The sequence below is a fragment of the Dapis hubbardiae BLCC-M172 genome, assembly GCF_050016015.1.
GTDB lineage: Bacteria > Cyanobacteriota > Cyanobacteriia > Cyanobacteriales > Microcoleaceae > Trichodesmium.
In genome coordinates, this window is the sequence record NZ_JBNHEQ010000292.1 from 1 (window position 1) to 57671 (window position 57671).

At 34.9% G+C, this 57671-nt stretch carries 44 protein-coding genes, 1 tRNA gene and 1 pseudogene (1 of these 46 running past the window's edge); 19 read left to right on the forward strand and 27 right to left on the reverse strand.

The window, feature by feature from the left end; translation table 11 throughout:
* The coding region (locus ACP6PK_RS26850) for a hypothetical protein (protein WP_426564220.1) at positions 1 to 546 on the reverse strand (546 nt) is incomplete at its 3' end.
* A gap of 583 nt (positions 547 to 1129) precedes the next feature.
* Here ACP6PK_RS26850 and ACP6PK_RS26855 point away from each other — a divergent pair.
* Positions 1130 to 2953 (forward strand): protein kinase domain-containing protein, encoded by a 1824-nt coding sequence (locus ACP6PK_RS26855; protein WP_426564222.1) that lies wholly within the window; start codon positions 1130 to 1132, stop codon positions 2951 to 2953.
* A 113-nt stretch (positions 2954 to 3066) separates the two neighbouring features.
* Here the strand turns inward: ACP6PK_RS26855 and ACP6PK_RS26860 are convergent, their stop codons facing one another.
* From ACP6PK_RS26860 to ACP6PK_RS26875, 4 genes are all read right to left on the reverse strand, one after another.
* The gene (locus tag ACP6PK_RS26860; protein ID WP_426564224.1) at positions 3067 to 3990 is read right to left on the reverse strand and encodes a polysaccharide pyruvyl transferase family protein; all 924 of its coding nucleotides are present in this window, start codon (positions 3988 to 3990) and stop codon (positions 3067 to 3069) included.
* Positions 3987 to 5018 carry a hypothetical protein gene (locus ACP6PK_RS26865; protein WP_426564226.1) on the reverse strand — a complete coding sequence of 344 codons (1032 nt, stop codon included), beginning with the start codon at positions 5016 to 5018 and terminating at the stop codon, positions 3987 to 3989. The genes ACP6PK_RS26860 and ACP6PK_RS26865 overlap by 4 nt, the downstream gene beginning before the upstream one ends.
* A gap of 366 nt (positions 5019 to 5384) precedes the next feature.
* The gene (hpsE, locus tag ACP6PK_RS26870; protein WP_426564228.1) at positions 5385 to 6380 is read right to left on the reverse strand and encodes a hormogonium polysaccharide biosynthesis glycosyltransferase HpsE; all 996 of its coding nucleotides are present in this window, start codon (positions 6378 to 6380) and stop codon (positions 5385 to 5387) included.
* A 334-nt stretch (positions 6381 to 6714) separates the two neighbouring features.
* A complete protein-coding gene (locus ACP6PK_RS26875; RefSeq protein ID WP_426564230.1) occupies positions 6715 to 8838 on the reverse strand; it encodes a hypothetical protein in 2124 nt (707 codons plus the stop codon).
* Between the two features lie 371 nt (positions 8839 to 9209).
* Here ACP6PK_RS26875 and ACP6PK_RS26880 point away from each other — a divergent pair, with 371 nt between their 5' ends.
* Complete coding sequence (locus ACP6PK_RS26880; protein ID WP_094675062.1) at positions 9210 to 9506, forward strand: hypothetical protein; 297 nt, start codon at positions 9210 to 9212, stop codon at positions 9504 to 9506.
* Positions 9507 to 9539: 33 nt separating this feature from the next.
* On the opposite strand, the gene ACP6PK_RS26885 is transcribed toward ACP6PK_RS26880, so the two are convergent.
* From ACP6PK_RS26885 to ACP6PK_RS26900, 4 genes are all read right to left on the reverse strand, one after another.
* A complete protein-coding gene (locus tag ACP6PK_RS26885) occupies positions 9540 to 11321 on the reverse strand; it encodes a DEAD/DEAH box helicase (protein ID WP_426564232.1) in 1782 nt (593 codons plus the stop codon).
* A 338-nt stretch (positions 11322 to 11659) separates the two neighbouring features.
* Positions 11660 to 12571 (reverse strand): Bpu10I family restriction endonuclease, encoded by a 912-nt coding sequence (locus ACP6PK_RS26890; protein WP_426564234.1) that lies wholly within the window; start codon positions 12569 to 12571, stop codon positions 11660 to 11662.
* A 146-nt stretch (positions 12572 to 12717) separates the two neighbouring features.
* On the reverse strand, positions 12718 to 13332 hold the full coding sequence (locus tag ACP6PK_RS26895) for a hypothetical protein (protein ID WP_426564236.1): 615 nt from the start codon (positions 13330 to 13332) through the stop codon (positions 12718 to 12720).
* 87 nt (positions 13333 to 13419) lie between these two features.
* Entirely contained in the window at positions 13420 to 13914 is a 495-nt protein-coding gene (locus ACP6PK_RS26900; protein WP_426564238.1) for a DNA methyltransferase, read from the reverse strand.
* A 448-nt stretch (positions 13915 to 14362) separates the two neighbouring features.
* On the opposite strand from ACP6PK_RS26900, the gene ACP6PK_RS26905 reads away from it, so the two are divergent.
* On the forward strand, positions 14363 to 14989 hold the full coding sequence (locus ACP6PK_RS26905; RefSeq protein ID WP_426564240.1) for a hypothetical protein: 627 nt from the start codon (positions 14363 to 14365) through the stop codon (positions 14987 to 14989).
* A 9-nt stretch (positions 14990 to 14998) separates the two neighbouring features.
* Positions 14999 to 15553, forward strand: coding sequence for a hypothetical protein (locus ACP6PK_RS26910; protein ID WP_426564242.1), 555 nt, complete (start codon positions 14999 to 15001; stop codon positions 15551 to 15553).
* Positions 15554 to 15688: 135 nt separating this feature from the next.
* Here ACP6PK_RS26910 and ACP6PK_RS26915 read toward each other — a convergent pair whose 3' ends face one another.
* Positions 15689 to 17095, reverse strand: a complete 1407-nt coding sequence (locus ACP6PK_RS26915; protein WP_426564244.1) for a carotenoid oxygenase family protein — start codon at positions 17093 to 17095, stop codon at positions 15689 to 15691.
* Positions 17096 to 17334: 239 nt separating this feature from the next.
* Between ACP6PK_RS26915 and ACP6PK_RS26920 the strand changes: the two genes are divergently transcribed.
* Positions 17335 to 17670 (forward strand): nuclear transport factor 2 family protein, encoded by a 336-nt coding sequence (locus ACP6PK_RS26920; protein WP_426564246.1) that lies wholly within the window; start codon positions 17335 to 17337, stop codon positions 17668 to 17670.
* 232 nt (positions 17671 to 17902) lie between these two features.
* A complete protein-coding gene (locus ACP6PK_RS26925; protein WP_094675487.1) occupies positions 17903 to 18256 on the forward strand; it encodes an SH3 domain-containing protein in 354 nt (117 codons plus the stop codon).
* A gap of 510 nt (positions 18257 to 18766) precedes the next feature.
* Here ACP6PK_RS26925 and ACP6PK_RS26930 read toward each other — a convergent pair.
* The 3 genes from ACP6PK_RS26930 to ACP6PK_RS26940 all read right to left on the reverse strand — a co-directional run bounded on the left by ACP6PK_RS26930 (position 18767) and on the right by ACP6PK_RS26940 (position 21617).
* Positions 18767 to 19477 (reverse strand): iron-containing redox enzyme family protein, encoded by a 711-nt coding sequence (locus ACP6PK_RS26930; protein ID WP_426564248.1) that lies wholly within the window; start codon positions 19475 to 19477, stop codon positions 18767 to 18769.
* Positions 19478 to 19806: 329 nt separating this feature from the next.
* The gene (gene ygfZ / locus ACP6PK_RS26935; protein ID WP_426564252.1) at positions 19807 to 20856 is read right to left on the reverse strand and encodes a CAF17-like 4Fe-4S cluster assembly/insertion protein YgfZ; all 1050 of its coding nucleotides are present in this window, start codon (positions 20854 to 20856) and stop codon (positions 19807 to 19809) included.
* Between the two features lie 368 nt (positions 20857 to 21224).
* Positions 21225 to 21617, reverse strand: a complete 393-nt coding sequence (locus ACP6PK_RS26940) for a hypothetical protein (RefSeq protein WP_426564259.1) — start codon at positions 21615 to 21617, stop codon at positions 21225 to 21227.
* A gap of 909 nt (positions 21618 to 22526) precedes the next feature.
* Here ACP6PK_RS26940 and trpS point away from each other — a divergent pair.
* Both trpS and ACP6PK_RS26950 read left to right on the forward strand, forming a co-directional pair.
* Complete coding sequence (gene trpS, locus ACP6PK_RS26945) at positions 22527 to 23534, forward strand: tryptophan--tRNA ligase (protein ID WP_094672727.1); 1008 nt, start codon at positions 22527 to 22529, stop codon at positions 23532 to 23534.
* A 279-nt stretch (positions 23535 to 23813) separates the two neighbouring features.
* The gene (locus ACP6PK_RS26950; protein ID WP_094672726.1) at positions 23814 to 24701 is read left to right on the forward strand and encodes a methylenetetrahydrofolate reductase; all 888 of its coding nucleotides are present in this window, start codon (positions 23814 to 23816) and stop codon (positions 24699 to 24701) included.
* A gap of 84 nt (positions 24702 to 24785) precedes the next feature.
* Here the strand turns inward: ACP6PK_RS26950 and ACP6PK_RS26955 are convergent, their stop codons facing one another.
* Complete coding sequence (locus ACP6PK_RS26955; RefSeq protein WP_426564262.1) at positions 24786 to 25196, reverse strand: DUF2358 domain-containing protein; 411 nt, start codon at positions 25194 to 25196, stop codon at positions 24786 to 24788.
* A gap of 162 nt (positions 25197 to 25358) precedes the next feature.
* Entirely contained in the window at positions 25359 to 26021 is a 663-nt protein-coding gene (locus ACP6PK_RS26960; RefSeq protein ID WP_426564264.1) for a class I SAM-dependent methyltransferase, read from the reverse strand.
* Positions 26022 to 26455: 434 nt separating this feature from the next.
* Between ACP6PK_RS26960 and phnC the strand changes: the two genes are divergently transcribed.
* The 4 genes from phnC (at position 26456) to ACP6PK_RS26980 (ending at position 31948) form a co-directional block, all read left to right on the forward strand.
* Complete coding sequence (gene phnC, locus ACP6PK_RS26965) at positions 26456 to 27205, forward strand: phosphonate ABC transporter ATP-binding protein (RefSeq protein ID WP_426564266.1); 750 nt, start codon at positions 26456 to 26458, stop codon at positions 27203 to 27205.
* Between the two features lie 91 nt (positions 27206 to 27296).
* The gene (phnD, locus tag ACP6PK_RS26970; protein WP_426564268.1) at positions 27297 to 28220 is read left to right on the forward strand and encodes a phosphate/phosphite/phosphonate ABC transporter substrate-binding protein; all 924 of its coding nucleotides are present in this window, start codon (positions 27297 to 27299) and stop codon (positions 28218 to 28220) included.
* Positions 28221 to 29143: 923 nt separating this feature from the next.
* Positions 29144 to 29947, forward strand: a complete 804-nt coding sequence (gene phnE / locus ACP6PK_RS26975) for a phosphonate ABC transporter, permease protein PhnE (protein ID WP_426564270.1) — start codon at positions 29144 to 29146, stop codon at positions 29945 to 29947.
* 999 nt (positions 29948 to 30946) lie between these two features.
* Positions 30947 to 31948 carry a phosphonate dehydrogenase gene (locus ACP6PK_RS26980; RefSeq protein ID WP_426564272.1) on the forward strand — a complete coding sequence of 334 codons (1002 nt, stop codon included), beginning with the start codon at positions 30947 to 30949 and terminating at the stop codon, positions 31946 to 31948.
* Positions 31949 to 32022: 74 nt separating this feature from the next.
* On the opposite strand, the gene ACP6PK_RS26985 is transcribed toward ACP6PK_RS26980, so the two are convergent.
* The 9 genes from ACP6PK_RS26985 to ACP6PK_RS27025 form a co-directional block, all read right to left on the reverse strand.
* A complete protein-coding gene (locus ACP6PK_RS26985; RefSeq protein WP_426564274.1) occupies positions 32023 to 32727 on the reverse strand; it encodes a CADD family putative folate metabolism protein in 705 nt (234 codons plus the stop codon).
* A 536-nt stretch (positions 32728 to 33263) separates the two neighbouring features.
* Positions 33264 to 34217, reverse strand: a complete 954-nt coding sequence (locus ACP6PK_RS26990) for a DMT family transporter (protein ID WP_426564276.1) — start codon at positions 34215 to 34217, stop codon at positions 33264 to 33266.
* A 669-nt stretch (positions 34218 to 34886) separates the two neighbouring features.
* Positions 34887 to 35585, reverse strand: a complete 699-nt coding sequence (locus ACP6PK_RS26995) for a PEP-CTERM sorting domain-containing protein (protein ID WP_426564278.1) — start codon at positions 35583 to 35585, stop codon at positions 34887 to 34889.
* A 479-nt stretch (positions 35586 to 36064) separates the two neighbouring features.
* Positions 36065 to 36137, reverse strand: a tRNA-Glu gene (locus ACP6PK_RS27000).
* Between the two features lie 385 nt (positions 36138 to 36522).
* Positions 36523 to 37668 carry an S-layer homology domain-containing protein gene (locus ACP6PK_RS27005; protein WP_426564280.1) on the reverse strand — a complete coding sequence of 382 codons (1146 nt, stop codon included), beginning with the start codon at positions 37666 to 37668 and terminating at the stop codon, positions 36523 to 36525.
* A gap of 972 nt (positions 37669 to 38640) precedes the next feature.
* Positions 38641 to 39507 carry a DUF4231 domain-containing protein gene (locus ACP6PK_RS27010; RefSeq protein WP_426564282.1) on the reverse strand — a complete coding sequence of 289 codons (867 nt, stop codon included), beginning with the start codon at positions 39505 to 39507 and terminating at the stop codon, positions 38641 to 38643.
* A gap of 480 nt (positions 39508 to 39987) precedes the next feature.
* Positions 39988 to 40782: a pantothenate kinase gene (locus tag ACP6PK_RS27015; RefSeq protein WP_426564284.1), complete on the reverse strand. Its 795-nt coding sequence runs from the start codon at positions 40780 to 40782 to the stop codon at positions 39988 to 39990.
* Positions 40783 to 40794: 12 nt separating this feature from the next.
* Positions 40795 to 41754, reverse strand: coding sequence for a hypothetical protein (locus ACP6PK_RS27020; RefSeq protein ID WP_426564286.1), 960 nt, complete (start codon positions 41752 to 41754; stop codon positions 40795 to 40797).
* A 1203-nt stretch (positions 41755 to 42957) separates the two neighbouring features.
* Complete coding sequence (locus ACP6PK_RS27025; protein ID WP_426564288.1) at positions 42958 to 44460, reverse strand: bifunctional orotidine-5'-phosphate decarboxylase/orotate phosphoribosyltransferase; 1503 nt, start codon at positions 44458 to 44460, stop codon at positions 42958 to 42960.
* 498 nt (positions 44461 to 44958) lie between these two features.
* Here ACP6PK_RS27025 and ACP6PK_RS27030 point away from each other — a divergent pair, with 498 nt between their 5' ends.
* From ACP6PK_RS27030 to miaB, 6 genes and pseudogenes are all read left to right on the forward strand, one after another.
* Entirely contained in the window at positions 44959 to 45654 is a 696-nt protein-coding gene (locus tag ACP6PK_RS27030; RefSeq protein ID WP_426564290.1) for a hypothetical protein, read from the forward strand.
* Between the two features lie 36 nt (positions 45655 to 45690).
* Positions 45691 to 46158 (forward strand): hypothetical protein, encoded by a 468-nt coding sequence (locus ACP6PK_RS27035; RefSeq protein ID WP_426564292.1) that lies wholly within the window; start codon positions 45691 to 45693, stop codon positions 46156 to 46158.
* Between the two features lie 114 nt (positions 46159 to 46272).
* Positions 46273 to 46653: a hypothetical protein gene (locus tag ACP6PK_RS27040; protein WP_426564294.1), complete on the forward strand. Its 381-nt coding sequence runs from the start codon at positions 46273 to 46275 to the stop codon at positions 46651 to 46653.
* Positions 46646 to 46999, forward strand: a pseudogene (locus tag ACP6PK_RS27045) (type II toxin-antitoxin system PemK/MazF family toxin). Before ACP6PK_RS27040 ends, ACP6PK_RS27045 begins: the two are co-directional and overlap by 8 nt.
* Before the next feature lie 70 nt (positions 47000 to 47069).
* Positions 47070 to 51416, forward strand: coding sequence for a CHAT domain-containing protein (locus tag ACP6PK_RS27050; RefSeq protein ID WP_426564296.1), 4347 nt, complete (start codon positions 47070 to 47072; stop codon positions 51414 to 51416).
* A 369-nt stretch (positions 51417 to 51785) separates the two neighbouring features.
* Positions 51786 to 53141, forward strand: a complete 1356-nt coding sequence (gene miaB, locus ACP6PK_RS27055; RefSeq protein WP_426564298.1) for a tRNA (N6-isopentenyl adenosine(37)-C2)-methylthiotransferase MiaB — start codon at positions 51786 to 51788, stop codon at positions 53139 to 53141.
* A gap of 486 nt (positions 53142 to 53627) precedes the next feature.
* On the opposite strand, the gene ACP6PK_RS27060 is transcribed toward miaB, so the two are convergent.
* Positions 53628 to 54065, reverse strand: a complete 438-nt coding sequence (locus ACP6PK_RS27060; protein WP_426564300.1) for a hypothetical protein — start codon at positions 54063 to 54065, stop codon at positions 53628 to 53630.
* A 688-nt stretch (positions 54066 to 54753) separates the two neighbouring features.
* Here ACP6PK_RS27060 and ACP6PK_RS27065 point away from each other — a divergent pair.
* A complete protein-coding gene (locus ACP6PK_RS27065; protein WP_426564302.1) occupies positions 54754 to 55515 on the forward strand; it encodes a dienelactone hydrolase family protein in 762 nt (253 codons plus the stop codon).
* Between the two features lie 287 nt (positions 55516 to 55802).
* On the opposite strand, the gene msrA is transcribed toward ACP6PK_RS27065, so the two are convergent.
* On the reverse strand, positions 55803 to 56336 hold the full coding sequence (gene msrA / locus ACP6PK_RS27070) for a peptide-methionine (S)-S-oxide reductase MsrA (protein WP_426564304.1): 534 nt from the start codon (positions 56334 to 56336) through the stop codon (positions 55803 to 55805).
* A gap of 520 nt (positions 56337 to 56856) precedes the next feature.
* Positions 56857 to 57671: part of a phage tail protein coding region (locus ACP6PK_RS27075; protein WP_426564306.1), annotated on the reverse strand (this coding region is incomplete at its 5' end). The annotated region continues 6 nt past the right edge of the window; the window shows 815 of its 821 annotated nt.

Here is a 57671-nt window from a genome sequence, read left to right on the forward strand (position 1 = left end):
CTCTTGCTCTGCAGCCGCTTCCTCTACAGGCGCTTCCTCTTCAGTCTCTTGCTCTGCAGCCGCTTCCTCTACAGGCGCTTCCTCTTCAGTCTCTTGCTCTACTTCAGAATCATCGGCATCATCGAGATCATCGTTGGTCAAAATATCAGTATCTTCACTAAGGGGAACTTCCTGGGGCAAAATGTCAGGCTCTTCGGGAACTTGCTCTACCTCATCCTCTTCGGGAATTGTAACTGCATTTTCAGCTAGATTTTCCTCCTCACCAGTCAAGGGGTCTGCTGTACCAACAGAAACCCCCACGGTTTCTTCAGTCTCGACAGCCTGCAAAAACTCGGCAGGTTCTTGGGCAATGGCAATATTTATGCTATCTTCTATGCTATCTTCAAGAGTTAATATCGGTACTTTCTCTGTCCTAAGAATGTCTGCGTCTGCGCTACCACTGGCAAACCTTAACTCCTGAGTTTCTCCTGTCTCCGCGACGAAGGGTAGCATAAGATTGGTAGATGTTTGCCCAACATCGTTCAAATTAAAAAACTCGTCAGACATAACTTCCTCCCTGATTTCAAGATAAAAAGTTATAAAAATTCCTGTTACATTCGGTGGCGTCACCTCAATGACAAACCCAATCTCTGGGTATCGATAAATTTATCTTTTATAATTTAGCCAGCTATTTATCGGAAAGATGCCCCAAGATGGCATCGTTAACTTTCCCATTTAATACTACAGTGTCACTATCATCCTAAGGCCACAACTGCTGTGATTCCTAGTTATTCAACTCTTGTCCGCACACCCGTATTTTTACTTATATAGTTAGTCTACTCAATATTTGGGAAAATGGTAACAATTAATACAAATCTTTACCATCAAATTAATTTTTGTAATACCAATTCTCAAAATTAGTGCTATGCTTGGAATGCAAGCTGACAAAAATCACCTTCATTCATAACAGAAGTTACTAAATACCATTTCTATTTAAGAAAGAGTCATAAGACGGCTCCCTTCTTCCTATGCTCTAATTAAACGCTATATTAATTTTGTACAGGTAATCTTTATCCCTGATAAATGTTGTGAGGAAATGTGAAAATAATAGGTAATTTTCTCATTGTCCTTAACCCATACTTTAATGTAGATGACTGTGCATCAGTCCCTATTATCGAAAGTCCATTGTATAAACCCCCATTGTCCAAATCCAATCCAGGCATGGGGCAATAAGTTCTGTCAAAGTTGTGGAACCCCACTCCTACTAAACGATCGCTACATTCCCCTAAAAAAAATAAGTACAGGTGGATTTGCCAAAATATATATTGTTTGGGACCAAAAAACTCAAACTGAACGTATTCTTAAAGTATTAGTAGAAACTTCCCCTAAAGCTCTGGAACTATTTGACCAGGAAGCTTGGGTATTAGCTAGTTTAGGCCATTCTGGAATTCCTAAAGTCGAACCAGAAAACTATTTTCACCTCCGCAAGCGAAATAGTCAGTCAGAAGTTGGCAATTCTGGCCAAGGGTTATTGCCATGTTTGGTCATGGAAAAAATTGATGGTTGTACCCTAGAGGAAATTATCGAACAATATCCCCAAGGATGTCCCGATATTTATATCATCGACTGGCTTTCCCAAGCTATGGAAATTTTATGGGAACTGCACCGCCGAAAAATTATCCACAGGGATATTAAACCATCTAATTTAATGTTGCGAGGAGTGGAAGTTTCCTCCCTGGCAAAATTTTCCCCAACTTTTTCCCATCATCGAAGAAAAAAGAGAGGTCAACTGGTAATTATTGACTTTGGGGGAGTGAAACAATTGAATAATTATAGAATCAAACCTACAGGAACTGTGGCAAAACGCAGTACAACTAGGTTAGTTTCCCCTGGATATAGTCCCCCAGAACAAATTGCTGGAGGTGAAATAGGTCCTTTTACAGATTTTTATGCTTTGGGTCGGACTTGTATTCATTTATTAACTGGTCAATATCCGGCAGATTTGGAAGACCCGTCCACTGGTAAACTGAAGTGGCGACATTTCAAGCCTATTAATCCGACTTTGGCTAACTTACTGGATGAAATGGTTAGTTTAGACTCAGCTCAACGACCAGCTACAGCAGCAGAAGTTCAAGTCAGTTTAGCTAAAATTTATCGACACCAAAAGAGGTCTCTGGGAATATCTGCTTTTGGCAAAAGGGTTAAAAATTTCTTGAAACTTCAGTCGATAAACCTGGGTAATAATATTAGTAGACTTTCTCGTGCTGTATCTCAAATAGTTAATCAAATATTTGCAGGTTGTGTCGATACAACTTGGGAAATGATACTGGGAGGAGTCGGTGGAAGTATTGGCGCGATATTCGGATTAATTTTTGCTTATTGGTCAGGAGTAGGCGATCGCTTTGCTAGTTTATTTACTAATTTTTTGTTTATGGTATCAGATGTTCCTTTGACTATAGGTCCGGAAATAGTTGTTTTTGGTTTGGCAGGTTTGGGGACGGGAGTTGGTTTAACTGATGTGGGTGGTTTTGGTCAACGTCGTCGTTATTGGCGAACTGCAGTTATGGGAATGGTTGGTTATATTTTAGGTGGGTTATGTTGGCAATTTTCCCAAGTTGCTACCAGTGTCTACAGTACAACAGAGGATTTAATTATTCTGGAAATTATGGGTAAGTTGTCTGTGGGGGTAGCAACTGGTGTTATGACTTTGGGTCTTGGTTTAAGAAAGCATGGTTCGGTTTATGCGTTGTTGGTTGCTGGTTTAACGGCAATAGTTTTTGTTAGTTTGGAGCAGTTAAATATATTTCCCCAGTTATTTTTAGAGTTTATTGTTGTGAATCAAAGTCAGCCTAATTTATTGGAGTTTTTTGCTAGTATAAGTTTCTTCGGTTTGTTGGGTTGTGTTGGTGGTTTTTGTCTTGGTGTGAGTCATTATATTATTATTCCTATTTTGCGGAGATTAGGTTTACAATAGAACTAGAATTTGTCACATTGAAGTACAGTTTTTTTTCTTCTTTTCTGTTCCCTTTCACCTAACACCTATAAATTTGTACCTCAGCAGTATAATAATTCCTATATTACTTTTTTTTAAGACTTAGAACACCAATCTTTTCTCAAAATATCAAGCTTTTCTTCCAGTTGAACTGTTAAATGTTCAAGTTGAGTATCTGAACTCAATTGTTGTCGTCCAGTTTGAGCAATTTTCAGCAATTGTGTACCAGAAACTTGTTCTTGTTGTTGCCAAATTTGTCTGAAGTTTGGAAATTGGAGTAAACTATTTTTCCAATGACTAAAAGCATTTAGAGAGGAACGAATTCCACCAGCATATTGGGGATAAGATTTAACCAAAGGTGAAAGAAAATAAGGATAGTATTCTACACCAATTGAAGAACACCAATCTTGCCATTTAAACAGTAAAATTCTCGGACTTGTAATAATAGGAATCCAAGGCACCCTAAAAGTATCAGCTATAATTGCGCCATGCATTGCTTCAGCTAGTAAAACTTCTGTTTGGCTAATAGTAGATAAAATCTCATCTACTGAGGAGCGGGGATCTAAATAATGAAATCCGATTTTTTTACATATATTCTGCCATATTTCTCCTGCAAAAGTGGCATGATGAATATGGGGCATAAAAGTAAAACGATAATTTTTTTGCTGCGAAGGTTGATATAAACGTCTCGTTAAAATTGCCCCGTCTGTAATTGCTAAATCAGGAGATAAACCTAACTTTTTAGCAGATAATTTTCCTCGAACACAGTACAATTTCCAATTTTTATCTAAAGTTTTTAATGGCTGTTCATAACCTACACCTGTACTAAAAATAATTAAACGTTGAGCTTGGGGAATTCGTTGAGGTAAAAGTTGATTTAATAGAGTTCCAATGCCAATAAAAGTGGTTGTTTCATCTTCATCAAAAAATTCTGGTAGGAGTTGAGGCCATAACCAATTATTTAATTCATCTCCAAAATTACTAAACCCATCTCGACGTTTGTAGTAAAATAGTTTCATAGTTTAAGATTTGATGCAACAGACATAATTTTAGACTTTCCTCGCTCGATCGCCCAGGATAAATAACGAGTTTCGAGAATCATATTTTGAACTAAACTAGATTTAGAACACCAGTCATCAAAAGCAGGAATTGCAATTTCTGTGAGAAAGTAACGCCACTTTTTAGTAGTTTGAGCAGGATTAATTTTTTCTACTTGTAATTGACCATTATTGACTAAAGTCTGACGTAAGTTTATATCGGATTTTAGCTTCTTTAAACTGTCAAGCAACTCCTTCAAAGAACTAACTTCTAAATAATTAAAGTTAGGTTTTCCTTCTGTACGATATGCAGATTCATAACCTAATATAGCGGGAACACCTGCTAACCAAGCATTATAAAGTTTAGTTGCTGGTTTATTTATATATTTATTCTGTTTGCCAAAACTGCGGATAGCAACTACTGCATCAGCTTGACTATAATCATTCCAACGATTATCAATTTTTTGATAATTCGTTGAGTGATTTTGATTAATAATCGGACGCCAATTTAAATCGAGTTTATTGAGTTCATTTGTCCAATTCAAACTTAAAAGTTCCGGAGCTAAATTATTTTTATGACCAAAAAAAACAATATTTTTAAACTGATTACCGCGTTCAATATGCCGAGGAATTAATCCTGGTTGTGTCCAGTGAGGTATATAGTAGTTATAATTATTTATAGCTGTTATTTCTGCAGGATTTTGTACCACATGAAATTGAGCATAGGGATAAAAATTTAATTCAGCCTTAAGACAAATTAGAAGTAAATTTTTTCCTGGTTTAATGCCTTTATGAATATAAAGAGAATTGCGATGAACAATAACAATTCCAGACTGGGGTAAATAATCTACTAATTTACAAGGAAAACCATCTGCTTTTAGACGCAGATAAGTTTGCAATGTCCAAGCGTAAATTCCTAGACCAAATCCAGCCCAATTCTCATGGGGATTTTCAGGTAACTTTTGGGGAAATAATTTACGAGGGATGTAAAAGTAAATAGTCGGTTTCATCAACAATTTTGTATTTTTACAGCGGTTTTCATTTGGATAGACCACAGTAGGGACGTTGCATGCAACGTCCCTACAAGGTTATCATTTTTTTTATGTGGTTCATTGGCCTGAAAATCGCTGTAAGCCTTAAACCAAAAGTTGGTAAATGACTTTTTTGTTTGTAGTATTGCTCTAATTATAACTATTTAACCGGGCATGATATTACTTTATTTTTTTCATTTATTGATAGTAATTATGTATATAGCAATCCTATTTTATTCGTGGCAAAAATATTACTGCTTTTTAGAGAACAAACAGGTAGGAGTTTCAACTTTTTTACTTGTCACAACCTATGCGCGGATTGCTATATTTACTGTTCAGACATTCTTAAGAACTCACATTCACTAACGACAAAGGTTTTCTTTCTGACTCTTGGTATAATTGCACTTTCCAGAGATAAAATGGACTAACTAAAATGCTTAATAGTAGTGTCATTTCACAAGCAGCAACTATATCAGTTTTCAGCAAATTATAGTTTTTGATCAAGTAAGATAAAGCTTTCCGAGAATCATTAACTAGATAAGCAAAAAATGCTAGAGGTCTTTGCCAAGGTTTAAGTCTGATCATTCTAATATGATTTCTGTGTAACCCTGAACCACGCGCAAGAGATAGTAAATAATTCCGCTCCAATCTTGAAGAAGATATCATGTGATAGAGATGCATTTCAGGATTGTACCAAATTTCCCATCCTGCATTTTGTATATGAGCAAAAACCTCCATATCTTCTCCTTTAAGTGCCAAAGATTTTCCAGCAGTTCCTGTCAGGAATAAATTTTCAGGAACACTTTCTAACCATGCTTTTTTAGAAACAACTGTACCAGCTCCTGGAGGCAAAACTTTTTTCTTACGCTCATTATAACAAAAAGCTTTTTGCCCTCTTTCAATAATTGCAAAATACACAGCTATCTTTTGAAAATTTTGAGGTGCTTCAACTTGAAATTCCCCATGAATTTGTCCTCCATAAGCACCTGCTTTAGGATGTGATTTACCAAAACCATAAGCTTTAGCAACCCAGTCAAGTGCAGGTAAATTATCATCATCAATAAAACCTACTAAAGAACCTTGTGCTTTTTCCATTGCTTTCCTTCTGGCAAAACCACATCCTTGCCGAATTTCAGTAAAATATTTGAGAGGAAATTTTTCTCCCCAATTAGATTGGTAATTAGCAACTATTTTGGCTGTATTATCTGTGCTGTTGTTATCAACTATAACAATTTCCCAGTCTATTTCTTCTATTCCCACCTGATTTTTAAGTCTGCCCAAAATTTTAGGCAAATTATCGGCTGAGTTATATGCTCGAATAGCAACAGTAAAATCAATCATTAGAAAAATCAATATAGCTCCCCTTGGCAATAGGGAGGGAATTTGGAATCAGGTTAAAGCCAATTAAAAAATAGATGTAAAGTCTGCCTCTGTCAAGGTAGTGGTATCAATCCCATTGAGGACAGCGAGTTTATCATCTATTTCAGAGAGCTGAAAAAAGATCGGATAAATATTTAAGAAAAATATTTATCCGAAATTTATTTAGGGTAAGTTAATCAGTAAATATTGAGGAGATATTGCCTTAATTTTTACTCATTGAACTTGAAAGGAATATTAACTTTATTCCTCAAAATACTGACCCTTAAGAATTGATTGTAGAAGCAGTATTTAAAAGTTATACGGAAGTAAAGTCACTCTCAGTTAAAGTGGTGGTATCAATACCATTGAGGACAGCGAGTGTCTCTTCATCTGAGATAATACTATTTCCAGTAAAGCTCAAGTCCGCAAAAGTTAGACCATCAGCTAAACCGATGAAGTCAGTTCCAACTTCAAAGTCAACAATAGTATCAGTTCCTTCACCAACAGCTAAGATAAATGTATCAGAACCTTGACCACCAGAAAAGTCATCTCCAGTGAGAACGTCGTCACCTAAACCACCTCGGATGAGGTCATCGCCATCATCACCCCAGATGCTATCGTTACCTTCATCTCCATAGAGTTCGTCGTTACCGCCTTTACCACCAATGCGGTCATCGCCTGTACCACCATTGATAGTGTCATCTCCAGCTACAGAACTACCAGAAGAACGACTATTCTTATCGCCCCGGAGAATATCATCACCCCCACGACCATCAATTTGATCGTCACCCTGTAAACCAGCAATAGTATCATCGCCTTGACGACCTACTAACATATCGTCGTCATCACTTCCTTCTATGTCCATTGGTTCGGGGATCTCTTGAAGAAAAGCTAACTGTCCTCCTTGTACCAAATTTTCTTCTGCTATAACTCCATCCCTGAGACTGTGCGCTTGAACGTCAAACAGAAATAACTCACCAGGTTCTTGATCGAACAAACTTGAAACATCCAAAATTCCTGAAGATTCCCAGTCACCTATATCATCAGGGTCTCCATCAGTTTGAGGAATAGGCTCTCCTGGTACTGCTGAACGATCCATTTGAGCAACACGGATCAGTTCCCCAGTTGTTGGATCTAACTTCCAGATAGATGCTTCCTCTCCAGATGTCTGACCAAATTCTCCAGTAGATCGGTCTTCATTGATATAAATGTAACCATCATCTGCCCAATCTAAGTTATCTGGGCTACGCACACCAAAATCAGGATGTGCAAATTGTCCAGCACCTGCATCATCTCCATCATAGAGAATTGTTAGGTCAGCAGCGATCTCTGAATCACTAAATTCCATGTCAACACTATAAGTTATTCCCCAAATATCATCAGGAAAACGACCGCTCCGACCGGTAGAAGCTAACACTGCCTCTGTACCATCAGCAGGGTTTGTCGCTACATCTTCAGGACGAGAAAATTGGAAAGCACCCGCTTCTTCCGCAAGTAAATCTTGTTGAGTTTGGGTAGCAAATCCCATTTCATCATAACCTAGTTCGTCTTGAATACTGCCATCGCCATCTGTATCTTCTGCAGTCCCTGCTTCTTCTGGGCGATAATAATCAATTTCGACAAATGTTCCTGACTCACTGTTTCCTGTTCCGTTAAACCCTGCTGGATCGGGATTGCTATCTGGATCATTTTCTCCTTCAGTATCACCTAATTCTGCATCAGGAACCCAAACATAGAGACTACCATCAGCTAAACCGTTACGTTCTAGAAAACCTGCTCCTTCAGTTGTATCTTTTTCTCCTACATAAAGAAGTAGAGGAGCTGCTTCACGGTCATCTCCCACTAATATACCTACTTCGTCAGCATCTCCAGTATCTACCTGAGTTATATTTTCCCAACCAGCTCTTCCTAACCAAGGAACAGCATGAAGGGTGTTATTTTCAATATCTAATGCAAATTCAGTTCCACCAAAAGTTTCTTCTCCTGTGAAATAAATGTTATCAACGATACCCGAACCACTTGCAAACTGGTTACCTTCAACGTAGATAGAAGAACAGAAACGATTTAATCCTCCAAATTCTATGTCAGATATGTCATCTACTACTTCACCATTGCGATTGATAATAGTGTCATAAGCAAGACCTGCATCAACTACTTCTAGGGTCTCCTTATCTATATCAAAATAGCTGATCCTGGCTCCTGTGAGTTCAGTGCCATTTGCCAAAGCATAGGCATAACCAACACCGCTTCTTAACTCGTGGTTAACCAAAACTCGAACTGTATCTTCCTCAAGTTCAAAAGCTCCAATACCATCAAGAATTCCTGGAGGAGTATAATTTCCTGAAGTTCCAGGAATAGTTTCACCGATGGTGATAACAGGCTTAACTTTATAGCCGTTAAGACCTGTCATTTGAGCAGGTTGATTTGTTGTAAATGTCATCTTTACAGCCTATTTAAGATTGAAAAAATTAAGTTTTGTGCGATAAATTCCTGAGAAACTAATTATTCAGAAAAATATGTACCGAATGTATGCTCCCATAATTGTTTTAAGACAAGAATATGAAAAGGATAAATTTTGGTTAAATCAAGTTTTTTTGATGAAAAATTAAAACAAACTAAAAATAACTTGTTTCTGTTTATCTTCGTGATAATTTTTAATATTTAAGTATGCTGTCTAGATAGCTCAACTGGACACGATCTAAAATTTTTGTCGAGGCGATCGCTACTATTTTCCGGAATTTCCTGATGAGATTAAGGATCTAACTAAAAGAACCTAGATAATTTTTATTTAATATTTGGAGCGGGGCAAATATGTCTGATAATTCTACATCAAAATTTCGTCCAAGAAAACATATTATTTCTCTTGGTTGGTTTAGCTTGATCATGATTAGTAGTATTGCTGGCTTAATTAAAGATGGAAACTTTGGCCGTTTACCAATCAATTTTTTGATTGGTAGTGTTCCGGTAGCTATTGGTCATAGTCTGGATATTCAGAATCAGAAAAAAGAACAGAAATTACTTGTAGCTGAACAAGAAAAACGCAAATTAAAACTTATGGAAGATTTAGCTATGAGTAAAACTTTGTTAGAAAGAGCAGAAAATTTATAATTTTGTACGGCTTTGTTGTATAAAAGATTATTTTTAGAAAAAATCTTCTAGATTAATGTCATCATCAGAATTTTCTGAGATTGTTTCATCCGTTTTTATTCCTGATACATTTTCAGGATTATTTTCATCATTTTGTTTTTCATCTCCATATTTTACTCCTGATTCTGCTGCAGGTTTAGCAGCAGGATTATTAGTTTCATAAATCTGTTCAGGCTGAATATTTTTTAATTTCAGAAATTCTGTTTTTTCCTGTTCTTGGTCTTGAGATTTAACAGATTTTTGGGTATCGTTTTGTTTTTCATTTCCGTATTTTTCTCCTGCTTCTGCTGCAAGTTTAGCAGCAGGATTATTAATTCCATAATTAGGTTCTGGCTTAACAATTTCTAATGGCTGAACTTTAGATTTTTCCTGTTTTTTGTCTTCAGATTTAGGAGATTTTTGTCGCCTAATTCCACCTCTACGTCTGCGAGAAGTTTGCTCTTCTGTAGTATTTTCCGTAACAACTTCATATAAAATTGCTAACTTATTTTTATCGCTACCTCGACGTAAAACTCGACCTAATCTTTGAATATATTCTCGTTCGCTACCTGTACCAGATAAAATAATTGCTACCCTGGCATCTGGCACATCAACACCTTCATTTAAAACATGAGAAGCGACAATAGTTTTATATTCCCCAGTCCGAAATTTACTTAAAACTTCATGGCGTTCTTTTACAGGAGTTTGATGAGTAATTGCCGGAATTAAAAAGTCATGGGAAATTCTATAAACTGTAGCATTATCCGCTGTGAAAATTAAGGTACGTTCCGGGAAATGTTGAGCAAGTAAATTACCTAAAGTTCGTAATTTTCCATCAGTACCAAGAGCAATTTCTTTAGCTTGACGATGAGCTAACATGGCTCGACGACCAGCAGTAGAACGAGCGCTCGATATAACAAAATTTTTCCAACCATTTACCCCTCCTAATTTAATATTTGCCTGTTTTAAAAAGTCGTTTCTAATTGTCATTAATTTGTTATATTCTTCCCGCTCCTGTGAAGAAAGCTTGACCATTATTTGCACGATTTTATGGTCAGCTAAAGCGGCACCTGCTAACTCTTCTGGAGTTTTGCTGAAGACGGTAGGTCCGATTAAATAATCTAGGTCAGAATGACGACCGTCGGAACGGTTAGGAGTTGCCGTCAGACCGAGACGATAAGGAGCGATCGCGTATTCGGCAATGACCCGATAAAAATCAGTAGGCAAGTGGTGACATTCATCGAAAACTAACAGAGCATATTTATTGCCGATCGCCTCCGCATGAATAGTCGCACTATCGTAAGTCGCTACTAAAATTGGTGTTTTATCCCTAGATCCACCTCCGAGCAACCCCACCTCTACATCGGGAAAAGCGGCGTTTAAATGTGCATACCATTGGTGCATTAAATCCAGAGTTGGTACAACCACCAGGGTACTGCGGGGAGTTGCCTGCATTGCCAGTTGTGCCAAATATGTTTTACCAGAAGCAGTGGGGAGAATGACTACTCCATTTCTACCAGACTGTTTCCAAGCTTTTAATGCAGCTTCCTGGTGGGGATAAGGTGGCATCTCGAAACTAGGAATAAGTTCGAGGGGTGCAAATTCTTTAGCTTTGTCAACAAAGTCGATTTTTGCTGCCTTTAATGATTCAACTAAAGGGCGATAGTCTATTGCCCGAACCCGGAATTTTTCCACCCGGTCGTCCCAGGTGGCGTAGTCTATCCAAGTTTTCCCCTGGGGAGGGGGATGGAGGATAAGAGTGCCGCGATCGAATGAGATAGTTGGTTGACGATACATTATACCAAATTGATAAATATTTGCTGCAAATAGCTAGGCTATTTTTGTTAGGAGTCAGTAGGGACGTTGCATGCAACGTCCGTACGGAGTCAGGAGTTAGAATGAATGGTTTCAATACCATTTTTTAGGTCAGAAATTCTCTTTGTTTTGTCAAATAGACATCTCCTGTAAAGTCTTTGTAATCACACTTAATTAGTGGTAACATTCTTTTTTTAAATTTGTATTATACCATTTTAATAAAGTTATGACATGAATCTTCATTCTTAAGTCTTGGTAAGGGGAGTTGGGCAGATAGAAATCAGTAGATAGCTTTAAAAAATTAGTATTACTTTGCTGATTTAAAAATAACCTTGATTTAAAACCTTATTTATAGATGGATTACTATTATCAATCAATGGTTTAATTTTATCAATCATCCTTTGAAAAACATCAGGATAATATTTTGGAGCATCTAAAAATTCTGCATATTCTTGTCTATGAATACGTCTTGCCTCCGGTGTTTTATGTTCTTGTCTAATATTAGCAGAAAGACGCTTTGATTTACGCACTATTAAAACATCGTCAAGCTGAGTTGATACAATAGAAACTGGTGTCATATCTAGAAATTCGGAAATTAAAAAGTAGAGGGAACCAGGAACAGCTATTTTTAAATCTCTGCTAGTGGCAACTGCTTCTTGAAACATCGTTTTATCTAAATTTGTTTTGCATTCTGCACATACATAACCAAGATGAGATTCGATTAGTTTGTAATCTTGAAAATTTGGATATAAAGATGTTTTTAAGTATAGCTTTTTACCTAAAATAAAGTCTTTATCCTTAGACCTAATAGATGGTTTACCATCTAGACCAGGATTACCTAAAGATGACAAAAAACTCAGCCCAGAAAATGTATTTCTCGGACCTAACTCAAAAGACTCATCTATCCCTCGCAAGCTTCGGAATACAAGTTGAGGTAAAAACTCTTCTAAAATTGTATTGTCTAATTTTAATTGTCCTTTCTGTCTATAAAGAAAATTTTCTGAGCTATCAAATATTAAATCTAGTTCAATAAAACGCTTGTATTTATTTGTAGCTGCTACTAATTTTTCCACAGTATCTGCTTTGCCACCCTCAACTAATTTTAATTCATTTATCCATTGATGATATTTCCTGACAGCTTCCTCTAATCCGTCTCTGTCAGCATCAGGTAAGCGAGGATTATTTAGACAAGCTATTAACTTTGAATAATGTGGTTGGGGAAGTTCAGGCATAATTTTATTTTTTACTGTTTTCTAAGTTTAAAAATAATTGATTTTTTGAGGACTTACGCAGGGGAACCCAGAAACCCAGTTTCTCGTAGATATCTATTGTTAAAAGCAATGATTTATCGTAGAAACCGGGTTTCTTTGCATGAACCCTATATTTGATATTTTTCAATATCTGGATATAAATTTAATTTTGGTGTTCTCTCTAGGTATGGAACTTTTCGGATAGCATTTTCTAAGGATTTATAATTTTGGCTTGAAACTACAGATATACCATTTTTTAAAGCATTCATCGCAACTTCCCTCGCTACAGCATCTATAAATTCTATTTTTAATTCTAGTTTTAAATTGTAGAAGTTAATCAAATCTTCCCTAATAATTTTCCCAAACTTATTTTTAAATGTGCGCTTTTGCCTTAAAACTTTCCTATACAAACCAGACTCAATACCAATCCTTTCAATAATATCGGCATTATAAAAAGGAACTCCAAGTACATTTGATTCATGCCCAACAACAAAAACCAAACGTGCATCTTTTTTACTTACTCTTGAAAGCTCTTTTAAAGTGTCTGCTATATCTAAACAATACTGAACTACTGTATAAAAACGATTTCCTCTATTTGCTCTATTGGAACCAATCTCTGATTTGGCTATTTTGAGCAAATCCCATCCTAAAATTTCCGCAGATTTTCTATAGTTTTGATGATAATTAAAGACATTAATATAAGGTGGTGAAGTAACAAAAAAGTCTATTTTATTATCTGACATCGGGAGTAATCTAGCATCAGATAAATAAGCTTTTATAGTTTTGTTTGAGTTGGGTAAATTTTCAATAAATTTGACTAATTCATAAAATTACCTTTGAATCAATTCATTAGTAACTTGAGATTTTTCTCCATCAATTAGAATTATCAATACATCAAATATTACCTTGGCATTTTCATCCAGTTTATCCCTAACTTTTGAGACTTTTTCTGCTAAACATTCAACTTCTTTTTCATGGTCAAGTAATATTCTGATGGGAAACTCTTTATCTAAATTTTCTCTTACCTGACTTAAAATTTCTTTTTTCTGAGGTTGATTAATCAACTCGTATATTTTGCCAAAAATCCAAGCCACAGGATTAATATCACATCCATAAGCTTCTAGAGAAAAATATCCAGCTTCTAATAAAACAGTTCCACTACCAGGAAAAGGATCGAGAACAACTGAATTTGGTAAACAATAAACTTTGAGAATAGTCTCAATTAATTCTGGAGAAAACTGACCCCTCCAGGTAAATAAATTACTTCTTTTTTTATTAGCAATATCTAGAAGTTTTTGGGAAATAGGTTTGTCAAATTCTTGCAACTATTACTATCCTCTTAATTAAAATGTTAGTAGTCAGGTTGTTCAATAATGGATAATGGATAATTGATAATTGATAATTGATAATTACCTCTCCCTAAAAGGAAGAGGATTGAATAAAAAGAAAATTTTTTTTGTTTCTCCTTGAAAGGAGAGGTTTTATACCTTTATTTTTCGGTAAATATTCAGTAATTTAGTTTTTCATTTTGCTAAAGGAAAAAGACTAAGAGTCTCCAGTATTTCCTCTGTTTAATACCATTGTATCATTTTCTAGGATTATTCTCGCCTTCAACCACCTTATACAAACTTAGCTTTAGCTACTGTCAGTAATTTTACTGGATTAACTTTGTTTTAGATAACCAGTAAAATTTTTCATTTTATGTATAATCTCTATTGTCAATCATAAATAGAATGATTTACACTATATTAGTGTACAAAAAAAATTCAAATAATGCAGGATTGTACGATGGGAAAAAAATGTGAATCGCCTAAACAAAATACTACTACTTCTGGCTATAAAAATTATAAAAGTGTTAATCAATTTCCTCTACATATCCAAAATATCAAACGGGATGAGCTAGAAGCACAGTATCAAGAATTACGCCAAAATTATAAAAGTTTATCATTGAGTAGGTCACAGTTAGTTAGAGGTAGAAAAGAAGAGAGAGAAAAATTTTTAAAACTCAAAGATAACTTAAATAAGTATTTAAAGGTAATTGAGCAACATAAGTTAGAAAAGCAGAAATTAAGACAAGCATTATCCCATAGTGTTCAGACAAATACTAGATTACAACAAGAGGGAGATGAACTAACTAACCAAGTAGACAACTTAACAATTCAATTGCAGGCAACAAAGAAATTAATAACTGATTTTGAATCTGTTTATAAAAATATTGAAAAAAACAAAAACGTCATGTCAGGATTGGATCGTTTTAGAGCTATAATGAAAGCTGCTAACAGACTTTTAAATACTGATCTTAAAGATTTAATACCCATGAAATCAGCAGAACCCAATCCAATAATTTGGGAAGAAGAAAGTATAATTAACATTGGTCGTCAACTACTAGAAAATAAATAGAAAAAGAATATGGGTAAACTAACAGAATCACTTCAAGAAACTACTCAGCAGCTTAAAAACATAAAAAAGGGTATTAATCAAATGCAATTACTCGGTGATGAACTAACCGAAAATTCTTTTACGATTGCTGAAACTGCTCTGAAAGTTGGTTATAATTATGCTCAAAGTGAGATAGATTCAACTACTACTAATTTAGTTGAATCTCAAGCTCAACTTCCACCTTCTAATATTTTGGATCGGGAACTACTCAAAGAAGGAAATAGTTGGACAGAAACATCTTTAAAGGCACGTTTCAAAAATTGTAATACTGCATATAAACATCTCAAAGATGTTCATAATATTAAACTGAGTAGTCGCAGTTGGAAACAAGTTGTTACAGCATTTAATGGTGGTACTAATAATAAAACAGAAACAGGAATAGAACCTAAACAGCAAGACTTAAAACAACAGGTAAAATTTCTAGAGCAAAGAATTATAACTTTAGAAAATCAAGTTAAAGAACAAAGTCATCAACTTAAAGAACAAGGTCTGTTGATACAGAAATTAATAAGTCAGTTAAAGTGATTTTTTGATGAATTTAATCAAGCCAAAAATAAGATATTAAGCGGGGATTATTTTCACCCCGCGCTTCATTTATTCAGACAAAACTGTTGGTTAAGGATTTCAATTTTATTAATTCCCTAACACTTTTTTGTAGTGCTATAATATTTGACTCAACTGCGCCTCTGTAACCCAAGCAGCATGAAAACCATAAGGCACTCGCTGTGGAATAATCACTCGCGCTACAGTTTCCCCACTAATATCCTGAGCATTCACCACTATTAACTCAGACGTCTGAGTATTTTCATCATAAACATAAGTCACCAACCAACCATCATCTTCGCTACTAGCATTCAGTCGAGGAGCAAAGACTGCCTCACCACCATAACGCCCTTTACCAAACTCATAAGTTTCCGACTTCCCTTTATCCAAGTCATATTTAATCAAAGCATCAAATAGAGGAAAAGTTCCTGGTGCCATTCTTGCCGAATAACCATACCGCGTCTTTCGCCCTAATAATTCTTCATTGACACGGGGAAATTCAGAAGGTACATCATCTAGCTGTTCCTCTTTTACCGCTCCAGTTTTCAAGTTAAACCGCCAACGATATAGATAAGGAATATCTCCATCAGGGAGGCGATCGCTCTCATTAGTCACAAACACATTAGTAGAGTTCATCCGACAAGCAACCAATACAACCTCATCTTGTTCCTCATAAGCATTGAGAGTATGCCAAACAAAACAAGCTGGAGTTTCAAACCAACGCACCTCTCCACTATCGCCATGACGTGGAATTATACCGAAGCGACTAGGTGTTTTTGATTCAAACATTAGGGGGAACTGACTTGTTTCTATTCTTTCTGGGCGGAAAGTGATCGGTAAATCGAAAAATATACTATAGTTTTCCGTAATAGCAAAGTCGTGCATCATTACTCCCACAGGCAAATCTATAGGTATGGTGCGCAGCAATTCTCCATTTGCCGAAACAACGCTATATTGTAAAAAAGGAGGTTGAGCTACTGAGTAACCGAAAAACATCATTTCTCCTGTGACGGCATCAACTTTAGGATGCGCAGTAAAAGGAGATTGGAGTTTGTTGTTAAAAGTCTGTTTGCCAATGGTATCCAACTCAGGTAGTTTAATATGGTACGGCGCACCAGCTTCCCAGAGAGCATAAAAATGATTGGCATGATATACGAGAGCAGTGTTAGCTCTACTAGCATCTGTAATGTAGGGATTATCTGGTTGGGGTGGCTCTAATAATCCTGGCAATAGTGGTTTATTTTCCTGGTTTTCTACCTGGAATTTGTTGGTGCGTACATAACGGTTACGATAGGATGCTTTACCGTCTTTTATTCTAACTCCGTGGAGCATTCCGTCCCCGTCAAACCAGTGATATTCACCAATGGGGTCAAATTGGGGGTTGGGGCCATTACGCACAAACATTCCTGAGAGATCGGGAGGTAGTTCACCGATAACTTTGAGGTTGTCGGCGGTTGTTTCTTCTTTCACGGGGGCGAAATTATTGGTTAAGAAAGGGTTAATGGTAGGAGTTGTTGCAGTCATATAATTTTTGATAATGTTTAACTTATTTTATAACAATTGGGAAAAATTTGGTGATAAGTTATTAAGCTGTGGCTATCTGTAATATTTTGGGAGAAAAAAAGAAGTCTTTTTATTTCAAAAAAAAATGCCGTGTAACTAAAATATAATTAATAGTTAGGGTTTAACAAGAATTTGTTTTTATGAGCAAACATTCCAAATCACAAATTATTGATCTAGAAGAAAACCTTTGACAAGCTATCTTGACATTTAATGTAGTTAAACTAGACATACTTATTGCACCAGAACTAATCTTTACTAACCATCTTGGGCAACTTATTACCAAGGTGCAAGACCTTGAGATGCACCATTGTGGAGTTCTCAAGCTAACAGAACTGATACCGTCAGAACAACATATTCAGCTCAATGAAGGCTTTTCGGTTGTTTCAGTTCAAATGCACCTTTTGGGTAAATATAATAATTCAATAATTGATGAACATATTCGTTACACCCGTGTATGGTCAATATCTTCCGCAGGTTCCTTACAAATTGTTGCTGGTCATGCAAGTGTTATTAAAAGTTGTATAATTTCTGATTAAATAGTTATAAATAATCAGGAGGGAAAAGTCAGCAGTAAGGAATTTCATAACTTTGTGCAACCTCACATAAAATTGGTATAAAAGGCTGTTTGCGTAGCATTCCGGCACGGAAATACTTACTACTTATTTTACTGGTGAAGTTGATAGCATTAAGTCGCAAAAATACTTTTTAAATTCTTAAAATTACCAACAACATTAATCTAACTATTCTACTAATGGAGGTTTCCAAATCATGAAAAGTTTAATAACCTTATTATCAATATTTTTGGTGATTTTAAATGCCGAATCTGCTTTAGCACAAAATGATCCAGACTATCAAATAGAAGTTGAGAATAATACTATTTGTAGTTTTATTAACGGCAACGATGTCAATGTTCGTCAAAGACCTGATACCAGTTCACCTACAATAACTCAACTTAATCGTGGAGACGGTGTAAGAGCTATTAGACGAACTGGGAATTGGGTTCACATAGTAGCTCTTGATTCTGGCCAATCTCCTACACCCTACACTCCTCTTGAAGGATATGTTTTTAATAAGTATATAAATGGCTGTTCGGAAGATCAATTCGATCGCTGGAGAAAATAGTATAGTTATATAGCGCTACGCGCTAGGGAATAGGGAATAGGGAATAGGGAATAGGGAATTTTCAAAGGGTTTTTCGTATAGGGAAAAGCTCCGCTAACAGGATTTAAAAATGTCAAGAGCCTTAATGCGTAGGGCTATACTCTAAAAAGAAGAAAAACCAGGGATTTTTATCCCTGGTTATTAAGGAGCAATTCTAGAACATCTAATCAAGTTGAGGTAGGGATTATTTTCCATTCACCATAATTGTTAACCCACAGCTAAAGTTTATGTAGGATAATTTATATCTTAAATCGATAATTATACCCGTTCCCACACTTATGATAAAAATGTTCTGATTAATGTTAATTATGTTTAATCATACTGAAAAAATCTAGAGAATCAGGTGATAAATCGATGAGAATTATTTCCCAAAAAAGATGGAGGTATGAAAAATACCTCCGTTAATTATCACTATATTTACATCAAGCTAAGATTTGAGTCAGGGTTTTTCTGACTACTTATACACCACATTTATAGAGTTACAAAAATATCTAATAAATCATCCCAGAATTTCACAGATAACTCATAACCTTGGAGTATTTGTTCTGCTGACTCTTCACTTTCTCCTACTTCTCCATCTATGGCATTACGCATTCTTAAAGCATGAGAATGATCGATTTCTCCAGTATGAATATCCCAAAATTCTAGGTTTAATTGAGGTAATATATCTTCTAAATCTTTACGAGCTTGAACTTGTGCCCAAATTTCTTCTAAAATCGGACCACAAATACATTCAGTACCCATACCTGCCATACCAATAGCAACGTGAGCAGGATGACTTTTTAAATCTGCATCATACTTAGCAATTAAAGCATCAACTTGTGGATTAATTTTATTAGTGAGCATGGTTCCACCAAACTGTTCATTTAATCCAAATAAGAATAATTTCAGTAAATTATAGTGAGAATCTTCTGGATTTCCATCACCAGCTTCTTCAAAATGAATCTCATCAAGTAATACCTTTAATTTACCTGGAGAAACAACATTACAAACATAATTTAAACTTTGAACGTGAATTTTAGTTACATAAGAATATTGTTCTAAAACTTTAACTAATTCAGGAATAGAAATATTTCGTAATGACTGAAGTCTAGAATCTTCGGCAGGGTTGCCAGAAAATTTAGAGGTATCAATAGCTTGCCAAAAACTTTCTTTGATAGAAGGGTAAGTTGTGAAAACCATTTGTCTTGCTCCTTGTGTTTAAGTTGGTTTAGTTGATTTATTTATCTTGATAACTATAGTGCCGAGGCTAACTGAAAATTCGGGTAATTTAGATTTAGATATTGATAAGAGTTAGCTGAGAAAATACTTAGTGACAATGGATGCAAGGATGATTTTTATGTCTGGAAAAAAGGAGGTTTTAACGTGATTAGTTGCTCCTGCTTCTAAAGTAGCTGTAGAAATGTATTTTAATTGACTATTTTATGTCTTTTTTGCCGTTGCTGAATTAAGGGAAAATATAAGGAACGGGCAAGATGCCCATTCTACAGATTATTTGTGCAATAAATCTCCTAATTATCAATATCTTGATGTGTCAGAAAAGGTACTTCAACTACTTCTCCTTCTACATTTCCTACTTCGACTTTTAAACCAACTCCTCCTGCTTTTGTTCTAATATAAACTAAACCAAAATAACCATCATTAGTTTCCGTACAACTTGTTAGTTTTCCTACTTTTTCATCCCCAACTTGTACAACAGTTCCTAATTCTGCTTTGCCATTTAAACGTACTCCCCAAAGTCTTTGTTTCACACCTTTATATGTGTTTAAACGGGCAATAGTTTCTTGACCAATATAACAACCTTTTTCAAAAGAAATAGTATTCCATAAACCTGCTTCCAGGGGGTTGTAGTCATCTGTAAGTTCGTAGTCTGGTGCGGGACGACCCTGTTGTATTCTTAGTTGTTGCCACAGGCGATCGCCCATGGGAACTGCTCCTGTTTCTACCAACATTTGCCAAACTTCAGCAGCATTATTCATAGGTACTATTAAAGTATATCCCTCTGTTGCTAACCCACTACCGACAGCAACTCTAATTTCTACATTTCCCAGACTCATTAACTGATGACTACCGTGGGGTGCATCTGGGGGAGTGGTACCTGCTAATTTTGCTATCAAGTTTTTGCCTTCTACTCCGATGAGACTAAATATGGCGTATTCACTGCTAATATCTTTTACTTCTACCTTATCCATAGGGAAGAGATAGCGGTCAAACCATTCTACTAACTGTTGACAACGGATGGCAGATACTAACAACAAAACATTATTTTCTGTAATGTAAGCTGTTGCTAAGTCGATGGTACGAGCAGTTGGTGTAACGAAAACTGTCTCACAACTTTCACCTGGTTTGAGAATATTAAAGTTATTAGTGCTTTGGTTATGGAGAAACCTTAGACGGTCATCGTCTGAAATTTCTATTAGTCCCCAATGTGAGCGATCGCATAGAGCTACTCCCTGTTTTGTTGCTTCTATTGCTTGAGTATCGTTGCCAAAACTAACTGGAATAGTGTCTTGAAAAGTTGCACCATTAGATGTTTGAATATTTTGTAATTTATCGTTCATAGTTTTAGTTTAATCTGTTTTTTTGTTGGTACAAATATTTGTTTTTTTTTCAAATAATTTCTCTAGAAATAAAAGAATTTTAGGAAAGTAAACAGTAATTTTGTAGGTATTTTGCCCGCTAATTGGTATGAATTAACAGATAACTACTAACTGATAACTATAGCAATCAGGAATGATTTTGAGATATTTAAAAGCCATTAATAACTATCAAAATCCTTTTATATTCTGACTCCTGTACGGGCGATTTCCGTGCCGGAATTCTCCGCAAACGCGTTTACGAAGTATTCCGTAGGAAATCGCCCCTACGACTCCTGACTCCTAATTACCACTAAAATCTTACAACTGAGATATGATTGCTATACTAACTGCTAACTGATAACTGAATTAGGTAAATCTGCCATCATATTTTCTACTACTTTTAAAGCCTTTTCATCAAGAATATCCCAATTAACATTTCCTTCTTCATTAAGTAAGTTAATGTCAATATCAACTTCTACTGTTTCATCAGCAGAATGAGTAGAAAGATAGTTGCTAAAACAAACTTGATAGCAGAGATCCCAAACATTAATACTAATTTTTTGGTCTTGATATTCTAAATCTAATCTATAACCTGGAATTGGCGTTTGTACTTCTTCATAAGTACCTTGCCAAACAGAATTTTCTAGTTTTTTTCTAATATGATCTAGGACTCTAATAAAAGCAGGCTGCATTAGTAACTCTGCTTGTTTCCAGGCAGTAATATTATTGATTTTTGGCTTCATTATATTTTTTATTCAGAAATATTTTTATCTAGATTTAGGGATAATTTTTTCCATTTGATGATAAATTAAAGTCAACATTTTAATTGAAATATATCTGGTTTTATTTGTCAACTCTTCATCGAATAATTACTATGAAATTTTGTTCTGGTACTTTAGATAGGCGTTTGAAAGCTCCAGGTTAAGCAAAACTTGTGAGGTGCATAATTTACGGCTAAAATTTAAGCGATGAAAGGTATTTAGGAATCCATCTTCAATAATTGATAATTGATAATTGATAATTGATAATTACCTCTCCCTAAAAGGAAGAGGATTAAATAAAAGGAAATTTTTTCTCTCTTGGTCGATTGGATATGGCGTTAACGGAGTGGCTCTGAAAGAGCGGGAGACCCGCTCTTGCAGAGCCGCGTTTCATGTCGCGCAGCGAAACGCTTTATATGTCGCGTAGCGTTAACGAAGTTGTGCGCCAGCTAAACGCCATCCCATCCTAAGGTCATGCTCCGCAAACGACCGCTTGTTTCTCCACGGCGAGTGATAGGCTTTATACCTTTATTTTTCGGTAACGCATTAATTGTGTCAGTCCACTACAACTAAACGGTGCATTACGGCGCAACGTAATATTTGATAGTTCAATCGTAGTTTGTAGTAAGCGCCTAATGCACCCTACTTGACTACTAGACTGACACAGCTAAAACTGTGCATTAGATTTTAACTTGAAAATTCTTACTTTTGAATGCATGACTTTTGACTTTTGAATTCAATCTAATGCACCCTACTGGACTAATAATAACTGAAAAGACTTTTGGCTTTTGATTTTTTACTTCCGTCCAGAGGATGAGGATATTTAACCAGACACTCAATATGTTATTCTTAAGTATTAATTAATTTTGAACAACTAAAGTTAGAGAAATAATGGGTAAACAGCGCGTACTCTCTGGAGTTCAACCAACTGGAAACCTTCATATTGGTAACTATTTAGGCGCAATTCGTAACTGGGTAGAAGGACAAAAAGAATACGACAATTTTTTCTGTGTAGTAGATTTACACGCCATTACAGTACCCCATAATCCAGCTACACTAGCTACAGATACCTACACTATTGCTGCTTTATATTTGGCCTGCGGAATAGACCTGAATTATTCTACTATATTTGTGCAATCTCACATTCCTGCTCATAGTGAATTGACATGGTTTCTTAACTGTATTACTCCCTTGAATTGGTTGACAGATATGATTCAATTTAAGGAAAAAGCAATTAAACAGGGAGAAAATGTAGGTGCAGGTTTATTAGATTATCCAGTTTTGATGGCTGCGGATATCCTACTTTATAATGCAGATAAAGTTCCTGTGGGAGAAGACCAAAAACAACATTTAGAACTTACCCGCGATATAGCAGTTAGATTTAATCATCAATTTGGTCAGGGAGAAACTATTTTAAAATTGCCAGATCCTTTGATTAGAAAAGAAGGTGCGCGGGTAATGAGTTTGACAGATGGTACTAGCAAAATGTCTAAGTCTGACCCTTCAGAATTGAGTAGAATTAATCTATTAGATCCACCAGATGTAATTACTAAAAAAATTAAACGTTGCAAAACAGATCCGGTTAAAGGTTTGGAATTTGATAATCCTGAACGACCTGAATGTAATAATTTATTGACTCTTTATGAATTATTTTCAGGTAAAACAAAAGAAGAGGTAATAACAGAATGTCAAGATATGGGATGGGGTAAATTTAAACCTTTATTAACTGAGACAACTATTGAGGCTTTAACTCCAATTCAAACAAAATATAAAGAAGTAATGGATGATAAAGGTTATCTGGAATCTGTTTTAGCTGAAGGAAGGCAAAAAGCAGGAGCCATCGCTAATCAAACTCTAGAAAAAGTTAAAAAAGCTTTGGGTTATTCTGTGTCAATTTAGCAGAGAATAGGAAACTTAAAAAAATACAGTAGTTGATTGAAGATGAGAATTCCTCTAAAAATTATTAGACTTAATAACTAATACCTAACACTGGATAATATGAAATCATTAATTATGAAAATTATGCCATTAAGCAAAGTAAATATCTAGTTAGTAATCAAGGATATTTATTCATAGCTAACAGCAACCATAACCATATTTAATCTATTGCACAAATAGCCAAGAGAAAACTAAGACAACAATTGAAAATTTAAGTACAGCTAAAGAAACAATATATAGATGAATCAATTTCGTAATGCCGTAAAATCTGGAGAATTTTTAATCACTGCTGAAGTAGCACCACCGAAAGGAACTGACCCTACTCACATGATTAAAATGGCTGAAACTCTCAAAGGTAGAGTTCATGCAGTTAATATTACTGATGGTAGTCGTGCCGTATTAAGAATGTCCTCATTGGCAGCTTCTATCATCTTAAAAAAGCATGGCCTAGAGCCAATATTTCAAGTAGCTTGTCGCGATCGCAACCGTATAGCTTTACAAGCTGACCTAATGGGAGCTTCAGCATTAGGAATTAACAATATTTTAGCCTTGACTGGAGACCCTGTAAAAGCAGGAGACCATAAAGATGCCAGAAGTGTATTTGATATGGAGTCTGTACGTCTATTAAAAATGATTGCTAAGTTAAATCAAGGTATGGACTGGAATGAGAAAGCTTTACCAGATGGACCAACAGATTTATTTGTAGGTGCTGCGGTAGACCCTCAGTCCCCTAGTTGGTCAGGATTACAAAAACGATTTGAACGTAAATTATTAGCAGGGTCTCAATTTTTTCAAAGTCAATTAATTTCTGACTTTGAAAAACTAGAAAAATTTATGAGTCAAATTGGACTTGATAGTAAGAAGCCAATTTTAGCAGGAATATTTTTACTAAAATCTGCCAAAAATGCTGCATTTTTGAATAAGTATGTGCCAGGAGTTGATATACCAGAACATATTATTAATCGTTTGGCAAATGCAGAAAAACCTTTACAAGAAGGAATAAAAATTGCTGCTGAACAAGTTACAATGGCAAGCAAAATTTGTCAAGGAGTTCATCTAATGGCAATCAAGCGAGAAGACTTAATTCCCAACATATTAGATATGGCTGAAATTGCTCCAATTAGGTAGCACAGGCATCTTGCCTGTTCAAGATACCCGCGCTGCGGTAACACAGGCATCTTTCCTGTTTTTCTTACAGCCAAGATGGCTGTGCTACAGTCCTTTTAAAAAAAACTGCTTTAATATTTCACTTGGTTTCCTATCCCAAGTATCAATATGTTCATAAATCAACCCATCTTGATTAAACTTATAAGTAGAATAACCATTAAAAAAAATCTTAGCTTTCCAAGGAACTCTTAACACACCACGCACAGTCCAATTTGCTAAAATTATATCTTTTGCTGTTTGCTGAACATCATGTAAATCAAAATAGAGTTCCGTAAAAAATAGCTGACCGTGAAAGCGCAAAGTCCAAAAAATAATCCGATAATTAAACTTCCACTTAAAGGTATTTACTGGATCTTTAAAAAAAATATCTTTAGTATATATATCGTAGGAAATATCTTTCTCAAATAAAGTTGGTAAATCTAACTTTAATCTCTCAAGAACTTGTTCAACCTGCACTTAAATTTTCCTCACTACAAAACTAACACTACATATTTATCTATAGCAATTATATTTAAATTTTAATATTTTAGTGGTAGGGGCGAACAACCGTTTTTACAGGAGATCGCTTCATTCCCACTATCGGAGTCAAAGCGCAGGGGAAAAGTTTTTTGATAAGGTTTACCAACAGCAGCAACTTTGTTTATTTGCAAATTCCCGCTGAGTCGGAATAGCTCTAACAACCATCATTCCCCAAATAACTCCTAAACGAAATTTAGTTGAACCATCTAGTTTAAACTTGGTAGATACTAATAACTGATGTAATTCTGCTTGAGTATAACATTGTTGATGAGCAGGGTCAAAAATTTGTAATAACCAGTCGCAAATTCTACAGACAAAATAATCTTTATTCCAATCAAGAATTATTACTTTACCATCAGGTTTAAGCACCCGTTTCATTTCTCTTAATGCTACTTGAGGTTTATCAAAAAAATGAAAAGAATTAGCACATACAACTACATCAAAAGAATGACTTTCAAAAGGTAGTGAATGAACTGAAGCTTTTTGAAACTCGACATTAGAATAAGCCTGATATTTTTTCCTAGCTAAATCTAACATCTTTTCGGATATATCAACTCCTATAATTTTTTGCGTCGGATTTTTGTTGAGTAAAAGTCTTTCAAATTCGCCAGTACCACAAGCAACATCTAAAATGCTTGCTTGTGGCTCAATTTGCTCCCAATTATTCAGAAAGGTAAGAGTATTAATTATATAATTACGCCAGCGTAAATCGTAAATATCAGCAAGTCGATCATATTGCTTTTGAATTTTAACTTCATTCATGTCATTTTAGTTATCAGTACCTCTAGTTAAAGCCATCCTCCGACCAGTTTTCATCTTCTATCCAAAGGGAGGCTTGAAAACTTATTTTTTGGTCAATTTTTGCAGGTTATAGCTTGCCTGAACTTTTTCAATATATAAATATATATACTTGCGGATATTTAGACAATAATTTCACAAAAAATACTTGACTAAATATTGAGAATAAAAGTAAGCTCTAGGAAAAATTAACTAGCTATTAGCTTTTAGCATTTCCTGACGGAATGCTCTGCAAACAGCAAGCCTCCTGGGGAGGAAGTACGTTAACAGCTTTTATAGCTAGGGGTTGAAATTCCCTTATAAACGTTTACTGCTGACTGCTGTTAGTGAAGCTCCTCCGTAGGAGGCTTGCTGAGCGCTGACCGCTTTTTAATTAATCATTTAACCAATCAAACATTATGATTTATCTGAATAATCTCGGGTTAACTTACCGAGATGGAACAGTAGCTTTAAATAACATTTCTGTTGAATTTACTCAAGGGGAATTCACAGTAATTTTAGGGTCTTCTGGAGCTGGAAAATCTACCCTTTTACGCTGTATAAACTTTCTTACTTCTCCTACCAGTGGAGAAGTAATTTGTGAAGGATTAGGTAATTTACATAACCCTAAAATATTACAGAAACATCGTCAAAAAACAGGAATGATTTTTCAACAACATCAATTAATTCCTAGACAAACTGCTCTCAAAAATGTCTTAGTAGGTCGTTTAGCTTATCATTCTACCCTTAGAAGTTTATTTCCTCTTCCTAAAACAGATCAATATATTGCTTTAAATTGTTTAGAAAGAGTAGGCTTATTAGACAAAGCTTTAACACCTGTAAAAGCTTTAAGTGGGGGACAACAACAACGAGTAGGAATTGCTCGTGCTTTGGCCCAAAAACCTAAATTTCTCTTAGCTGATGAACCGATCGCTAGTTTAGATCCTGCTAGTTCTCATCAAGTATTATCCAATTTACGAAAAATTTGTCAAGAAGATGGAATTGGAGCCTTAGTTAGTCTACACCAAGTTGATTTAGCTTTAGAATATGCTGACCGGATTATTGGACTGGGTAAAGGGACAATTCTTTTTGATGGTAGTCCTAAAGATATAAAAAACTATCAACTCGAAGAAATTTATCAAAGTCCATCCTTAAGTAAGACTAGATAAATGTTATTTAGAACACATAAAAAAAAGGGGATTGACTTTTGACAGACAATCTCTATAATTAATTCATCAATTATTTGGAAAATAAACGATTATGTTAAATTTAATCCTCAAAAAAAATTTACTGGGTGCAATTTTTTTAGCTTGGTTAAGTTTAGTTAGTTGTAGTAATTCTAATACTCAAACATCAACTACAGAAAATCAACCTACACAAGCAGATACAAATGCTAATCCTGAGAAATTAGTTGTTGCTTTATTACCAGATGAATCGGCTGCTACTGTTATTCAAAATAATAAAGGACTTGAAACTTATTTAGAGGATAAACTTAATAAAGATATTGAATTATTTGTTACTACTGATTATTCTTCTATGATTGAAGCTGCTAGTAAAGGACGTTTAGATTTAGCTTACTTTGGTCCTTTATCTTATGTTTTAGCTAAAACTAAAAGTAATATTGAACCCTTTGCTGCTATAGAAAAAAATGGAGAAACTACCTATCAAGCCGTAGTTATTGGTAATGCAGAATCAGGAATTGATTCATACGAAAAAATAGAAGGAAAAATTATGGCTTATGGCGATCAAGCTTCTACTTCTAGTCACTTAATTCCCAAGTCAATGTTAACGGAAAAAGGATTAAAAGCTGGGGAAAATTATGAAGAAGTTTTTGCGGGTGCCCATGATGCTGTTGCTGTTGCTGTTGCTAATGGAAACGCACAAGCGGGAGGGTTAAGTAAACCCATTTTTACTGCTTTAATTGAGAAGGGAACAATTGATAAAAATAAGGTAATTGTTATTGCTGAATCTAAACCTTTTCCTCAGTATCCTTGGACAATGCGTTCTGATTTAGAACCTGAACTTAAAACACAAATTCAACAGGCATTTTTACAATTAGAAGATGAAGCTATACTAAAACCATTTAAAGCAGATGGATTTCAAGCAATTACAGATGAAGATTATGATGTAGTGAGAGAATTAGGAAAACTACTCGATCTTGATTTTGCTGAATTAAGTAAATAATAGACCAAGCCAGAAAAAACAATTTCAACAATTAATAATTAATAATTACCTCTTGTTATAAATAAGTGATAATTACAGGAAATACCTAGTATTTGAGGCACAAATATTAATTATAAAACCTCTGTAGTGTGGGCATCTTGCCCACTATAATATTGGTCGCTATTAGTCTACCTGACTGATATGAAATATGCTATATTGATTGTTGATTTTTAAAATAATTAATTAGTATAGCAATCCTCAATAGGTTGTAATATTTTATTGTAGGAGTTTGGTCTCCTTTCCCCAAGCAAAGATGGGATTTTTCAACCAAACCCCTACAGTTTTTTTAACAAATTATTTAGGCTTAGTATATGAATAGATTGCATATAATTGCAAATACAAATCAAAGAAATTTTATACCTCATACTTTTGGTAAATTGCTATAATAAATTCATAGCTAACAGGTAAATACTCAGGACTTACGCACAGCAAACTCACCAAACCCGGTTTATCCTAGATGTTTATACTTCAAAACAACGGTTTATCCTAGAAACCGGGTTTCTTTGCGTGAAGGCTGAATGCTAATATAAATACCTACAAAAATTAGTCAATTTTTTAATAAAAACTTTCTGTAAAATACCAATAATGCTTAATTCAAATAAATTTGATAGTTTGCTCCGTCAACAACAAAGAAGTTGGTATATTTCTTTAACTAAAACATTAACTTTATTAATAATTATTTTAGTAAATTCATAGCTAACAGGTAAATACTCAGGACTTACGCACAGCAAACTCACCAAACCCGGTTTATCCTAGATGTTTATACTTCAAAACAACGGTTTATCCTAGAAACCGGGTTTCTTTGCGTGAAGGCTGAATGCTAATATAAATACCTACAAAAATTAGTCAATTTTTTAATAAAAACTTTCTGTAAAATACCAATAATGCTTAATTCAAATAAATTTGATAGTTTGCTCCGTCAACAACAAAGAAGTTGGTATATTTCTTTAACTAAAACATTAACCTTATTAATAATTATTTTAGTAAGTTTTGGAGATGTTGGATTACTTGATGGGCAAAGATTATCTGAGGGAATTCCTGACTTAATTGGAATGGTTGGAGAAATGTTCCCGCCAGATTTTAGTCGCACTCTAGACTGGATTAAACCTTTAATTGATACTATTGCAATGAGTATTGCTGGTACAGGTATGGCTATTGCTATTTCTCTTCCTCTTTCTTTAGGAGCTGCTCATAATACTACCCCCCATCCTTTTGTTTATTTCCTATCAAGAATGATCCTAAATATAGCTAGGGCAATTCCTGAATTAATCTTAGGAATTATTTTTGTAGCAGCAGTTGGATTTGGTACACTTCCTGGGGTATTAGCATTAGGATTTCATTCAGTTGGTATGGTGGGAAAATTCTTTGCTGAAGCTATAGAACATACGGATAATGCTCCTATTGAAGCTGCAAAATCTGCGGGTGCTAATCATTTACAAATTATTTTTCATAGCATTTTTCCTCAGATTTTTCCTCAAATTGCTGACGTGACTTTTTATCGTTGGGAATACAATTTTCGAGCTTCAATGGTATTAGGAGCTGTGGGAGCTGGTGGTATTGGATTTGAAATTATTGGAGCTTTACGTTTACTGAAATATGAGGAAGTTTCTGCCCTCCTATTAGTTGTGTTAATTATGGTTACTTTAGTTGATAGTTTAAGTAATTATTTACGTCAAAAATTTATTTAATTCAGTAAGAAGGAAGAAGGAAGAAGCATGAAGGAGGAAGGAGGAAGGAGGAAGGAGGAAGGGAAAAGGAGTAATACCATTTCTCAAAAATATTGCTATATTTAATTGGATAGGGAAGTCTGGGGATAGTGGGAGGTGTTGCAAGAAGTAAACATAAGAATAATTAACATTAAATTGCCAATAATTAGGGTAAAAGCGATTTTAAATGTGTTAATTACTTAATAACTGAAGTATCGGTCAGGTATAGCATTACTTTTGGTAATTGGTATAAATAAATATTGAAAAAAGGGAAAAACGATTTCTCAAAAATCTTGCTATATTTAATTGGATAGGGAAGTGTGGGGAGCGTGGAAGGTGTTTGTAGAAGTAAACATAAGAATAATTAACATTAACTTGCCAATAATTAGGGTAAAAGCGATTTTAACTGTGTTAATTACTTAATGACTGAAGTATCGGTCAAGTATAGCATTACTTTTGGTAATTGGTATAAATAAATATTGAAAAAAGGGAAAAACGATATATATAAATAACCATCTGAAATTGCAGCCTATTCTAAATATATGAAGTAGAGATTTAATAATTAAATTTTCTCAGTAGGAGCATCTTACTCCCTTGGGTATACCTCACCAAAATGAAATTTTAATTAGAGCAGCTATCTTTACAGCAGTTTTCACAAAGGTAGACTACAAAATTTATGCCTTTAAGCCAAAATATTTGTATTCTATGTTAATAAAAAGTGCTATAGTTGTAGCTTGTAGCATTTTTTTTTAAGTGGTATTATTCTGGCAAACCCAGAAACTAGGTTTTTGATGTTTATTATTACCAAAATAATTGGGTCTAGAGCAACCCCTTTTAAGGCGAAATGTTTTTGGAGCGTTGCTCTAATCCCCGTTACAAAAACAACTTCTGACTTCTGACTTATGACTTAGTTAAAAATCAACCTTCTTCCCTCTTCCTTCCTGCTTCTTTCTTCTTCCCTATTCCTTCTTCCTTTAAAATATGAATAAAAAACCTAAAGTTAAAGTTGTTATTACTCATTGGATTCATCCTCAAGTTATTGATTATTTAAGTCAATTTTGTGAAGTAATTCTCAATCAAACTCAAAACACATTATCTCGTGAAGAAATTATCAATCGAACCAAAGAAGCTGAAGCTTTAATGGTATTTATGCCAGACTTTATTGAGTCTAATTTTTTAGACGCTTGTCCGAAATTAAAAGTTATTGCCGGAGCTTTAAGAGGGTATGATAATTTTGATATAGATGCTTGTACAAAACGAGGTATTTGGTTTACCATTGTTCCTGATTTATTAGCAGCACCAACCGCAGAATTAACCATTGGTTTATTAATAGGATTAGGTCGCCGAATGTTAGAAGGCGATCGCCTAATTCGTGATGGTAATTTTCAAGGATGGAAACCACAACTTTATAGTAAGGGATTATTAAATCAAACCCTAGGAATTGTAGGAATGGGAAAATTAGGAAAAGCTTTAGTTCAAAGATTAGTAGGTTTTGAAATGAATTTACTCTACAGCGATCCTATTCCCTTATCTGTAGAACAAGAAACTGCCTGGAAAATTTCTAGAGTTTCTTTAGAAGAACTATTAAAGAGTAGTGATTATGTAGTTTTAATGGTACCATTAATTCCTGATACCTATCATCTAATTAATCAAGATACTTTAGCCAAAATGAAACCAAATAGTTTTCTAATTAATCCCTGTCGGGGGTCAGTTGTAGATGAGAAAGCGATCGCCGAAGCAATTCAATCAGGACATTTAGCTGGATATGCTGCTGATGTATTTGAGATGGAAGATTGGGCAATTTATCATCGTCCTCAAGAAATTTACGACTCATTAATAACAGAGAAAAATAAGACTTTTTTTACTCCTCATTTAGGTTCTGCTGTTGATGAAATTAGGCACGATATTGCTTTTGAAGCTGCCAAAAATATTCTTCAAGTTTTATCAGGAAATATTCCTCAAGGAGCTATTAACAAACCATAAATTAAATAATTATGCTTAAGTAGGGGCGATTCCTAGGTCATGCTCCTCAGATCGCGAATCGCCCCTACTTTCAATTAATTAACAGCTTGACAATATTCTTCATAAACACCATCAAGCAATAAATTCAAAGCAGCAACAGCAGTAGATGCTGCTGCTAATGCTTCCTGTTTTTCAGCATCAGTTTCACATAATTTTACCAATGCTTCTTTTGTAACTTTGCTGTGAATTTCATCAGCCTTTTCATGTACTTTAAAAAAAGATAGAGCTGCTTCAGAATCAATGCCATAAAATTCTTTCAAACCAGCAATTTTAGTAGTAGCAACTTCAGGAATTTGTGATTCATAAGCATAAAGAGCAGCTAAACCTTTAGCAGGATTTTCACTCCTAGCTAACTCCTTGAGAATACTAACAGATTCCTTAGTTTTTGCTAAATGTTCCCGCTCTTTAACTGCTTCTCTTTTTACACCCAAACCTTCAGCAAAACGTAACCATAATTCAGGGTGATTAGCTGCTCCCATTTCTTCTTCAATCAAATTTTCTAAGAGCATTTTCCGAATTTCTAAATCATCACAAGCTGCATGAGTAGCACTAACATAAGTAGGGAAATAATGAACTTGTAGATAATATTCTTGAGCGTACTCTTGCAACATTTCTAAAGATAACTTTCCTTCATTCCACATTGTATAGAATGTGTGCTTAAGTAAATGTTGTTTTTCAATAATCTCGTCTAGTAAGGAAATGAACTCTTGTGCAGTTATTTGTTTTTCTTGAAGCAACATACTTATTTCGCTTAATTAATGGTTTAGATATGGATATTAGCACAATTTTCTGAATTGTCAAGAAGATAAAATATTTTTTTAATAAATTCAATTTGCCTGTGAATATTTTATCTGTAATGTTAATTATCAAATTTATAGGAGATATAAATAAATAATTGTTTCGATTTAATCTCAAACATACTAATAAATAGTTCAGTAAGGTAGGTAAAATTCAATGTCGAAGAATTTCTGTCAGTAAACTTTCTAAAATTCCCCCTGACTGTATTATTTTGGAGACAAAACCACAGGGCAATTCTCATCTTAAAAATTAATTGTACTTATGACCAAGAAATAAGTTCTCAAGCTTCTCCTTTCAAGTGGATAAAAAGGAAATTTCGGATTTCTTCATTCCTGATTGTGCAACACCCAAAAAGTTAGGATGTTGGGCAAGATTTGAGCAAAAAAATTACTTCCCTACACTACCCCTACTCCCCTACTCCCCTACTCTTTAAAAAAGACTTTTTCAGCAAATCCTAACTATTTAACTGGAGATAATATTACTCCTGCTTAACAACTACTCGATGCTCCTGACTCAACAACAAAATACCCACAGTAACAATAACAATACCCAGAATTTGCAAACCATTAATAGTTTCTTGAATTGTTAACCATGCTAAAATTGCTGTTAAACTGGGATTAGTCGCGCCAATAGTTGCAGCAGTAGTAGCACCTATCAACTTAATTCCGTAATTAATCATTAAATGACCGCTCAAAGTAACGATCGCCGACAGAAAACCACCAACCCACATAGGAGTCCAGTTAAGATCGGCATTGTCTCCCTGCCAAATAAATAAACTCAGAGTAGATAACCCTAAAGCAGTAGCAAAACTAATCCAAGTAAAAGGAACCGGATGTATACCTTCAAAACTTTTTTGTGCATTTACAGTATAGAGAGCATAAGCAAGTCCGGAACCAATACCAAAAATTACTCCAATTCCGTTGTAACTATCAGATGTTGTCTGAGTATAAGGAATAGTCAGAAAAGTTCCAACTAACACAATTACCATTACCATCCACCGAAACCTTGTAGGGGGAATACCTAAAAATCTCCAAGAAAGTAGCGAAGTGAATATTGGATAAGTAAAAAACAGAGTTGAAGCAATTCCAGTTTCGATTAAACCAATAGATAGATAAAGCAGTGCTAAGTATAGAAACATCAACACTCCACCCAGGAGCGATCGCCCTAATACAGAACGTGCTTCATTATTTCCTAATTCTCTAATATCTTGCCAGGTTAGCGGGTAAAGTCTTGTCGCGAAGGATGCCATCAATGGAACTACTAATACCATCCGCATAAACATTAGTAGAAAAGAATTTTGTAGGTTAGGTATAACAAATCCACCTGTGGGAAAAATCCCTAAAATTATTTGTTCATTGAAGAGAATTCTGACAATGACATTTTGGAAACAAAAACAGAATGATGCCAATAAAACAATAATAAAACCAAACATATAGCTAAAGTTATAAGTTAGAAGTCAGAAGTTAGTAGGGAGGAATAGTTATTTGCCCGTACATTCTTACTGTGACTATATTTGATAATTTGATAATTTCCGCGCCAGTAATAGTGAATACTATAAATAAATTAGACCTCGCCTTTAAGAGGGAGGTTTCAATAAAGGGAAGTTTTCGGACTTAAAAAAAATAGTAGTCTATACTATACTATAAATTTTCTTAGACTCAACTAAATCAACTTTTTTACTGCCAATAAAAAAATGCTATGTCTTCCATAAAAAGACATAGCTCCATGTGAATAATTTAATTTTGTTTAAGCATTCAGCGGTCAGCTATTAGCTATCAGCTTCATTACCATTAAATGCTTACCGAAAAATTAATGTATAAAGCCTCTCCATTCATGGAGAAAAAAGCGAGAAAAAAAAATCCTTTTAGTCAATCCTATTCTTAGAAAGAAGAGGTCATTTCAGTTATCAGTTATCAGTTATCAGTTATCAGTTAGCCTCCTGCGGAGGAGCTGCGCTAACAGTTATCAGTGAACCTCCGACTTAAAGTCGGAGGCTTGAAATACTGAGTTAAATATTTTTTTCATCCCCTTAAAAGGGGAGGCTTTAGACCTCATTTTTTGGTAATTATTAATTATTAATTATTAATTATTGAAGAGCTTGTTATTTTTGTTTGTTCTTCAAAATAGAAGCACCACCAAATGTACCTAAAGCTAATAAACCTAATATTGAAGTCGGTTCAGGAACAGGAATTAAATTGATATTATCAAAATTCACATCACCAGAACTAGAAATAAAAACCTGAGTAATATTTTCAAAACCTTCTATTGATAAAGTTTGAAAAGGTGAGGATATATCGTTACCAATAGAATATTCTGTAAATTGACCAAGCACTGGCATTGTCGGGTCAAATGTTGTAGAAATTAAGATTTGAGTATCATCAGTTGTATAACCATCAATTGTTCTTTCATTATTCCGCAATTGATAATCTAAACTTTCTAAATTGAATTCACCACCATTTTTTGCAGTTATAAATATACCTAAAAGTCTGGACTCTTCGGGATATTCTCGGTTAGAGCTAAAGTGTTGAGCTTCATAACTATTACGAGCATGAAAATGTCCTGTTTCACTAAAAAAAGCTTCCTCAGTACCTACTTTCCGTGTTGAAAATGCTGCTACATTAAATCCCTTTTCCATAAAACATTCAGCTTTGGTCAATGGAGAACTACAGGTATTAACATCGCTAGTATATATTTCTGCATCGAAAGTTATTGTTGCTGCTTTAGCTTCTGCACTACCAACTAACAGCATAGCTAATGTTGCAAAACAACCAATACCTGTAGTTTTGAAATTTTTGAACATAATATTATTGATGGCTAATTTTGATAAAATTATGATGAGATATTAGCATCTATAATTTTGAGAGGATAAGTGTCTTTAGATAATATTTATCTATGACCAAACGTCATATTTTATAGTAGTTAAATAATTTTATTTAAAAAGCATATAATTGACTTTTAATGTATTTTTTTTATTTTTATAGTAGTTTAACTTAAAAATGAGACGTTTTTAAGTCTGAAACTCCCTTATAGCAAGAAAGCTTTGTCTCAATCTAAACTGAAATGACTATAAAACAAAGTAGGAACTTCCTGATAGTATCGGTAGAGTTAGAATTTAAAAGTTTTTGCTTTATGATTACTGTAGATTAATATTTTGAATGATGTAGGTATTTAGTAACCAAACCCCTACTCTTAATTGAACCATGTAATTATTTGATATCCAAATGACAAAAAATTAAAAGGATGACAAGAAAATAAATTCTGTCATCCTTTATTTTTTAATACCCCCAAGGGAATTCGAATCCCTGTCGCCTCCGTGAAAGGGAGGTGTCCTAGGCCTCTAGACGATGGGGGCTTAGTTCTTTGTTTTCACTTTTATAAAGATAGCGAATCTCAAGATAAATGTCAAGGGGTTTGAAAAATTTTTTTTCTCAAAACTTTTTGGCCATAGTTATACAAGGGAGTTCATTAATGGGTAATTGATAATGGATAATTGATAATTACCTCAAGGAAAATCGAGAGGATTGAATACAAGGAAATATTCTGGCACTTTTCTTTTGGTCGATTGGATATGGCGTTTTGCTGGCGCAAAGCTTTCTGGAACGGAAAGCTCCGAAGAGTGAACGCTTTTTCTCTTGAAATAGAAGGCTTTAGACCTTATTTTTTGGTAAAGGTTTGAATATTTGAATCTCTAATAAATAGTCCTTCTTTCTTCTTCCTTCTTCCTTCTTCCTTTTAAATTAAGATTCTCCCTTTGCTTGCAAGGCCATCTGAGCCGAGATACCATCATTCTGGTCTCCAAAATACCATAAAATAGCAGCAGCCTCAGCCCGACTAACTGTCTTATCTGGCCTAAATAACCTAGTATAACCGAAAACCCGACGAATATTAGAAAACTCATTCTCAGCATCTGCTAATACTGCCCTCAAAGCAGCAGGGTCAATTTTAGAAGTATCTTGAAAATCCCAAGCTGCCTTAACTTTCTCTATTGTCGCTTCTGGTAATGGCTTGCGAAAATCTAAAGGCACCTTCCACAGAATTAAATCCTCACGGGTTAAAAAATCATCTGGGCGAAACTTAACCACATTAATATCCCCAGATAAAGGACTAGGAATTAAACCTGATTCTGCCAAACCTTGAATTATAGAAAAGTCGGGGTCAGTTTTTGGCACATCTTCAAAAATCGGTTTTTCATTTGCTCTAGCTAATCGGACGTGTTTAGCAGGATTATTAGCAAACATCTCATTATTTGCACTTACTAACCATCTCGCATATACACGCCGACTGACAAGATTTTGAGGTTTAACTAAAGTATTCGTGGCATCGGGGTTATCTTGATTGTTGGTTTGTTCCTGCTGAAATACTCCCAGTTTGGCCAAATCTGCAATGTATGGACGTAAACCTGTAGGCACATCCCTGAGAACTTTTTTTAATACAGGAGACTCTGAAGGTGTGGGGGTAGGAGGAGGTGGCATACTATCAGTAGGAAATGGTGTTGGTGTCGATAGTGCTGCTACTGCGGGAGTAGGTAATTCTTCGGGCGATACTGTGAGATTAGGCAATGGCTGAATTTCTGGTTGGAGAGTTGGTGGTAAAGTTGAGGTTGCAGAAGGTTCAGATTTCTCCAGTAATTCGGTCCCAGGACTTGGAGAGATTTCTGAAGGAAAATTAGTCGGAAGTTGTACTGGTTTTTCTGGTTCTTGGTTGTTTTGAGTAGAGGTTTCAGTTAACTGATTAAAGGGAGGATTATTTTTTAACTGGGGATCTGCTGCAAAGATTTGCTCTAACTCTTTACTTGCTGAATTATTTGCACAACCACTCGCAGAAATTAATAAACAAATAGTTAGACTAGCAAATATCGCAGGTTTACTTAATAACATATTCATAAAAATAAATTTTAAATTTACTTAGTATTTTTAGGGAGAAAATAAATATCTCCCTACCACCTAAAAACTACAAAAGTTTATTATCTCAAATTATATCAAGTCCGGTAGCATAAGGTAAGCATTCAGCTGTCAGCTATCAGCTATTAGTGGGAGGATGAGGTAAAAGCAACCCTTGAAATTGAGAGAGAATTAGAAGTTACTGCTTAAAGTAAGCTCTTTTAAGCGAGTAAGGAATTATTCATTATTTTGCTGTTAACGCAGTTACGACCCAGGAGGCTAGCTGACTGCTAAGAGCTGAATGCTTACGGAAGAAGGAAGAAGGTTTTATACCAATTCCCAAAAGTAAAGCTATACTAATGTAGAAAAGTTTTTGAGAAATGGTATTAGTTATCTAGGAGAGAGGTAAAAAGGCTTAAAAGCTAGAAAAAAAACTTAAATTTCCTCTAGATATTCACGCTAACTTTTACACGCTCTGATATTAGGGGATATCCTATTAATCTAGGAAATCTAAGAATTTATATAAAGAAGAGTGAGGTGAAAAATTATAGGTTTTCCAGAACATATGAACAGCAAATAAAAATACAAATATACCTCACTCTGATTGAGAAAATCTATAACTTCAGCAATTAAAAATGTTCATATCGGCGACAGCCGTTTCCGCAGCATTCAGTAGGAATAAAATTAATAATTAATAATTACACCTTCTTAAAACGGATAGGATTGAAAAATACGGAAAATTTTTGATTTATCCCCTATCCAAGGGCTTCAAGGCGTGAATTGTTGAATGAATAATTAATTGACTATCAACTCCTAATTATTAATTATTAACTATTAATTATTAATTATTCGGTAATTTTCCAAATAATGAGACTATATTTGCGATAATTGCCAGCTTAATTTAGCCATTCTCTAAATATTTAAGATTTACCTGATGGAGATTAACTATTTTATTTTCCCTTATTTTCTTGACTATTATTCTTTCTGTTTTTCTTCTCCTTCTTCTGCTCCTTTCTCAGCTTTTTCTTCATCTTGTAATTGTTTGAGGTGGATACTATTCACCTGATTAATAAATTTAGCCATAGAATCTCTTGTCATTTTATAACGTTCCTTTTCTTCTGCATTACGAGGAATTCTATAACCTGCAGTTACTCCTAAGATAAATTCCTGTTGTTCAGCTTCTAAAAGTTCTGTAGCTCGATTAGCAGATAACCAAGTGTCTTCAAAAGGAAATGCAGTTGAAATACTAGCAATAATAGAAGCGATCGCTGGAAATATTACAGGTAACCAATTCAGCCAAACTGGACCTGTGTCTAATTTATCAACCAGAACTAAAAGCGGAGTTACTCCAGAAAAAATTATTGTTACTACCTGCAATAGATAGTAATAAAATCTTGATTCTACACGAGTCTTTTTGTACTCTTGTATTAGTTCTTGAGTGTAAGTTAAAGCTGTTTCTACTCCTTGCATTATCTGTGTACTTTTTGGGGAGTCTTCTAGTTGTGACGAACTGATATATATGTTTCTTGCCTTAAGTACATTATAATCATTAAGTTTCTTAGTATAGTTACTCTTTAATTCACGATTAACAGGTAATAAGAAAATAAACAAACCAATAGAAACTACTAAAAGAATAAATAACTTAACCTCCTTTGGGAAGAAAAAAATTGTTACTCCTGAAGTAATAGCAATGACAAAAGATAGATATGCAAGTATTCTCAAGAATGGCAATATCCCAGGGGTAGGTGGTTGAGGTTTAGAGATATCTACTAGAGAATTTTTTTGCTGAAAATCAATTATTTCAGAACTCGTCATACTTTCGTTTATTTCTAAATTCGCCATAGTTTCCTTTTTGATTCAATGACTATTTGAAAATCTACTTTTTTTGGGTAGAACAGTCAATATCAAACTACCTTAAAAGTATCTTGGATATGGTTAAATTAATTCCTCATAATTTTCAGAAGAATAGATACTATATTAAGAATAATTTTGGATATGAATTTGACTATTACCCAGGTATTTTTCACCTTAACTGGCTACCAGTATTTTTAGTCCTTTCATAGGTCAACAAATAAATTTATTGTCTCATAAAAATAGTCATCTTTACAATGACTATTTTTATCTATTTATTCTGACTAATGAATGAGGCTTGAGATTACAATATACCTCAAGCAACTAAATAATTAATATTTACAGAACTTCAGAATTTTTGACTGATAAACTCCACTTTTACTCTAGCACTATACTTTTCAGAGAATATTTATAAATAGGATAGCTAGAGAATTAATCATACTGAGTTATGTCAGGCATTTTTCACCTAGTTTAGTTTAATGTTTGCTGCCACACTTTTGACATTCCCCAAAAAATTACATCAGGTGCAACTGTTATAGATGCACCTAACTCAGGAAATAGGGTTTTGAAATGACTCAATAGTATAGGGCGATCGCCTCCAGTCAATACTATTTTACTTTCAGGAAATTCTTCTAGCCAAGATACAACATAATTTTTCATACCTGCCAATACAGTATAAATTATTCCACCTTGAATTGCTGTTGCTGTTTGTTTTGCCCACCTTGGGGGTAACTCTAAAGGTATATCAATTGATGGTAACATAGCTGTTCCCTTTGCTAAGGATGATAACTGCAACCTTAGCCCTGGTAAAATAGCTCCTCCCATTATTTGTTTTTGGACATCAGCACCAGTAAAGGTAATTGCTGTACCAGCATCTATGACTAATATAGGCCATCCTAAGTTTGTACCTGCACCCAAAACAGCCAAAGCTCTATCTATTCCCAGAGTAGGATAAAGTCCTTGGAGTTGCAACTTATCTAAGGTAATCATATCAGAGTTAGGATAAGTTTGCCAAAGTGCTGTTTGTTCGGGAACTACTGATGCTATTAACAAAGGCATCCCATAATTGAAGTTTATATTTTCAGTTTCTAATATACTTTTGAGTAATTTTTCTATCGCCTTTTGCTGATTTATATGAGATTTAATTTCATTTTTTTGAAGATAGTCAATATCCCAAGTATTCTGAAGTATTGCTCCCGTAAAATAGCCAAAATGTAACCGGGAATTTCCAATCATTAAACCTAGCCATTTTTCATTTTTAGACATAGAACAATCTATTTAATTTCTAAGTTTTTCTCGAAGTCCAACACCTAAACCAAAAGTAGATATGGCAACTGCTCTATTTTCCATATTAAAAACTACTTTAATTCCTGTTTGATCGGGATTCATCCATTTATAAGCATCTTTAATTTTCTTCCCTTCTTCCGCTTCATCTGGCACTACTTCTTCCCTATCAACTAAACCCCGCTGAAAAGCACTAGCATTAATTTGCATTTCCCTTGCTTCTCTTGATTTTTCAAAAGCTTCTGGGTCAAATTCTGTATCTAATTCTCCTTCTTTTCTCAAGATATTTATAATTTCTTGATATGTCATTCCTAGCTGCAATTTTTCATACTTTTCTCGCGTAATTGAATAAACTGGTTTAGGCTGATTCCAAAAAGGATTACCAAAATTATAAGTATTCATATTTTGGGTTCTAATACTCACAACTTTCTGATTAGAATCAAAAAGTATAGTCAAGCTTGTACCATCAGGATTAAGCCAAATATATTCATTAGTATTAGGATTAGTTAAAGGATTATCTCTAGTTGGTTGTTTTGTTCCTCGACTGCCAATAATTTTTGTTACTTCATCGTAAGCCATACCAACTTTTATCTTTTCAATATTTATAGTTGTAACTACTGGCGGTTCTCGATTTATTCCCAAGTTATTAGTATTCAAATTTTGAGCAGATAATTTAATTAATTTATTCTCAGAATTAAATACGGCAATTATCCCTGTTCCATCATTATTGAGCCAGCGATAAGCAACCCCAAAGTTTTGAATATTCGGACTATTATATTCTGTATAAATTTCACCTTCTCTACCTAATATTTGCTTGACTTCCTGATAAGTCATACCAATTTTTAAATTGTCATAATTAGCCTCTGTAATTCGATTAGCAAAAACTGGCTGAAGGTGTATAGGTAAGACATATATCAAACCAGTAATAATTGTTGTTAATAAAAAGTTGTTCATGGTTATTATATAAATATTGTAAGCATTCAGGGTTCAGCCAGCCTCCTGTTGAGGAACTTCTTTAAGAGCTATCACCTTTTTTTATTACCTTTAAATAAGGAAAAAGTAATTGAGAGATTTACAAGAATTAAAAGTATGAGTAGCATTCAGCGGTTAGCTATTAGCTAGCTTCCTGAGAAGCAACTAAGTTTTTAATGTCCCATAGCGAAACAGCTATATTACCTTTAAATAAGGAAAAAGCAATTGAAAGATTTCCAAGAATTAGTTGAACAATTTAGTATAAGTTAAATGAATGCTTGCTTCATTCATTTTTATTGCTCAGAGCTGACGGCTGATAGCTGAGGGCTGAATGCTTACTAAATATTGGCTAGATTTGATTCAAGTATAAAAGTAGCACTAAGAAAAATTATTATAAATTGTAAATACTATTATTGGGCAATAACTTATAGCAGTTTTCATTAATATAGAGTACAGAAATTTGGGGTTAAAGGAAGAATGAAGAAGTTTTGGTAGTGCGTCAGGGAAGTGTGGGAGACCTCCGAACATTTGGAGGAATAAATAATTATACCTATAAGATAACAATGGCAACAAACCTTCTACATAGTAAGAATAACTAAAATATTCGTAGGGGTTTGGTTTCCCAACCCATTCAACCGGAGATGATATTACTTATCCCACACTTTACTGATGCACAACCGAAGTTTTCTAGTCTACCTTTGTGACAACCGCTATAATTGGATAAATTTTGTCAAAATAATTGGCTCTAATAAGCAGGTACACAAAATTAATTACACACTTAGTCAGACTGAATTTATTGCCTTGTCAAAATTACATAGAATTGGAATAGGTAAATAATTTTGTTTAGGTACTTATCAAATCCATTTACTTTCGAGTTAGAAGATTCTAAAAAGAGACAAAAACTGCAAGTTTGGTAGGGGTTTGTTCAATAATTGATAATTGATAATTACCTCTCCCTAAAAGGAAGAGGATTGAATAAAAGGAAAATTTTTTCTTTTTTCTCTTTTTAATGATAAAAAATAAATTGTAATTTCCTGATAATTGAATCAAATACGGTTTTAACCAGAGGTAATTATCCATTATTCATTATCAAATAATCAAAAAAACAACTTCTAACTTCTAAATTCTAAATTCGTTAAATTCCCTCCACCAGAAATTAATATATTTACAGAAGCACCATAGAGTTTAATGATTATTTTTGAGGATATTAAATTGTTCAGAATTAATCTTCTTAGACTCATATAAAGTTTGAGAAATTTCTGTCAAAGTCAATACTGAATGACCTCGATATCCATGGTCTTGTAACTTATCTTTTACTCCCCGTTCATGGTCAATAAAAACCACAATATCCTCTACTTCTAATCCTACTGATTTGAGTTTCTCTGCTCCCTTAATTACACTATTACCACTAATCATAATATCATCCACAACTACAATTTTTTCCCCTGGTTGAAAATGCCCTTCAATTAATCTACTAGTACCATGAGCTTTTACCTCTTTCCGAGGAAATATCATCGGACGTTCTAGACGCAAAGCTAAACCTGTTGCCGTGGGCAATGAACCATAAGGAATACCTGCAATTCTATCAAATTCTAAACCTTGGAGAATCTCAGCATAGGCAGTAACAATTTTATGAAATATTTGGGGAATAGAAATGATTTTTCGTAAGTCTATATAATAAGGAAAAATAGCTCCCGATGCTTGTACATGGTCGCCAAAAATAATACAGCCAATATCATAAAGTTGTAAGATTAAATCTCGGTGGGGTTCATGTTGTAAAAAAACAACATCTGGCAACCACAATTCACAGGTAGGACTACCTTCAACTACTTTGAGACGTTGTTCATTAATAGTATCTCTTAAACTTTCAATTGCAGTATTAGGTTGTGCATTACCTAATAATTTTGGTGGAATTGGTAAGAGTAATCCTTCACCATTAATATTCAAACCAGCAGCTAAAATTTGAGTTAATTCTTCTGGATTAGTAATATCATTTTCTTCTCCTATATCTCCCTGAATTAATATTAGTCTTTCTGGAGCAGCTTGCCTAATTTTTGCTAGCATATCTGGCATTATTCCTACTTCTAAACCTAGCTGTTCGGGAGTTGCCCATCTTTGAGCTTCCCTTACTAATTTCAAATAAAGAGGTTGCTCTTGATTAGGATATTCTTGTAATACTGCTGCTGAAGGATTTGCTGTAGCACAAAGTAGAAAAACTGCTTTACCTGGATAAAGTAAAAAAGGTGCTACTAAGTCAAGACCTGTATAGGGTGAAATTGTACAAGCATCTACTTGCCAATCTGCAAATATAGTCTGAGCAAATACTGTACTTGTGTTTAGGTCAGCGTGTTTAGCATCTAAAATAATTGGAATTTCAGAAGGAATAGTTTTTAAGGTTTGCTGAAGTAGTTGTAAACCTGGTATGCCAAAAGATTGATAATAGCCTAAAGAAAGTTTATAAGCACATACATATTTTTTGGTTTCAGTGATTAAAAAATGGAGCCACTCCCACCAATCTTGAATTAATTCTTGATTGTCTTTTTCGCAAGGGTTAGCAAATAAAGATTTTGGCGAAATATTTTCACCCTCAGCTTCTTTTGCTAAACTTTCGGAATTAGGGTCTAATTCCAGATAAAGTAAACTTTGATTCCGTTCTATACTGGTTAGTAGCTTATCAAAAAAGTTCATAATGATTTTTCTTTATCCTCTATATCAAAAACATTAAATAAATTATGATATAATATCAAACTATACTCAAAATCTGCTTACAATGACCATCGAGAGTTAATTGATAATATCATTGTGAAAAATAAAGGAGAAGGTAAGAATTGGCATCCACAGACTCGACTTTCTCCAAGAGACATTGCCCTTCGGCAAGAATTGGCAAGAGATACTCTAGCTTGTTTGGGATATTTAATTTAGGCTGAATAAAAATTAAATTAGTAAATTAAAAATAGGAGTTTCAGTTTTTTTATACTTTTTGATTACCCCCAAAATAAGCACGGATTGCTATACTACAGCCTATTCTATGTAAGTGTAATAAAATGATTTTTAATTTTTATTAAAGACATGAAAACTTTATTCTATACTTCAAAAACTATTTAAAATTTTAGTGCTATTGTACCTCATAAACCTGAAATCCTCTGTAACAGTTAATCAAAAATAATCAATGGAGGGACTTCTATTTTGCAAGCTAGAGAACTCAAGACACAATTAAAATCTTTGATTCAGGAAGCATCTTCAGTAGACCCATATTTGACAAAAAGATTAAATGAAGTAAATAGATGGATTAAACATTTAAAACCTGGTACTTTGACAAGTAAACCATTTGTAATACTTTTTTTGAAACAGCTTATTGAAGATTCTCAAATTTTCCTAATTATCAAATCTATTGAAAAGGAAATTGAGGGAGAATTTGACTATCGACAAATGAATCCTACAGAACAATATTGGCATCAAGAATTATTTCCAAAATGGCTACGAGAAAAAGACCCTAAATTTTATATTTGGAAACAAAAACTCATGTCAGGAGAATTTACTCAAGAAGATGGAAAAATAATTAGCGATACAGCTAAAAAAATTGAACTTAATCAAGGCACAGTTTTACAACGCTATATTGTTGATTTGTCAATGGCAACCGATATTATTGTTAGTAGTAGTCAAGAGAAACCATTATGTATTCAACTTACAACTTTATCTAAAAATTTGGCTAAAAATAAGGCAGAAAAGTGGAAAGATACTCTAGTATTTTGGGAAATTGACAGAGGGCTTTTTTTAAGCTATAATCCGGGCAAACAAGATTATCAAAATGAATTAGTCAAAATCACATTAGATAACAGCGACAATCTCCAGAAAGGTAATTATTTAAAGTGTAGTTTATAACCGAATTTAGACAGACTGAGGAAAAATATTAATATTATGGCGACAAACCCAAAAAATCCTCCAGAAGAAAAATTAGCAGAGTTTACTAAACTATTAGAATCATCTCGAAAATTACAAGCTGATATTTTAAATTATGGTTTAGATGCAGCAGAAATTTATGTAGAAGATGTTGATGGAGATTGGTTAGAAAATTGGGATAGTAATACTTATTTTGATTCGATAATTTTTCTGCTAGAAAGTGATGATTTAGTAGCAGTAAGAGTGAGGGAAAAATCAAGAGAAAAATCTACATCAGAAATTGCTTCAGAGTTAGAAAAAATGTGGCAAATTGCTGATGAGTATGACCGTAAGTTTGCTGTAAGAAATTTATTGGCTGGTGGTATTAGTGTAGCTAGTAGTAATCGAGATATAAGTGATAAGAATGAGGAGGATGGAATCGAACTTTTGGAGTTAGCTGAAGAATTGCTGGAGAAATTAGCTCGGATTTTTGAGGAACAAGAATAATGGAGAAGAAGTAATAACAGAATTGAAGCTATCCTTCTTTCCCAACTACTTCCCACCAAAGGATAATTAATATCCAGTTCTGCGTTCAAATGCTAAAAAATTACTTGTAAACTTATGTCAAATCATACTATTATTCTGCCCGAACAAACTTACAAAGTTCTCTTAGAGGTTGCCAGAGAACAAGGTTTAACTCCTGAAAATTGGATTGCTGCCCAATTGCCGAAGGAGCGAGTTGTACCGAATGCGACGCCAACGCCAGAACCACTTTTGTCGGAGCTGACAGGAGATTTAATTGGTGCTATCGATAGTCAAGCTGTAGCAATGGAGTCGCCAACTAGACTATCTATGCGAGAAATTGCTCGGCTGCCAGTTGCAGAGCGCCACAAGATTTTGGCTCCTTATATAGCTGCAACTGCTGAAGATTTTTTAAATGATCCAGAGTTAACTGAATTTTCGGTTCTTGATGGGGAAGATTGGGAATTGGAAGATGAATAATGCTCAACGAGGAGAAATATACCTGGTGGAACTCGATCCAACTAGAGGACAAGAAATCAAAAAAACTCGCCCGACTGTTGTAATTAATTCTGACATTTTTAGTTCCATTCCTATCAGAATTATTATTCCTATAACTAAATGGTAACCTAAATTTCAAAACCGCCCTTTTATGGTTCCTATTCCCCGTTCTCAGGATAATGGTTTAGATAGCAACTCTGCTGGTAATGTTCTCCAAGTTCGGAGTATTTCTAGTGAAAGGTTCGTTAGGTGTTTGGGGCGGGTTTCTGAGACTGTTCTTCAGGAACTGCTGGCAGTGTTAATTACCTGTATTGATTATGATTTATAGAACTCATCAAGTTCTGGGTTAAAATGCTAAAAATTTACGATTTTATTCAGCTATAAATTCATCAAAAATTATGGCAAAAGGATTTGGAAAAAATCAAAATCAAACCGAAAACAAAAAAGGGCAAAAAACTTACCGAGCTTTTCTTGATGAAATATTATTTGCAACTGCAAACAGTCGAAAAAATCCACAATTGATGTTCTGTTTGATAGAGGAAAATTACCAGAAATTGAATGATGGATTTGTAGAATTTTTGCAACACTGGCTAAAGCTTAACCTTGCTAAAGAAAGCCTAAAAGTAGCAGAATTAAGAGCTAAATCAATTATTGATTTTAGTCTATATATTGGTGAATTTCCCAGAGGCGATATAGAAATTAATATAGAAATTGCAATAGCAGGAATTGAAGCAGCTATTACCTTTTTTAAACGCGATTTTTTCCCCGAAGAATGGGGTTTATGTCAAAAAAATATTGCATCTTTTTACCGTCGCCGAATTAGGGGAGATAAAGCAGAAAATTTAGAGAAAGCTATCGCTGCTTGTCAAAAAGCTTTACAAGTTTTAACTCGCGATATTTTCCCTAAAAAATGGGCAATGACACAAAATACTTTGGGGCTAGTTTATAGCGATAGAATAAAAGGAGATATTTCCGAAAATCAAGAAATAGCTATTAGTTGCTATAAAGCTGCATTAGAAGTATTTAACCGTGAAGTTTATGCTAGAGAATGGGGGCGACTTCAACACAATTTAGGACTAGCTTACAAGAGAAGAATAAAAGGTAATTTACGAGATAATCAGGAAACAGCGATCGCTTATTATGAAGCAGCTTTAGAAGTTCGTACTCGTGCAGAATTTCCTGAAAAATGGGCACAAACTCAAGCTGACTTAGGTATTGTTTATAGTGAGAGAATTTTAGGTAATCCCAGAGAAAATATTGACAGAGCGATCGCCTATTATCAAGCTGCTTTGGCAATATATATTCCTACTCTTTTTCCCATAGGATTTAGTTTTGTTGAAACACTTTTATTAGCTGCATATAAATTGAGAGATGACCTAGAGCAAGGTGGAAAAGAAATAGCTTTTATTCTCCAGATATTTCAAGTAATTCACAAACATATTCTACTTCCCGAAAGTCAGGAAAATTTAATTCCTACAAATACAATGCCAGAAGTTGACGAGCTATTAATTGAATCTGGCAACAGCAATTCAGCAATGGGTAATTTTACAGAAGAAAAAGCTTTCTACGCTTTTATTTCTGCCAACCTAGAAAAATTAGACGATAATTTTATCCAATTATTTCGTAATTGGGCGACAGTTAAGCTATCCGCTGTTGACGGGGATGAGGCTAAATACATAGAGATAAGTATTTTCTTTTTTAGCATTCTAATGCAAAAGTTTTCTCAAGGCAACATAGCTATAAACTTAGAAATTGCTATTACTGGTTATGAAATATTATCTCCGGTTTTTTCCGAGGGAGAAAATAGTGCAAATAAACTTATGAAAGCTCAAATATTAAATAATTTGAGCTTTGCTTACACAGAGCGGATATATGGAAATAAAGCTGAAAATTTAGAAAAGGCAATATCTCTTGGTGAAACAGCTTTAAAAATTGTTACCCCCCATAAGGATGCTTTTTTATGGGCTAACTTACAAAATAATTTAGGAGGAGCATATAGTTATCGAATTAAAGGAGATAAAGCAGAAAATTTAGAAAAAACAATTCAGCATTTTACCTTAGCTTCAGAAGTATTTACCCGTGAGTATAATCCCTTTCTTTGGGCTGGTTTAAAACACAATATTGGAGATGCCTATGGTCATAGAATGAAAGGCGATCGCTTGGAAAATATGGAATTAGCAATTAAATATATTGAAGCTTCTTTAGAAGTTTACACAAAAGAAAATTTTCCGAAAGAATGGGCAAACAATCAAAATACTTTAGGGTTTATTTATTCTGAAAGAGTGCGTGGCGATCGCCAAGAAAACTTGGAAAAAACAATTGAATATTATCAAAGAGCTTTGCAGATTTTTACTCCCCATAATTACCCAGAATTTTATGGGAAAACTAAAATGAATTTAGCCAATACTTATCGCGATCGGCTCAAAGGTAATTCTGTTAAAAATTTAGAAATAGCTATTGCCACTTATCATAATGTTTTAGAAGTTTTCACACAAGAAGCATTTCCTGATAAATGGGCTTCTACCCAAAACAATTTAGGTATGGCATATTCTAACCAAATACTAGGAAACCCTTCAGAAAATCAAGAATTAGCAATAAAATCTTATGAAGCAGCTTTGCAAATTTATACTGAAGAAAAATTCCCCAGAGAATGGGGGATGACTCAAAAAAATCTGGGAGTTATTTACGCCAACTTTATTAAAGGTAATTCCTCAGAAAATTTCGAGAAGGCAATGACATTTTACCAAGCTGCAGGACGAGTCTTTACCTACGATAGTTTTCCTAAATATTGGGCAAGAAATCAATATAATATGGCAGCCACTTACATAAAATTAGAGAAAATAAATGAAGCGATCGCTTGTTATCAGTCAGCCTTAAAAATCTTCACTCCCAAAACTTTTACAATGGACTGTTTTTCAACTGGGCGCATACTTGGCGATCTTAGCTTCAAAACAAATAGATGGGAAGAAGCTATTCAGGGATATGGTATAGCCATTGATGCAGTAGAAACCAGTCGCAGTTGGATAACTTCCGAATCTCGTCGCCAAGCAATAATGGAAAATGTTATTGATGTTTATTTTAATATGGTGCAAGCTTGCATTAACGCAGACAACTTAGAAAAAGCTCTCGAATATGCTGAACGTTCTAAGTCAAAACGCCTCGTAGACTTGATGGCAAGTAATGACCTCAGTCAAGGAGGCGAACTTTCTCCAGAAGTTCAGGAGTTGCTACAGCAGTATGACGACTTGCAACAAAAAATCGACCAACAACACCATCAAAAGAGTTCCGATAATAATCGAACCATAACAAAAGTAGGAACTAGCAGTAGTCAAAGAGCATCTCTCAACGCTTACAACGAAAAAGTCGCCCACCTAGAAGCGGAAAAACAAAAAATCTGGGAACAACTCAGAAAACTTGACCCAGTTTTAGCAGGAGAAATTCAGGTGAGCCCCCCAGACATAACCGCCATCCAAAAATTTATCGACAAACCTACTACTGCTATCCTCAGTTTTTACAACACTGCCGACAATACCTATATATTTGTCTTGCGCCAAAACCAAATTTCTCTTCATACCTGCTCCCAACAAGGTATGGAAATATTGCAACCTTGGATTTATGAAAGTTGGTTATTGCCTTACCTACCTGGAGAAAATGAAACTAAACAACAAAAAGAAGAAAGACAGTCGAAATGGTACGAGCAGATGAATGATATTTTGGCAGAAATAGGGGAAAGACTCCAACTTGATCGCCTCATTACAGAATATCTCAACGGTATCGAAGAACTAATTCTCATTCCCCATCTCTATCTACATCTAATTCCTTTTGCAGCTATTCCCATTTCTGTACCGACGTTGGATGCGAAGGATGTAGGGACGTTGCATGAAACGTCCCTACATGAAACGTCCCTACATTTTGGAGATAAATTTCTGATTCGCTACGCCCCCAGTTGCCAAATTCTCGAATTTTGTCATCAACGAGGAGAACTGGAAACCGCAACCTGGCAATATGGCATCGTTGAAAATGCAGAAGATAATCTCCCTTTTGCAGGTTTTGAGGGAGAGCAAATTTCTAAACTGTTTAATATCCCCGAAACTAACCGCCTCCGAGGCAAAACTCAAGCAACTCGCTCCAACTACCAGCAGTTAGCAAATACAGTTCAACTTCTCCATTCCTGTCATCACGCCGAATCTCGTTTTGATAAACCTCTGGAGTCATTGTTAAAGTTGAGCGACGGGAATATTACCTTGGGGCAGTTGATGAGTCCGGGGTGGCGGTTGCCGAAATTGTCGGATGTGTTTCTTTCTTGCTGCGAGACTGGTTTAGGTACTCCACAGATAACAGATGATATTCTCACTTTGGCAACTGGGTTTTTATGTGCAGGTGCCAGGAGTGTTATTAATACTTTGTGGTCAGTGGATGATTTTGCAACTGCCTTGGTTGCGGTATTTTATTATGAGGAACGACAACTTGGTAAAAGTCGTCCTCAAGCTTTATGGGAAGCGCAGATCAAATTACGGGGTATGACAAAAGAGGAAGTTAGAAAATTATTGTCACCAGTTAAACAAAAACGAGCAGAAGCAAAGGATAAGCGAGACCAATATCCAGCAAATTCACCAGAGTATCAGGAATGGCATCGCCAGTATTGTCAATATAGTTCAGTGTACAGCAAAATTCTCGATATCCAAAATAAAAATCCTTTCTCTCATCCTCGTTATTGGGCAGCTTTTACTGCTCAAGGTTTATAAAATAAGGAATAGGGAATAGGGAGATTTGTAAGTAGCAAATTTTTTGCATTTCACATTATAGAGCACTTTTCATTTGATTAGACCACAATGTAGGGACGTTGCATGCAACGTCCCTACAGGGTTATCATTTTTTTTATGTGGTTTGTTGACCTGAAAACTGCTGTAATCAGCAAATTTATGATATAATATTAAACCCTTGTATACTATAGTGGTTTTTTAATCTATGAGGTACACTTTTAGATCCCCCCTAACCCCCCTTGATAAGGGGGAAACCTTCAAATTCCCCCTTTTTAAGGGGGAATTTGGGGGATCGTAAATGTACCTCATAACTATGGGAATTGCTATATCATTTTATTCTAATAGTTTATTATGAATACAAATACTAATCGCTATCACATTACCACTTTCGGCTGTCAAATGAACAAGGCCGACTCCGAACGCATGGCAGGTATCCTAGATAATATGGGCCTCATCTCTTCAGAAGACCCCAACGATGCCAACATCATTCTATACAACACCTGCACTATTCGCGACAATGCCGAACAAAAAGTCTACTCTTATCTTGGCAGACAAGCAAAACGCAAACACCAACAACCAGACCTAACTCTTATTGTTGCTGGATGTGTCGCTCAACAAGAAGGAGAAGCACTATTGCGACGAGTGCCTGAACTAGACTTAGTTATGGGACCCCAACACGCTAACCGTTTGCAAGATTTATTAGAACAGGTATTCAATGGCAACCAAGTAGTCGCTACTGAACCCATTCATATTGTCGAAGATATCACTAAACCCAGACGGGATAGTAAAATTACTGCTTGGGTAAACATAATTTATGGTTGCAACGAACATTGCACCTATTGCGTCGTTCCTAGCGTGCGCGGTGTCGAACAGTCTCGCTATCCTGAAGCTATTCGCGCTGAAATGGAAGAGTTGGGGAAACAAGGTTATCCAGAAATTACATTGTTAGGGCAAAATATTGATGCTTACGGACGCGACTTACCGGGAACAACACCAGAAGGACGCAATAAATATACATTCACAGATTTACTTTATTATGTGCATGATGTATCAGGTGTGGAACGCATTCGTTTTGCGACAAGTCATCCCCGCTATTTCACAGAACGTTTAATTAGAGCGTGTGCTGAGTTACCCAAGGTTTGTGAACATTTCCATATTCCGTTTCAGTCTGGAGATAATGAATTATTAAAAGCGATGGCAAGAGGTTACACCCATGAGAAATATCGCCGAATTATTGATAAAATTCGCGAACTGATGCCAGATGCTTCTATTAGTGCTGATGCAATAGTAGGTTTTCCTGGGGAAACTGAGGAACAATTTGATAATACGCTGAAATTGGTAGACGATATTGGGTTCGACTTGTTGAATACTGCTGCTTATTCTCCCAGGCCGGGAACTCCAGCAGCTTTATGGGAAAATCAACTGAGTGAAGAGGTGAAAAGCGATCGCTTGCAACGGTTGAATCATTTGGTGGGTGTGAAAGCAGCAGAAAGGTCGCAACGTTATATGGGTCGTATTGAAGAGATTTTAGTTGAAGACACAAACCCTAAAAATTATGCTCAAGTTATGGGTCGTACCCGTGGCAACCGTCTCACATTTTTTGAGGGGGATATTAATCAGTTGAAAGGTAAATTAGTAAAAGTGAAAATTACTGAAGTACGTCCGTTTAGTTTGACTGGTGAAGTGAATAAATTTGTAGCGGTCTAGGAATTATAAGGATATGTTTAATAAATAAAATTCATATTTTGATAGAAAGCTCTACTTTCACAATTTTAATGAATCACTGAAATAAAATAATCAAAATTATTTCTAGTAAACCATTCTTAAATGTAGAGATGTTTAATATTTTATCCAATATTTCTACATTACACTGCTTTTCTGATTTATAAACCCCATAGTCACAACCAAAACCTTGTAGAGACCTTCCATGGAAAGTCTCTACTGTAGTCTACTAATCATAAAACTCCTGTAATTTGTAGTATTTTTTTTGGTCAATGACAAATATGATGTAATTTGCACCCAGATAATTTCCTAATTTTTTTAGATACAGAAACAGTTTGTTTCATTCAACAATAAATTTTTTGATGAACAATAGCATATAAGCTATCAAATTAAGTCTTAACAACTTGCAAATACAGGAATAATAATCAACTGTTATTTGTAAAAATTTTTCTCATAACTTAATTAGTAAATCTACTCCCCTCTGTAAGTTACTTGTTCTTTCCTAACTACCAGTCCGTTTATAGCCATACTGAAATGAGTATTGTCGATCATAAAAGTTTTACTTCCATCAATAGCTAAATATCCTTGTTCACCAGTAACAGGTAATTCTAAAAGTTGATTAGGATTTGATTTTGCACCAGCTACTAAAGTTAATTGACCATTAGCATTACGACAAATATTGGCAAAATAATTTTTTGATTCAAAGTATTTTACCTCAGACCAATTTTCTCCTTTTTTCTCACAAATACGCCACTCCTGACGGGATGTTTGAGCAAGTAACATAGATTTGTTATTAGTTTCTCCAGGAGTAGATGCTAAAACTTTAGCTGAAGAAGTTAATAATACAAATGTACTAAGTGTAAATGCTCCCAGTTTTAAAAGTTTTTGATTAACCTTAGGTAAATTCATAGCAAACTCCTTAATAAGATGTAAAATTAGCTTAGTATTAACAAATCAAATTTTTGTTTTGTAAAAATTCGTAACAATGAATCAAATTAGTTTTTTCATTGCTTTTTAACTTTCTAATATTATTATCAGCTAAAAATCATCAAATATCTACCCAGAAAATACTGAACTTTTATAGATAATTTTGTGAAGACAAATTGCCTATAAAATGACTAGATAAAATTAGCTATACTCTACTGTTTATGAGGAATACAGCCTTTCAAAGTCTAAAGTTTGTTCAGCAATACCCACCTAGAGACTACCGAGAAATTACGGAATTTTGCTATTTTTGCTAGGCAGTTACAGTTATTCAGGAAATAGTACAAAATATCAGAACTATTCGGTGACTCCGGTGTTTTCTATTTCTTATTCCTGAAGGTATTATCAGAGAGCTGTTTTTAGCCTACCACCTATTACTATCATTACTTGTTTATCACTACCAGGAAAAGTTAGTCTGTAATACTATGCCGATAAAATAACGTTACATACTCTTTATTTATAAATCAGAATAAATAAGAAATATGGAATATAAATTTGTAGCAACTATTTATGCAAATATATAACTCAATTCTCAATAAACGTTCATCATAAACTTCAAAAAGGTAAGGTAGTGTTGTAGAAAAATTCTTGGGTACAACAATGGAGGTAATAGGTGCAAATTACTAAACGTAACGTTAATTTAATCGTTGATGACAGTTTAATGCGTGTATATGTAGCAACCCCTAAACCACCAGGAATTTACCCAGGTATTGTATTTTACTCTGATATCTATCAGTTAGGAGGCCCAATAATTCGTCTAGCTAACTATTTGGCGGGGTATGGTTATGTAGTTGCTGCTCCAGAAATTTTTCATCGAACTGAGCCAATAGGTCTTGTTATGGAGCCAGATGACCTAGGGAAGATGCGGGGTAATGATAATGCTCGTCGAACAGCAGTACCTGAGTATGATGCGGATACCCAAGCTGTAATTGAATTTCTCAAAGCAGAAAATTCTGTTGCTGCGGATAAAATAGGTGCTATGGGTTTTTGTATTGGCGGACATTTAGCTTTCCGCGCTGCCTTTGAGAAAGATATTAAAGCTACAGTTTGTTGTTATCCCACTGGCATTCCTAGTGGGAAGTTAGGTAAGGGAGTTGCTGATACTATTAAACGAGTGAATGAAATTGAAGGTGAGATACTTATTGTTTTTGGTAGTAAAGATCCTCATACACCAGAAGGCGATCGCCAAACTATTAGTCAAACTTTGGAGCAAACTGGTGTAACTCACCAAATTTTCTTATATGAAGCAGAGCATACTTTTATGCGTGATGATGGTTATCGTTATGACTCTGCTGCAACTACTTCAGCTTGGTCTGAAATTATACCTTTTTTTAATCGTGTGTTTGAGAATAAGGGAGTAGGGAGTAGGGAGTAGGCAGTAGTGGCGTGACACATCTAAAATGTTGTAATACTAGGGGCGGGTTCCACGTTAAATTAACGAGTTTAACCATCAGATCAAATAAACCCGCCCCAAAATAAATACCCACACTCATTAGCTGTGTCAGTCTACTAGGGCGATAATTCGCGTTGCTGAATTAAGGGATGAATGTAAGTGGGATGGGCATCTTGCCCGTCCGAAAATATCTGGAACAGGTCTAAAATATTTCTAGGAAGGTTCTATGGAACCTCCCTTTTTAACTAAAATGGGATAACTATTTAGATTTAGGCAGATACTTTATCTGGGAAATATTTCTTGAGTTTTTGTAACTTTGGCGGAATTGAAAATACACAATAAGGTTGATAAGGATTCTTATTAAAATAGTTTTGATGATATTCTTCAGCTCTATAATAATCCTTCAAATCAACTACTTCAGTTACGATAGGATTTTTAAATGTGCCATTATTACTCAAAGTTGAAATTACTTCTTGAGCAATATCTTTTTGTTCTTGGGAATGACACATAATAATTGAACGATACTGAGTACCAACATCATTTCCTTGTCTATTGAGTGTTGTGGGGTCGTGAGTCGCAAAAAATATCTCTAATATTTCACCCAGGGATATTTTCTCAGTATCAAAGGAAACTTTGACAACCTCAGCATGGCCAGTTGTTCCAGAACATATAGACCTGTAGTCAGGATTTTTAGTCTTCCCTCCAGCATAACCAGACTCTGCTTCTTTTACTCCTGCCACAGACAAAAAAACAGATTCTACGCACCAGAAACATCCGCCACCTAATACGATTGTATCTAACATTATTGTCGCCTCCAAATTTTGGCTCTAATTTCCATTAGATATTTATTGTAAACTGATTAGAGAGCAATAAGTTTTAGATAGAGATAGTCTTGAGCCTTTGTTAAACAAATTCTTCCTAAAGCTTATCGGGAGGATAAACCCAACAAAACCTCTAAAAATTTTGGTTTATTCTGTGGGAAGCAAACTATATTTCTCAAACCAAAGTACATAATTTAAGGTTTTTGCTTTTAACAGCAACCCTATTTAATTAGAGAGTAATAAAGTCAAAAGTAGATTTTTTGAATTTACTTTGGATAAATTAGGTATGAGAATTGATTTTCAATTGACTGTATATATCATGCTTATAAAAATTTGCATAAATTGAATAAAATTCCAAATTTTCAGCTAAAAAAAACCTTGCAAGTTCTTGTAACCTGCAAGGTTTAATAATTAGTTTGTTCTGATATTTGATTGGTTTAAATCAGCTATCAGATTTTTTTAGTAGAAATCTACTAAAAGCAGTTTAGCTTTATTAGCTATTTCATTCATCAGCAAACATCAATTCCTGAACTTGTTCTGCTGCTGCTGCTTCTAAGGCCAACTGTTGAAGTGTTACAGTGTTGTCGTTAACGTCTAAATTTCCACCATCTACAACTGCATTAGGCACCTCGTCTGCAGGTATAAAATTACCGCTACCAGCAGGAAACTCAACAAACAATAGACCTGTGACAGCATCTGTTTCAGTAGGCAATGTATTCAGGGGACGACCAACTGGACTAATGTTAACTAAATTAGGTAGTGCGAAGTTATTAACTCCATCGCCTCCGAACTGAGTACCGACTATACCAAATAGCTGCCCATTACCAGCGATCGGCAATACTTGACCTTCAAGAGAGAAGAAACCAGGTGGTACAGATAGACCAGGCCACAGAACAATTTCTCCAGTTAAAAAGTCTGCCGGAGCATTGTCTCCAGCAATTATGTAGCCTATTGGGAATGTTGGGATTCCAGGACCAGCAGGACCAGCAGGACCAGTGGCACCTACAGGACCAGCAGGACCTACAGGACCGATAGCACCAGTTGCACCCACAGGACCGGCAGGACCTACAGGACCGATAGCACCAGTTGCACCTACAGGACCAGCAGGACCAATTGGACCAATTGGACCTACAGGACCAGGGGCACCAGTTGCACCTACAGGACCTATAGGACCAGCCGGACCAGGGGCACCAGTTGCACCTACAGGACCTATAGGACCTACAGGACCGGGGGCACCAGTTGCACCTACAGGACCAATTGGACCAGCCGGACCAGGGGCACCAGTCGCACCTACAGGACCTTCCGGACCAATCGGAC

Excerpts from the sequence above, each read along its gene's own strand:
- ACP6PK_RS26855 (WP_426564222.1), top strand. The coding sequence starts at position 1,130 with ATGACTGTGCATCAGTCCCTATTATCGAAAGTCCATTGTATAAACCCC.
- ACP6PK_RS26860 (WP_426564224.1), bottom strand. The coding sequence starts at position 3,990 with ATGAAACTATTTTACTACAAACGTCGAGATGGGTTTAGTAATTTTGGA.
- ACP6PK_RS26865 (WP_426564226.1), bottom strand. The coding sequence starts at position 5,018 with ATGAAACCGACTATTTACTTTTACATCCCTCGTAAATTATTTCCCCAA.
- hpsE (WP_426564228.1), bottom strand. The coding sequence starts at position 6,380 with ATGATTGATTTTACTGTTGCTATTCGAGCATATAACTCAGCCGATAAT.
- ACP6PK_RS26875 (WP_426564230.1), bottom strand. The coding sequence starts at position 8,838 with ATGACATTTACAACAAATCAACCTGCTCAAATGACAGGTCTTAACGGC.
- ACP6PK_RS26880 (WP_094675062.1), top strand. The coding sequence starts at position 9,210 with ATGTCTGATAATTCTACATCAAAATTTCGTCCAAGAAAACATATTATT.
- ACP6PK_RS26885 (WP_426564232.1), bottom strand. The coding sequence starts at position 11,321 with ATGTATCGTCAACCAACTATCTCATTCGATCGCGGCACTCTTATCCTC.
- ACP6PK_RS26890 (WP_426564234.1), bottom strand. The coding sequence starts at position 12,571 with ATGCCTGAACTTCCCCAACCACATTATTCAAAGTTAATAGCTTGTCTA.
- ACP6PK_RS26895 (WP_426564236.1), bottom strand. The coding sequence starts at position 13,332 with ATGTCAGATAATAAAATAGACTTTTTTGTTACTTCACCACCTTATATT.
- ACP6PK_RS26905 (WP_426564240.1), top strand. The coding sequence starts at position 14,363 with ATGCAGGATTGTACGATGGGAAAAAAATGTGAATCGCCTAAACAAAAT.
- ACP6PK_RS26910 (WP_426564242.1), top strand. The coding sequence starts at position 14,999 with ATGGGTAAACTAACAGAATCACTTCAAGAAACTACTCAGCAGCTTAAA.
- ACP6PK_RS26915 (WP_426564244.1), bottom strand. The coding sequence starts at position 17,095 with ATGACTGCAACAACTCCTACCATTAACCCTTTCTTAACCAATAATTTC.
- ACP6PK_RS26925 (WP_094675487.1), top strand. The coding sequence starts at position 17,903 with ATGAAAAGTTTAATAACCTTATTATCAATATTTTTGGTGATTTTAAAT.
- ACP6PK_RS26930 (WP_426564248.1), bottom strand. The coding sequence starts at position 19,477 with ATGGTTTTCACAACTTACCCTTCTATCAAAGAAAGTTTTTGGCAAGCT.
- ygfZ (WP_426564252.1), bottom strand. The coding sequence starts at position 20,856 with ATGAACGATAAATTACAAAATATTCAAACATCTAATGGTGCAACTTTT.
- ACP6PK_RS26940 (WP_426564259.1), bottom strand. The coding sequence starts at position 21,617 with ATGAAGCCAAAAATCAATAATATTACTGCCTGGAAACAAGCAGAGTTA.
- trpS (WP_094672727.1), top strand. The coding sequence starts at position 22,527 with ATGGGTAAACAGCGCGTACTCTCTGGAGTTCAACCAACTGGAAACCTT.
- ACP6PK_RS26950 (WP_094672726.1), top strand. The coding sequence starts at position 23,814 with ATGAATCAATTTCGTAATGCCGTAAAATCTGGAGAATTTTTAATCACT.
- ACP6PK_RS26960 (WP_426564264.1), bottom strand. The coding sequence starts at position 26,021 with ATGAATGAAGTTAAAATTCAAAAGCAATATGATCGACTTGCTGATATT.
- phnC (WP_426564266.1), top strand. The coding sequence starts at position 26,456 with ATGATTTATCTGAATAATCTCGGGTTAACTTACCGAGATGGAACAGTA.
- phnD (WP_426564268.1), top strand. The coding sequence starts at position 27,297 with ATGTTAAATTTAATCCTCAAAAAAAATTTACTGGGTGCAATTTTTTTA.
- phnE (WP_426564270.1), top strand. The coding sequence starts at position 29,144 with ATGCTTAATTCAAATAAATTTGATAGTTTGCTCCGTCAACAACAAAGA.
- ACP6PK_RS26980 (WP_426564272.1), top strand. The coding sequence starts at position 30,947 with ATGAATAAAAAACCTAAAGTTAAAGTTGTTATTACTCATTGGATTCAT.
- ACP6PK_RS26985 (WP_426564274.1), bottom strand. The coding sequence starts at position 32,727 with ATGTTGCTTCAAGAAAAACAAATAACTGCACAAGAGTTCATTTCCTTA.
- ACP6PK_RS26990 (WP_426564276.1), bottom strand. The coding sequence starts at position 34,217 with ATGTTTGGTTTTATTATTGTTTTATTGGCATCATTCTGTTTTTGTTTC.
- ACP6PK_RS26995 (WP_426564278.1), bottom strand. The coding sequence starts at position 35,585 with ATGTTCAAAAATTTCAAAACTACAGGTATTGGTTGTTTTGCAACATTA.
- ACP6PK_RS27005 (WP_426564280.1), bottom strand. The coding sequence starts at position 37,668 with ATGAATATGTTATTAAGTAAACCTGCGATATTTGCTAGTCTAACTATT.
- ACP6PK_RS27010 (WP_426564282.1), bottom strand. The coding sequence starts at position 39,507 with ATGGCGAATTTAGAAATAAACGAAAGTATGACGAGTTCTGAAATAATT.
- ACP6PK_RS27015 (WP_426564284.1), bottom strand. The coding sequence starts at position 40,782 with ATGTCTAAAAATGAAAAATGGCTAGGTTTAATGATTGGAAATTCCCGG.
- ACP6PK_RS27020 (WP_426564286.1), bottom strand. The coding sequence starts at position 41,754 with ATGAACAACTTTTTATTAACAACAATTATTACTGGTTTGATATATGTC.
- ACP6PK_RS27025 (WP_426564288.1), bottom strand. The coding sequence starts at position 44,460 with ATGAACTTTTTTGATAAGCTACTAACCAGTATAGAACGGAATCAAAGT.
- ACP6PK_RS27035 (WP_426564292.1), top strand. The coding sequence starts at position 45,691 with ATGGCGACAAACCCAAAAAATCCTCCAGAAGAAAAATTAGCAGAGTTT.
- ACP6PK_RS27040 (WP_426564294.1), top strand. The coding sequence starts at position 46,273 with ATGTCAAATCATACTATTATTCTGCCCGAACAAACTTACAAAGTTCTC.
- ACP6PK_RS27050 (WP_426564296.1), top strand. The coding sequence starts at position 47,070 with ATGGCAAAAGGATTTGGAAAAAATCAAAATCAAACCGAAAACAAAAAA.
- miaB (WP_426564298.1), top strand. The coding sequence starts at position 51,786 with ATGAATACAAATACTAATCGCTATCACATTACCACTTTCGGCTGTCAA.
- ACP6PK_RS27060 (WP_426564300.1), bottom strand. The coding sequence starts at position 54,065 with ATGAATTTACCTAAGGTTAATCAAAAACTTTTAAAACTGGGAGCATTT.
- msrA (WP_426564304.1), bottom strand. The coding sequence starts at position 56,336 with ATGTTAGATACAATCGTATTAGGTGGCGGATGTTTCTGGTGCGTAGAA.